The organism is Amycolatopsis sp. (genome assembly GCF_035546795.1).
In the GTDB taxonomy this organism is placed as follows: Bacteria; Actinomycetota; Actinomycetes; order Mycobacteriales; family Pseudonocardiaceae; genus Amycolatopsis_E.
Genome location: NZ_DASZWC010000038.1, coordinates 1 through 57,371, shown reverse-complemented (window position 1 = coordinate 57,371; position 57,371 = coordinate 1). Strand labels below are relative to the sequence as shown.

Genomic DNA, 57,371 nt, shown 5'->3' with positions numbered 1-57,371 from the left:
AATACCTGTCGCGCTATCGGGTGGGACGCGAGGCGCTGGGATGGATCGCCATATCGTCCCGGGCCCACGCCGCGCGCAACCCCGATGCGCTGCACCGCGATCCGATCGACATGGGCGACTACTTGGCTGCGCGCAGCATCACCACGCCCTTCGGCCTGCTGGACTGTGACGTGCCCTGTGACGGCGCGGTCGCGCTCGTCGTGTCGGCACTCGACCAGGCGAGGGACCTGCGACACCCGCCGGTGCGCGTCGAGGCCGTCGGCACCCAGCTGACCGAGCCCCAGTCCTGGGACCAGGGGACGCTCACCCACCAGCCCAACCTGTTCGGACCGGCTGCGCACCTCTGGAGCCGGACGGACCTGCGTCCGACCGACGTCGACGTCGCCCTGCTCTACGACGGGTTCACCTTCAACGCCCTGTGCTGGCTGGAGGCACTCGGGTTCTGCGGCATCGGTGAGGCAGGCGATTTCGTTGCCGGCGCCGAGCGGATCGGGCCCGGGGGAGCCCTCCCCCTCAACCCGCATGGCGGGCAGCTGGCCGCGGGCCGCAGCAACGGATTCGACAACCTCGGCGAGGCCGTGCTGCAGCTTCGGGGAGACGCCGGGGCCCGTCAGGTGCCCGGCGTGGAGGTGGCCGTAGCCACCTCCGGAGGTGGCATCCCCGCAGGCGCCCTGCTCCTCACCACCGACCGCTGAGATCGGAGCTCATCATGATCGGCCCCGCCGACGACCTCATGATCCACCAGACGCACGAGCCCGTGCGCTACGCCAGCACGAGCGACCGTCGCTTCTACGACCGGCACTTCCTGACCGGCCACTCGCAGGACGGCGATGTGTTCTTCCTCCTCGGCATGGGGGTGTACCCCAACCTCGGCGTGATCGATGCCTTCGCCTCGGTCGCGGTCGGCGACACGCAGACGACCACCCGGGCCTCCCGCGAGCTGGGCGTCGACCGGCTCGACAGCACCGGCGTCGGCCCGGTCGACCTCCAGGTCCTCGAGGGGCTGCGACGGCTGCGGTTCTTCGTGGCACCCGGCGACCACGCGGTCTCCCTCGACCTCCTGTGGGAGGGCTCGGTACCCGCGTTCGAGGAGCCGCCCCTGCACTCCAGGGTGGCGGGACGCCTCATCGAGCAGGGCACGCGGCTGATCCAGACCGGGCGGTGGAGCGGGCACGTGACCGTGGCCGGGCGGCGGTTCGAGGTCGGCCCGGACACCTGGTGGGGGGCCCGGGACCGGTCGTGGGGCGTGCGGTCGATCGGGCTCGAGCGCGAGCCCAAGGGCATCGCCCAAGCTCACGGGCTGGGCAAGAAGCGGCCGCCGCTGTGGATCTGGTCGCCGATGCAGTTCGAGAAGCGCACGGTCCACCTCGTGATCTCTGAGCATGCCTCGGGGGAACGCGAGATCGAGACGGTGCGCCACGTGCCTGTCCTGCCCGCGGGGGGCGAGTTCCGTGAGCTGTCCGAACCTGCGCACGAGCTCAAGTTCGACTCCGACCGAGAGCTGCTCGAGGGGTCCTCGGTCTCGTTCCGCGACATCGACGGGTCTCGCCGCACGGTGACGCTCGAGCCGCTCCGCCGCGCCTACTTGCGAGCGGGCACCGGCTACGGCGGGCCCGACCCGTGGCGGCACGGCGCCTACATGGGCGAGAGCTGGGTCGACTCGGTGTCGTTCGACCTCAGCGACGAGGCGTTGACCAAGCGGATCGGGCCGACACACGTGCTGTGCCGCATGACGACCGACACTGGCGAGGTTGGCTACGGCACGTTCGAAACGCAGGTGTTCGGTGCGTTCCCGCCGTACGGGTTCGATTCATGACCACCGCGCCTGCGCCGCGCGCACTCGTGACGGACGGCCTCCGGGCTCAGGTCGAGTCGTACCTCGGCACTTGCCTGGGCCGCCCGGTACGGGTGGGAGGGCTCAGCAAGCTGGCCGGGGGTGCCTCCCACGAGACGTGGGGGGTGGACGTCCACGACCACGAAGGGGACGGGACACGTCGGTTCGTGCTCCGTCGCGAGCTCGAGCACGGTCCCCTTGACGGTGACCTCCAGCAGGAATTCGATCTGCTGGTCGCCCTCCACGAGCGTGGTCTTCCCGTGCCGCGCCCCCACTGGTGCGAGGTGCGGGACTCACCCCTCGGACTGCCCTTCATGGTGATCGACAGGGTGCCGGGGGTCGACGTCCGCAAGGCACTGGCCGACCCGGAGCGCACACCCGACCGGGAGGAGCTCGGGCTCCGGCTGGTCCGGCTGCAGGCTCGGATCCACGCGACACCGGTCCCGGAGGGCTGGGGAGCGGTCTCGGCTCCCTCGCAGGAGGTCGAGCGGTGGGCCGACGCAATCGACGCCGCGACGAAGGAACCAGGTCCGCTGGTTGCCGGGGCGCTCGAGTGGTTGCGCACCCACGCGCCCGCGCCAGGCCCGGTGGGGTTGGTGCACGGAGATTTCAAGGCCAACAACCTGCTGTTCGGCTCCGACGGCGTCGTCACCGTTCTCGACTGGGAGCTCGCTCACCTCGGCGATCCCGTCGAGGACCTGGCCTGGACGATGCTGTGGACCACCGGCTTCGACCTGGTCGGCGGTCTGCTGTCGGAGCCGGCGTACCTGCGTGCCTACGAGGCTGTGAGCGGGCGGGCGGTCGAGCCGTCGAGGCTCGCCTTCTGGCGGCTGCTCGCGCTCGTGAAGCTCGCAGCGATCTTCCTCACCGGCGCCGTCGCCCCGGACGACGGTCGTGCGGTGCGGCCCACCCTGCAGCTGCTCGGACGGGCCATGGTCCATGTCGACCACCGCCTCGCCGGGGCGCTGCGAGCGGTCGCCGGAGAGGACGTGCCATGACGACCGCGGACCCGATGTCGGGCCTGGACACTCTCGACCAGATCGGGAGGTTCCTCACTACCGAGGTGGTCGGGGCGGTTCCTGCCGAGCTGGCGGGCGAGGTTCGGGCAGCGGTGAAGCTGCTTCGTACCGCGGCCACCGAGCTCAACAACAGGCACGTGCTCGTGCGCGCCGAGACCGACGAGCTGCTCGCCTTGATCGATGAGGCGCTCGTGTACCTCCCGTCGTCGCTTTTCGTCGACGAGTGCGCCACCCTGCGCGCTCGAGCGGCGACCAGTGACGCCTCGCTCCGGGAGATGGACCAGCTCCTCGGCGCGGTCTACGCCGTGACGACGCGAGTCATCACAGCCTTGCAGCGCGCCCCTCGGTCGCCCGGGGCGGCCCGCGCCCTCGACGGCCTGTACGCGGCATTGGGCAGGCATGCCGAGTCGCGGCTGCCCTGGCAGGCCGTGTTCCCGGTGACCCCTGACTGTTCTGCCACGGAGGGACCGATCCGATGACCACTATCACCGACCCCCAGGAGCGCCGGCTGCTTGTCGGCGGCCGCCTCGTCGAGGCGGACACGACGATCGCCGTCGAGAACCCGGCGACCGGGGAGAACGCGGGTGACTGTCCCGTCGCCTCGCCCGCCCTGCTCGACGAGGCGGTCGACGGTGCGGTGCACGCCGGTCGGGCCTGGGCCGCCGACCCCGACGGCCGGCGTCGGGCGCTCGAGGCGGTCGCGGGCGTGCTCGTCGACAACGCGGATCTGCTCGCCCGCACCCTGTCCCTGGAGACCGGGCTGCCGATCAACGACGCCGGCTTCGAGGTCGCGGCGGCAGCCGGGTTCGCCCGCTACCGGGCCTCGGTACCCCTGCCGGTCGACGTGATCCACGACGACGGCCGGCAGCGGGTGCACGTGCACCGCGCCCCCATCGGCGTCGTCGCGGCCATCATCCCCTGGAACGCGCCGATCATGATCGCCGCGGAGAAGATCTCGACATCGCTGGCCGCCGGCAACACCGTCGTCCTCAAGCCATCGCCGCTCGCGCCGCTCGCGACCGTCCTTCTCGGCAAACTGCTGGCGGACGTCCTGCCGCCTGGTGTGCTGAACGTCGTGGTCGGCGGTGACGACCTCGGTGCCGCGCTCGTCGCCCACCCCGGGGTCGGCATGGTGTCGTTCACCGGCAGCACCGGGGCCGGTCGAGCCATCATGGCGGCTGCCGCCCCGCGACTGAAGCGCCTCTCGCTCGAGCTCGGCGGCAACGACGCTGCCATCGTGCTCCCCGACGTCGCGGTCGAGACGGTGGCCGCCAAGATCTTCATGGGCGCGTTCTACCGAGGCGGGCAGGTCTGCGCGGCCATCAAGCGCCTCTACGTCCACGACGACGTCGTCGAGCAGCTGGTGGGCGCGCTGACCAGGCTGGCCGAGGCCACCATCGTCGGTGACCCCCTCGACCCCGCCACCACGATGGGCCCGATCGCGAACCGGCCGCAGTTCGAGCGGGTACGCGCCTTGGTCGACTCGGCTGCGGCGTCCGGCGGCACCCTCGTCACCGGAGGCGAGCCGTCCCCCGGCCCCGGCCTGTTCTACCCCCCGACCCTGGTGCTGGGGCTCGATCCCGGGGCCGACCTGGTGGCTCAGGAGCAGTTCGGGCCGGCCCTGCCGGTGCTGTCGTTCAGCGACGTCGACGAGGCGGTCGAGGCGGCCAACGCGACTGACTTCGGCCTTGGCGCCTCGGTCTGGACGTCCGACGTGGGCGCCGGGACCGCGATCGCCGCCCGCCTCGACGCCGGGTCCGCATGGGTCAACCGCCATGCCCTGGTCGTGCCGGACGTGCCGTTCGGCGGCACCAAACAGAGCGGAGTGGGCCGCGCCAACGGCGCGGTCGGCCTCGACACGTACTGCGAGTTGCGCACCGTCAGCGTCGCGTTGCCGCGGCGAAAATGAAAAGAGAGGAACGGTCATGGAGAAACTGCTCGACGGAGGCATGTTCTTCGAGGGCCCCCGGTGGCACGATGACGCCTGGTACATCTCGGACCTCTACACCCATCGTGTGTTGCGAGTGGAACCGAACGGCACCACGAGCGAGGTGGCGTTCGTGCCGAACCAGCCTTCCGGCACCGGATGGCAGCCCGACGGCACTCTCCTCGTCGTGTCCATGAAGGACTCGACGGTGCTGCGCCGCAACCCGGACGGCACCATGCGCCTGCACGGCGACTTGGCCCCGCACACCGTGGGCTACGCCAACGACATGGTCGTCGACCAGCGCGGGCGGGCGTTCGTCGGGACCTTCGGGTTCGATCTGTTCGGCGGCGGACAGCCGGCACCCGGTGCGGTGTCCCGGGTCGACCCGGACGGCACCGTGACGGTCGTCGCGGAGGACCTGCGCTTCCCGAACGGCATGGTGGTCAGCGAGGACGGCTCGACACTCGTCGTCGCCGAGACCTTCGGCGGGCGGTTCACCGCGTTCACCATCACCGACGACGGCGCGCTGACCGACCGGCGCCTGTGGGGCCAGGTCGGTGTCGAGCCGTCCTACGAGTCCGTCGAGACGATCGTGCGGACGGACTTGGCGCCGGACGGCTGCGTCTTCGACGCCGAGGGGCACATCTGGGTCGCCGACGCCCTGCACGGCCGTGCGGTCCGGGTCGCGCCGGGCGGGAGGATCGTCGAGGAGGTCCGTGCGCCGAACGGGCTCGGTCTGTACTCGTGCACGTTGGGTGGACCCGACGGCCGGACACTGCTCGTCTGCACAGCGCCCAGCTTCGCCGAGGAGGAGCGGAAGGCGGCGAAGGAGTCCGAGCTCTACACCCACCCGGTGTCGGTGCCGCGGGCGGACACCCGGCCCTGAGCCGCAGGCAATCGGATCGGGCGCGCCTAGGACCCCCGGGTCCCGGGGGTGCCCGATTCGCAGCGAGGACTTCTGCTCGCGGGTCCGTACAAACTACGACGGGATCCGGTGGCGTGTGCCGGGATATCCACGGTTCACGGCTACCGGCACGGCAGCGAATATTGGTTGTCCAAGCGGCAGAAATCGCGGGACTCCAGAGAGGTAGTGCCGATGATAAGGATTCAGGCCGACATGGCGTTGTGCCAGGGCTACGGCAATTGCGTCATCGACGCCGAGGATGTGTTCGACGTCGACGACGACGGAATGGTGATCGTTCTCCGGTCAACGGTGCCGGGCGGTGAGCGCAAACGGGTCGAGGCTGCCGTGCGCAGCTGTCCGGTTGCGGCGCTCTCCCTCGCCGAGGAGCCGGCCGAGACCCGCGACGCATCCACCACGACCGACGATGCACCCGCGAGGTGATGCCGATGTCCACCGACGGTCCGGCGAACTCCGTCGAGCGGAGTCGTTCGTTCAGCGACCACGATTCTCAGCATTCACGTGTTACCGCGGCGCTTCGGGCGTTGCGACGCGGTGAGATGGTTTTGGTCGTCGACGACGAGGATCGCGAGAACGAGGGCGATCTGATCATGGCGGCGGAGTTCGCCACGGCCGAGGCGATGGGTTTCATGATTCGGCACACCAGTGGTCTGCTCTGTGTCGCCCTCACCGAGGAGCGTGCCGAGGAGCTTCGCCTGCCGCCCATGGTCGCGGAAGCCGAGGACCCCCGGGGCACCGCCTTCACGGTGTCGGTCGACCTCAAGGCGGGTGTCACCACCGGGGTCTCCGGACATGACCGGATGCTGACCGCACGTGCTCTGGCCGATCCCGCGACCCGGCCCGAGCACCTGTCCCGCCCGGGCCACGTCTTCCCGCTCGTGGCCCGCCCCGGCGGGGTCCTCCGCCGAGCGGGACACACCGAGAGCACCGTCGACCTATGCCGTCTCGCCGGCCTCGAACCGGTCGGAGTGCTCGGCGAGGTCACCAACGACGACGGCACTATGGCCCGGCGGCCCACTCTGCGCCGCTTCGCCGCAGAGCACGGCCTGGTGGCGCTCTCGGTGGGGGATATCGTCCGCTACCGCCGCGACCGCGAGTCATTGGTACAGCGGCTCTCCACCGGGCGCGTTCCCTCCGAGTACGGCGAGTTCACCGCGGTTTGCTACCGATCCGTCACCGAGGGCACCGAGCACGTCGCCCTCGTCCTCGGCGAGGTCCACCAGGACGCCGCCGGTGTTGACGCGCCGGTGCTGGTGCGAGTGCACTCGGAGTGCCTCACAGGGGACGTTTTCGGCTCCCGGCGCTGCGACTGCGGCGAACAGCTCGAGGACGCCATGGCGGCAATCGGCCGTGCGCGCCGCGGCGTGGTGGTGTACCTGCGCGGTCATGAGGGTCGCGGGATCGGTCTCGCCCACAAGCTGCGCGCCTACACACTGCAGGATGCGGGACTGGACACGGTCGACGCGAACACGGCACAGGGCTTGCCGGTCGACGCGCGCGACTACGGCATCGGCGCTCAAATCCTGAACGACCTCGGCGTCCAGCAGATCCGCCTGATGACCAACAACCCGGCCAAATACCGCGGCCTGAACGGCTACGACATCGAGATCGTCGACCGGGTCCCGTTGGTGGTGGAGCCCAACCCCGACAACCTGCACTACCTGGCGACGAAGCGCGCGCGCATGCAACACGCACTGGGCGAGGGCGTGGTCTCATGACCAGAACCGAAGCCCTTCACACCGATCAGAAAGCGCTGTTCAAACAGGCGATGGCGTCGTTCCCGAGTGGCGTCACCATCGTGACGACAACCGCGCAGGACGGGCGCTGGTGGGGCTTCACCGCCACGTCCTTCTGCTCCGTGTCGATGGATCCACCGCTGGTCCTCGTCTGCCTGGCCGTCGGCGCGGAGTGCCATCCGGTCTTCGCCGAAACGGACCGCTGGATCGTGCACATCCTCCACCCGGATCATGCCGACCTGGCGATACGCTTCGCGACGCGGGGTGCCGACAAGTTCGCCGACGCCGATTTCCGGCCAGACGAGCACGGTCTACCCGTGCTGGAGCGAGCGTGTGTCGTCCTCGACTGCACCCCGTACGCCCGCCACGAGGGCGGCGACCACACGATCCTCGTCGGACGCGTGGAGTCCACCACGGTGTCGGAGGAAATCCCCGCGCTGTACTTCCGTCGGGCATTCCACGCGCTTCCCGGTTCACGGCCGTAGCAGGCAGGCGGAGCGCTACGTCCACCGCGTCCAGGTGCCGCGCGCGGGCGGGCGACCCTGAGCCGCCGGGCTTAGTCGAGATCGCGGAGGGCGGGCAAGTCGAGAGGAGAGAAGGCATGGAGTCGGTCCCACGAAAGCCGGATGCGCAGACCGCCGCGTCGTGTCGTCGGGCGTTGTTCGCCACAAGCTTCGGGACCTACGTCGAGTGCTACGACTTCGTCGTGTATGGGCACATGCCGTGGTGGCCCTGTTGATCGCTGCCAACTTCACCGCCATCACTCCGATGCTGACCGAGTTTGTTCGCCACCGACACCTGCTCCAGCGGACTCTCACTCGGGTTCCAGATTCAGACCAGGGTCTTCGCAGGCCCGGCACCTGCGGATTGACCGGGCTGGCTGCCGGGTCGTTCGTGTTGCTGACTTCGCTCTATGCGATGGTCGTTGTGGTGTTCACGCTCGTTGCGGGCTTCCTGGTCCGGGAGACGGTCAACACGACGCTCCGGGTCACCCGGACGACGACGCCGGAGGCCGAGTCGACTACCCCGCGTCGGCGACGAGCGAATGATCGGCGGGCCGATGACGACGGACCCTGGTACACCCGGGCCCTGGTCCTCCACACACGACCACCTGCAGGGCGTCTCCCCAAGGACCGAGGAGCCATGAAGCGGTCCCTTTTCGACGCCGACCACGAGGCGTTCCGTGAATCCGTGCGCGCGTTCGTCGCCACGGAGATTGTCCCGAACTTCGACACCTGGGTGGCGGCAGGCATCGTCCCACGTAAGCTCTTCCTGGCCGCGGGCAAGTCCGGGTTCCTGGGCATGGATGCGCCGGAGGAGTACGGCGGTGGCGGGGTGCCGGACTTCCGCTTCAACAGGGTCATCATCGAGGAGTTGATGGTGGCGGGCGTGGCCTCCGCGGGTCTCGGCATCATCCTGCACAACGACGTCTGCATGCCCTGTTTCCGCGACTACACGACCGCAGAGCAGCAGTCGCGCTGGTTTCCGGGCCTCGTTTCCGGCGAGCTGATCACCGCGGTGGCGATGACCGAGCCCGGCACGGGCTCGGACCTGGCCTCGGTCACCACGACCGCCCGCCGCGACGGCGACTACTACAACGGGATCAACTCCGACCTGGTGATTACTGCGGTGAAGACCGACCCCAGGCGGAAGCACAAGGGCATCTCCCTGCTCGTGCTCGAGCGCGGGATGGAGGGTTTGGAGCGCGGCCGCAAGCTGGACAAGCTGGGCGAGCCGGCGCAGGACACCGCTGAGCTGAGCTTCTCCGACGTCCGGGCGCCGGAGGCCAACCTGCTCGGCGAGAAGGGGCAGGGCTTCGCCCAGCTGGTGTCCAGCCTCCCGCAGGAACGACTGTCCATCGCCGTGGCCGCAACCGCCGCGGCGCGAGCCGCGCTGGACTGGACGCTGGAGTACGTCAAGGAGCGCAAGGCATTCAGGCAGCCGACCGGCTCGTTCCAGAACTCCAGGTTCGTGCTCGCGGAGATCGCCACCGAGGTCGACCTGGCTCAGCACTACACAGACGCCTGCATCCGGGCGCTCAACGCGGGTGACCTCACCGCGGTGGACGCGAGCAAGGCGAAGTACTGGTGCAGCAAACAGCAGGGCCGGGTAGTGGACCGGTGCCTGCAGCTGCACGGCGGATACGGGTACATCAACGAGTACCCGATCGCCCGCGCCTTCGTCGACGCGCGGATCACCCGGATCTACGGCGGCACAACGGAGATCATGAAAGAGGTCATCGGCCGATCCCTTGGGCTCGGATCGGGGGGTCTGAACCCGATACTCGGCGTCAAGTGCGGTCAGGCTTTTCAGGCAGCCCGGCGTGCGGGCCGGGCACGGCAGAACGCAGGAAGGAAGTCGGCCAAATGGGTAGATTCTCCGGCAAGGTAGCCATGATCACGGGTGCGGCGCGAGGGCAAGGACGCGCGCACGCCGTGGGCTTGGCGGCTGAGGGGGCGGACGTCATCGCACTCGACGTTCCCGCCCCGGTCGACACCGTCCCCTACCGCCTCGGGTCCCGTGAGGATCTCGATCAGACTGTTCGTCTCGTGGAGAAGTACGGTCGGCGCGTGATCGCTTTCGAGGCAGACGTGCGCGACCTCGCCGCGGTTGGTGAGGCCGTGACGCGGGGTGTATCCGAACTCGGGCGACTCGACATCGTGCTCGCGAACGCGGGCATCATGAACTCGATCGGGCCCGCGGGGGATCGGGACGGGGCTTTCTACGACGCGATCGACGTCATGCTGACGGGCGCTTGGCACACTCTCCGCGCGACAGCGCCCATCCTCGTCGACCAGGGCGACGGCGGCTCCATCGTCATCACCAGTTCGACCGCCGGCCTGCGCGGCCTACGGACTCATCTGGAGGCCGGTTCGGCCGGCTACGTCGCGGCCAAGCATGGAGTCGTCGGCCTGATGCGCATGTATGCGAACCTCCTCGCGGAACACAGCATCCGGGTGAATACGGTGCACCCGACAGGAGTCGACACGGCAATGGTCCGCAACGACGCGTTCGACGAATTCGTTTCGGAGCATCCCGGGCTTGCCAGGAGCCTTAAGAACGCGCTTCCCAAGCCACTGCTCGATCCCGAAGACGTCACCAAGACGATTCTCTGGCTGGTCTCCGACGACGCGCGGTACGTCACCGGTACGACTGTTCCGGTCGACGCCGGGTTCTGTGTGCGGACATAGTCGACCGGCCCGCAGTTTTGCGGTCATCGCCGGGCCGTCCTGAGCGAACGAAGAGCGGAAAGCCGGAAGCACCTTCTGCCACGAGTGACGCTGTCTGTCGCGTCGGCGAGAACGTCGGGTCCGCACAAGATGCGCGCGAAAGGCGCGACGCCGGAGCGGTCGACGGCGCGAGCGCCACACTGCGTAACGTCACCCGGTTCTGCTCCGGCTTCTTCATGCGGCCGACGGTCTTCGCCGACGTCGACAACGAACCACACGATCGCCCCAGGAGGAAATCTTCGGGCCCGTCCTCGCGGTGATCCCCTACGCCGACGAGGAGGAAGCCATCCGCCTGGCCAACGACAGCGACTACGGGCTCGGCCGCGAAAGGGGCCCCGAGGGACTCGCCGGCTACCAGACTCCGAAGGCGATCTACCAGGTGCCGTGCCCCGGCGCCGACGGTTGCCACCACCGTCGCAACCGTCGGCGCGACTCAACCGAGAAAGGTCAACATGACCACGACACAGCGTCCGGCGTTTTCGTGCGGTGGCTGGCACGCCGCAAAAGGGAATCCTGACGCCGCTGCGGGCAAAACATTGCCTTGAACGCACTCGATGAATCACTGCACGGGCCACGGCAACCGGGCGGGGATCATCCACACCCTCGCCGACTCGCCTTGACGTCGGGCGATGAACCTGCAGAACGGGCGGACTTGCGGTTCGCGGACGATTTCGTCGTGCTCGTGCACGGTTCCCAAGACGACGTCAAGACCTGCGCGACTACATGGTCGATGCGCTCCAGATGCAGGGGATTGGATCTCCAAGAGCAAGCACCGCTCCGGCGACGCCGGATCAAGCACTCATGGTCAGTTGTCTGTTATGCGGCCACGGTGGCCGCTTCCTGCATGTCGTTCACTGCTTCATCCGCGGCTCGCTGGGCGGCGATCTGCTCCTCGAACTCGGACCGGACGAGCTGACGAGCTGACGGGCCCGAGTGGCCCCTACCCCGAGCCGGACGCGCAACGTGTCAGCGGATATCGGGTGCGGCTGGCACACGACTCGTGGCGCCAATCGCTTGCAAGACGCCAGGGCCGACCTCCGACGAACCGATCAACAAGAGGGGGGTCGACCGCGTCGAACGCCGCTTTACCAAACTTGCCCGCGACGAGAGGCTCTGCCACGTTCAGCGCGAGCGTGACCACGCTCGCGAAGATCAGCAGTCGGCGAGCAGGCCGCAGGACCTCCGGCGAGGCACCGGTGAGAGCCAGTGACGGGTGCCGAGCAGCAGTCCGAGGATCGAAAGGTCAACCGCAGGAGCCACCAGCGGCGCGACCCAGGCTGGCACGCCGAGCCGGAGCGCGAGGTTGAGGACGTTGCCGAAGCCGAACATGAAAGTGAGGCCGACGACGACGCCCATGATCACGGTGACGGCCTGAAGGTCAGTGGCCCCCTCCGAACCTGATCGAGTCAACATAGCTGCAGGCTGGCTCATCGATCGGTCTGCCGGTCATGAGCACCAGGCCGTTGTCCGCTCGACCTTCGGTTGTTGCCTTGTTCCTTTCGTGCCGATCGACCTGGGGTCTTCATCGCTGCTGTGCCGACACCGATCGGGCACCGCGCCACCGGAGTTTGACGTCTTTGTCTGCCGTGTACAAGCTCCTGCAGGGCACGCGACAACCGTCACGCGTCAAGAACTTCACCTTTTCGCAGACCGATGACCACGATGAGTGTCTCCGCCGCAGAGAGCGGATCATTGTCGGGTTTCGCATTCCATGAAGGTTGCTTCCAGCGCCGCTCGATGGCAGAGCAGCGACGTCTTCGCATTACTCCGAGGGCACGTAGTCTTACGGGTGTCGCGGGCGAAGCACTGTGACGTGCCGCCGGCCCGGCGTGGCGATCTCCTCGACGACCAGCGACTCAGCCAGGGCGATCACCGACGCGTCGGTCGTTCCAGGGGAAGGTCGTGGTCCTGCGCCACCAACTCTGCCATCCGGGCTACCCAGACTCCCGGCCGTGGGCGGGGCCGTACGGCCGGGAGCGGGTGCCAGTTGTGTGAACGGCCCTGGATTGGGCAACTGGCGAGAACCAGTGTGTGGGGTGCCCGATAGGGCCCAGCAGGCGGGACGCAGTGTGCCGCGGCATACCTGTGCAAACACTGACCGACCGCGGCGTCAGGCGAGTACGGCCACAATTGTTGTTCCGGCGAACTCGCCAGCGTCGATTCGGCGGAACAAGGCGCACATCATCTTGGCTTCGTAGACCGGGTCCAGTGCGATGTCGTGCCGCTCCTGAAAATCGTCCACGAACTCGGTCAGCTCGTGAGGGCGTTTGGCGTAGCCGCCGAAGTGAGCCTCGTGGTCGATCATCCAGTTGGTCGTCGCCGCGCCGAACGCTTCCCGCTGTAAGCGGCGCACTTCATCGTTCAGGTAGTGGGCTCCTTTCAATACCGCGAATCCGAGTGCACGCTGATCACCGTGGAGTGTGGCGGCAACCCCGGCCAGCGTGCCGCCAGTGCCACAAGCGCAGCAGAGCACATCAAAGCCCACGTCGATTTCGGCTGGGAGATCGGCGCAGCCACGGACGGCGTGATCGTTGCTGCCGCCCTCGGGCAGGACGTAGCAGGGCCGGAACCGCTCCGGTACGGGTTTGTTGCGATAGGTTGTCCGGTCGACGTAGGCCAGTGTCATCCCATGGTCCACTGCGAACGCCAGGGATTCGTTGAGTGGTCGGTGTTCCTCACCCCTGATGATGCCGACCGTTTCAAACCCGAAGTGGTGACCAGCTGCCGCGGTGGCGCGGATGTGGTCCGAGTAGGCACCCCCGAAGGTCAGCAGTCGTCGATGTCCTCCTTCCTTGGCTGCGGCGAGGTTGTACTTCAACTTGCGCCATTTGTTGCCCGGTATCGCTGGATTGATCAGGTCATCGCGCTTGAGCAGGAGTCGGATGCCTTGCGCCCGTAGGCGGTCGTCATGCAGTTCGGCCAGCGGTGACGGGAGGTTGAGGGCGAGTTGACTCGTCCGCATGCTCATGAGTCTAGCGGCAAAATAGTCTGTTGACAAATCAGGTTTGCAGTGCAAACCTAGTTGCAGTGTGACGGAACTGAGGGGATTACGCGATGGGAGAGCCAGGGGCAGTCGAAGTACTGGACGAGATGGCGGCCTTGCGGCGTCGGACGAGGAATGACAGGCGGGGACACTGGCTTCCGTTACTGTTGTTCGGCTTTGGAGTGCTTGCGGCGCCATCGGTGTACGGGAACACGAGCGTGGCGTCCGGGCCGTTGTCGCCGTTCGGTACCACGGAAAAGGTGGGCGCCTATTGGATCGCGGTGGTCGCGGTAGGGGCCGCTGCGAGCCTTGCCTGGTACCGATGGCGAGGTTTGCGGGTGGGGGTGCAGGCGCGCACCGGCGTCTATCTCGGCTACTTGCTGGGCGCCCTGGTGCTGTTCGTAGTGCTGGTCCCCTTGGTCGGTTATTGGATTCTGGGGTTCTTCAACGGAATGAGTCCGCAGGCGGTCTGGAGTGCTGTCGCCTTGTTCGTGGCTGGTGGTGCGATCGCCGGAGTGAGCGCTTGGCGGTCCTGGCGTCCTGGAATCGTCGTCGGTCTCGTTGTCGTGGTGCTGGCTGCGGATCAGCTCGCGATCGCGGCTACCACACATGGTTTCGGTGCCCTGCTGGTCATCGCGGTCGGTGTGTGGGCGTTGGCCTGGGCTGAACGGAGCGCGTTGTGTGGTGTGGTCGCGGCGCTCTTTTCCGCAGCGGGCTTGGTGGCCAATCTGTACAACATGGAGAACGTGTTCGGCGGGTCGGCCGTGGTGTTTGACAACTTGATAGTGCCTGCAGTGGTTCTGATTGCCGGCGGGACGGTCGCCGGCTTGCGCGCCGCAGTGAGCGCGGCATGAGTGAGCACCCCACGACTGGTCTCGACGATCTGGTGCACCAGCGGCACAGGCTCGGCATCCTGACCATCACGGCCGAGGCAAAGCGGGTCGAGTTCGGGTATCTGCGCGAAAACCTCGAGCTGACCGGGGGCAACCTGTCCCGGCACATTGCGGTGCTGGAAGAGGCCGGCCTGCTCGAGGTGGAGAAGGGATATGACGGCAAGCGTCCCAAGACCTGGGTACACATCACAGCCATGGGTCGCAAGGCGCTTGCGGAGGAGATCGCGGCGTTGCGTGCGCTCGTCGCCCGACACGACGGGTGACGTAAGCACTCGGTAAGCGTCGTACGGGTTCTGCACTGTCCACCTCGGACATACCGTCTCAGATGTGAACAGGGTTGTGCCTCCGTCCTCCGCCCACGACGAGCGGGTGACGGCGCGGATCGGGCTGTGGCTGGGAGTCAGCTTCGGCCTGTGCTTTGTGACGGGGCTGATCAGTCACCTCATTCAGCATCCGCCGTCGTGGTTCTTGTGGCCGAGCCGGCCGGTCTGGTTGTACCGCGTCACACAGGGCGCGCATGTGATCAGCGGTGTCGCATCGATTCCGCTGTTGCTGGGGAAATTGTGGAGTGTTTATCCGAAGTTATTCCAACGACCGCTGATCCGGTCGATGGTGCATGCGCTGGAGCGGTTGTCCATCCTGGTGCTTTCGGCTTCGGCGTTTTTCGAACTGGTCACTGGGCTTTTCAACGTCGCGCAGAACTACCCGTGGAACTTCTACTTCCCGGAAGTCCACTACGCGGTCGCGTGGGTTGCCATCGGTTCGGTGATCGTGCATGTCGCGGTCAAGCTGCCTGTGGTCCGACGGGCGTTGGGACGCGAACGGAAGCCGGACATGGCAGGAGTGTCGCGGCGTCGATTCCTACGAACCACCTTCCTCGCTTCCGGGGTTGCGGTCGTCGCTACGGCTGGAGCGACGGTTCCGTTGCTGCGAGATGTTTCCGTGTTGTCGTGGCGGACAGGCCGGGCACTGCCCGTCAACCGGACCGCCGTGGCGGCCGGGGTGAGCGAAGCTGCACGCGATCCTGGGTGGCGGCTGGAAATCCTGGCTCCCCGGGGAATCCGCTCGTTCTCCCTGGATGAACTGGCAGCGTTGCCGCAGACCACCGCCGATCTCCCGATAGCGTGCGTCGAGGGATGGAGTCAGTCCGCGATATGGACCGGTGTCTCGTTGCCCGATCTGCTACGTGCCGTTGGCAGTGGGCCAGGGGCGGTCGTCACCGTGACGTCGTTGGAGAAGAACGGGATCTACGCGCGGAGTTCGTTACCGGGCGAGCACACAGCCGACCCGGTCACGCTGTTGGCCCTCCGGCTCGACGGTGAGGTACTCAGTCTCGACCACGGGTACCCGTGCCGGATCATCGCGCCGAACCGTCCCGGCGTGCTGCAGACAAAATGGGTTACCCGATTGGAGGTCGGACGAAGGCCGGCCGTGTTCTGTTGGCCTTGCCTGGGCTTGTCGCGCTCGGGTGGGGGATCTTCCTCCTGACGCAGATCGCGTTCACGCAGCAACTGGTCGCGGGTGGCTGGCTGCTCGGGGGGTCGATCTTGCACGATCTGCTCATCGCGCCTTTTGTCGGGTTGTTGACGGCACACATCGCTTCGGCGCATTGGCGAGTTCCTGCGCTCACCGGCCTGGCGGTGAGCGGAGTGCTTGTCCTCCTTGCGGTTCCGTTGCTGTGGCGACCGTTTGGGACGCTACCAAGCCCGGGGCTGCACGACGGACACCCGCTCGGCGGGTTGCTCGTCGCGCTCGCGGTGGTGTGGGTGCTCGTGTTCTGTGTCGGGTTGATCAAGCGAGTGCGGAGATGACGGGTCTCCTCACCCGACTCTACAATGCGTTCCAACAAATGAGCCTGTCCCGGGACGTGAACAGGATGACTGTGTCGTCCGGTGTTCCGCGCGCAGGCAAGGTTTCCACGATGCGCGCAACACCTCGTCCAACCGTCACCGTGAGAACCGAGACGACCGAGATTCGGCTGGGACGTGGTGGTGGAGGAACGACTGCAACCCGGCCGCCGTCGATGAGCGTTGGCGGCAGGCAAGGACAATTTCGTCTGCGGTGGTGTTCGCCCATGACGGGGACCCGGCGACCGTGGAGGTGATCGGCCGGGCGATCGAGCCCGTGGCGTCGGTGATCGCCACGGCGGGGGCCTTGCTGGATCCCGAGCTAGTGGTGCTCAGCGGGGCGGCCGTAGCCGCCGGGGAGACGCTGATGCACCCGATCCGTCGCCGGCCGGCCGGACTGTCGATCTCTGCTCCAGAGGTGGCCGCATCCGCGCTGCTGCACAACGCTGTACTGACGAGCACGGTCCGCTCGCCCTCGAACGGGCGGAGAGCCGGTACCTCGCGGAGTTCGTCACCGCGCCCGTTTCGTCACCCGGGTGTGCTGGAGCCACCACTCGGCGACCAACAGGTTCACGATCCAACTCAACCAGGAGCCGACGCCGATCGCTTGCGCCATCTCGGCGTAGTCGTTCTGGTCGGAGACCAGGAAAACCGTGCAGGCGATGGTCCATGCCCGGTTCAGGATGATCGAGAAACAGAGCGCGAAACTCCGCACCATCCATTCGCGATGCTCGGCATACCGGCGTTTCTTCGCCTTCACGTAGCCGGCGGCCGTCGTTAGTACCCACAGCACACCCAGAGTGGTGTTCGCCGCCTGCTGGTTCGGACCCCAGTAGGTGCACGCGGAGACTGTCAGGATCGCGAGCCCGCCGAAGATGGTCGAGAAGACGTACGCCCGGCCGCTCCACCGGTGCACCTGCGGGTATCGCTGCCGTAACCAAGGCCACAACTGCAGACAACCGGCCAGCAACGCTACGGACCCGAGAAAGATGTGGGTCACCAACGCCGCGTAGTAATACGGCACTCCGTCAGGCGGCAAGGTACGGGATTGTGCGGGGTCCAGGCCCAAATAGGGCGGTAGCGCGTACCCGAGGAAGGCCACTACGAGCACCATAAGCAGGACCATCGGTGGTTTGATCTTCACGTGGGACTTTCCGGCGGGTTTCGTCTCGACCGTCACCATGGAGAGGAGTCTTCGCCGGCCGAGCGGCCAGGCCAGTGGGGTTGGCCCTGCTTTTGGGTGGGGTAAACCCTGCACCTGCCCCGCGACACGGTGATAGTGGAGTCATGGCGGGCAGTGATGCGATCGTGGTCGGCACCGGGCCCAACGGGCTCGCGGCCGGGGTCATCCTGGCGCGCGCCGGGCTCCGGGTCGAAATCCATGAAAGCGCGCCGGATTTCGGCGGTGGACTGCGCTCAAAGACATTGTTCGACCGAGATGTCGTGCACGACATGTGTTCCGCCGTGCATCCGCTCGCTGCCGCGGGCCGGTTCTTCCGTGAGTTCGATCTTCCCAGCCGGGGAGTGGAACTGTGCCAGCCTGAGATCGCTTACGGGCACCCACTGGACGGTGGTCGGGCCGGGCTTGCCTACCGAAGTCTGGATCGGACATGTCAGGGGCTCGGCGTGGACGGTCCGCGGTACCGGCGGTTCATGCTCCCGCTCATCGAGCGCAGCCAGGGTGTTGTGGATGCGTTGTTCTCCGATCAGCGCAGGTTACCGACCGATCCGGCCGCCTTGCGGGCGCTGCCATCGCGGATTCTGTCGGAGGGCACGGCTTTGGCCCGCCATGCCTTCCGCAGTGAGGAAGCCCGCGCGATGCTCGCCGGCATCGCAGGGCATTCCATCGGCAGGCTGCCGAGTCTGTCGGCAGGCGCCATCATCCTGTTGCTGGGACACCTCGCGCACACGACCGGCTGGCCGCTACCGCAGGGCGGCAGTGTCCGGATCGCGGGCGCGCTGGTCGAGGATTTCCTTTCCCACGGCGGCATTCTGCACACCGGTAGCCCCATCGACGACATCCGGGAACTCGCTGACGCCAGGGCGGTACTCCTGGACATGGGGCCGCGTGGTTTTCTCGACCTCGCGGCGGAGTGGATGCCGCCGGGTTACGTGCGGGCACTGCGCTCCTATCGTTATGGTCCGGCGGTGGCGAAGGTGGATTTCCTGGTTTCCGAACCGATCCCGTGGGCCAACTCGGAACTGCGCCGGGCTGGGACGGTGCATGTGTGTGGCGATCAAGCCACCGTCTACGCGAGTGAAACCGCCGTCACCCGAGGGATAATTCCGGACCAGCCTTACGTCCTGCTCTCCGAGCCGATGGTCGCGGACCCGGGACGGGGACTGCCCGGCAAGCGACCGGTATGGGCGTATTGCCATGTGCCGAATGGGAATCCGGTCGATCCGACCGAACTGATCCGGCGCCAGATCGAGCGGTTCGCACCAGGGTTCACCGACACCGTGCTGGCGTCCCACAGCACGACCGCACCGGAGTTCGCGAAGTACAACGCCAATTACGTCGGTGGCGATATCGCCGCGGGTGCGGTGGATCTGCGGCAATTGCTCGCCCGGCCGGTGCCGCGGTGGAATCCGTACCGCACCCCGCTCAGCGGCGTCTACCTGTGCTCGGCGGCCACGCCACCCGGCCCGGGTGTGCACGGCATGTGTGGGTACTTCGCGGCGAAATCGGTGCTGCGCAACGAGTTCGGTATCCGCGAAATGCCCTCACTCGCGCCGGATGAGGAACGGCGTCAGTAAGCCAGGGACGGCGGCGTCTGCCAGTGCGACCGCTTCGGCCTGCGGCAGGTCGGCGTTGGTGTAGTGCTGTCTTCCCGCAGCGGTTGTCGCGGTCAACGACACCAAGCCTGCTCGACGCTGGAAGAACGACCGGTGTACGACCCAGCCGATCACGCCGTCGCAGGAGAGCACATAGCGGCGACGCAACAAGCTGCCGTGACGGAACACCAGTCGTCTTTCGGTGAGCGCGTGCCCCAGGTTGCGGAACCGGTCCTCGGCCAGGAGAGCGCCGACGGGAAAGAGCACCAAGGAGGTCTGCCAGGTCCAGGCCGGCCAGTTCGCCAGCCACCACAACAAAAGCAGCGCGCCCGTGACGATCGCGGCGAAGGCGCAAGCGCGTGTGTAACGACGACGGTGGGCCGTGCGTCCGTGCCGGATCAGTTCCTGTCCCGCCGGTGTAGCCGAACCGGTCACCTGGCCGGCAACCCTTTTGGCCTCGGACAGTGGCGCTGGCGGGAGCAACACGGAACCGCCGTGCTCGGCGCCACGCCCGGCACGCAGGCCGGTGGTGATCGCCATGCAGCGGGCCCCGCCGACGGCTCGCAGCAACAGCGGTTCGCTGATCTCGACCCCGCGCAACCGGCGCAGCTCGATCGTTGTCGACCGGGTGGTGAGCAGGCCGCGGGTGACGTGCAAGGTGCCTTCGGTACGGACCAGCCGGAAGTTCCAGAACGCCAGGATGTAAGCGATCACGGACAGCACGGCGACCAGCACGGCGGCGACGAGCGTGACCTCCAGGACGGCCAACGCGAGCGGCGCCGCCGACAGTTGGCCGATAACCGAGTTCAGCAGGCCGAACTCGTCCGGATCGAGGTGCGTCTCATTGAAGAGATTGGCCAGCGAGCCCACCACGACACCGATGGTCGCGATGCCGGAAAGTGTGAAGGGCCCGTATCGAACCCAAGCCGGGGCGAGGCGCAGAAGCTCCGTCTGCGCAGGCTTCTCTTCGGTGACAACGTGTTCTGTGCGCCGGAGCAGTTCTTCCCGCAGTCGCGCCGCCTCGACTGAGGCGAGCGCATCCAGGGTCACGCCCTCGTCGCTGCGGTCCGAACGGCCGGTGCCGATCACCACCCGGCTGAGCCCGAGCACCCGCTGCATCGGATGTGCGGTCAGGTCCACCGAGCGCACCCGGTCCCGGGGAACGGATAATTCGCGCCGCCGCAGGAGCCCACGCTTCACGCGCACGTGTGTCGGGGTGATCTGGTAGGTGGTGGTGAACCAGCGCAGCAACCCGCCGGCGATCGCCAGGCCGAGCCCGATCAAACTCCAGATGTGGCCCTGCCCGTGGCGGCCGATGAACAGCACACCGATCAGCACCGGCAGGAACCGGATGGCCTCCTGCACCGGATGCACGGCGAGCATCTTCGGGCTCAGCCGGTGCCACGGGAGGTCGGTCATGTGGCGTCACCGGCGCTGGTCTGGGTGAGGGTGGCCAGTTCGGCCGCCAGCCGTTGGGCCATTTCCAGGTTCAGCCCATGGATGTGTACGGGCCCGCGCGCGGAAGCCGTGGTGACCGTCAGGTTCGCAAGCCCGAACAGCCGCTCGAGCGGGCCGCGCTCGGTGTCCACCGTTTGGATCCGCGAAACCGGGGCGATTCGCCGTTCCTGGTTGAACCAGCCGGACTGGGTGTAGACGACCTGCTGCGTGGTCTCCCAGCGGTGCACCCGGTAACGCCATTGCGGCATCACGATCAGGTGGGCGGCGGCGACCAGGACCGTCACGATCAGCACCACGATCAGGCTGGTGCCGCCCTTGGCCAGCAGCAGCCACACCACTTCGACGACCAGCACGACCAGCCAGCCGAGGGCCGCTCGCGTGGTCCAGAACAGCACTGCTCGTTTGTCGACCAGATTCGCCGGCGGGCGAAGGTCCAGCACTGGTTCGGTCACATCACCACTTTGCCAGCAGGCCGGTCCGGTTTCCCGAGCCGAAGGTGCTCGATGTGGTAGATCGCCTCATCCAGCAGGAGCGCCACGTGGTTGTCGTAAAGGCTGTAGACAATGCTGCGGCCGGTGCGCTGCCCGGCGACCAGGCCGAGGTTACGCAGCAGCCGGAGCTGATGCGACACCGCGGACTGCTCCATGTCGACGGCTTCGGCCAGCTCGCCGACCGAGCACGGGCCTTGCCGTAGCCGGGTCAGTATCAGCAGTCGGCTCGGCGTGGCGAGTGCCTGCAGGGTCGCGGCGACCGTGGCCGCGCTTTCCGCGTCCAGCGATGCGACAGGCGTGCCCCTGTCTTCGACTCCGTGACCCACGCAACCCATCCTAATTCAGGAACATATGTAGACCTCTTCATTTGTTCTTGTAGGCTCGATGGCATGGTTTCCATCCTGGAACGCCCAGCCGTGAGTCGGCGGATGCTGCCCGAAGTGTGGTGGGCGGCGCTGTCGGTTGTCTTCTTCCTGGCTGCCGTCGCGGTGCAGCTCGCGGCCGGCGCGGCATGGCCGCTGTATTTGGCCTGTTACGTGACCGGCGGTTGGGAACCGCTGATCGCAGGGCTGCGTGCGTTGCGGGCGAAGACGCTCGACGTGGACCTCCTGATGGTCGTCGCGGCTCTCGGCGCGGCGGCCATCGGACAGGTGCTCGATGGCGGCTTGCTGATCGTCATTTTCGCGACGTCGGGGGCCCTCGAAGCCGTGGCGATGCAACGGACGGCCGACTCAGTGCGAGGGTTGCTCGACCTGACTGCGGATCGGGCTACGTTGCTGGTGGACGGCTCCGAACGGATTGTCGATGCGGCATCGTTGACAGTCGGTGACGTCGTGCTGATCAGGCCGGGGGAGCGGATCGCCGCGGATGGCGAAGTCGTCAACGGGGCCAGTGCGGCCGATCAGTCGTCCATCACCGGGGAACCGGTGCCGGCGCCGAAAGCCGTGGGCGACGAAGTCTTCGCGGGCACGCTCAACGGCACCGGGATGCTACGGGTGCGAGTCACTCGCGCGGCTTCGGACACGGTGGTGGCACGCATCGTCGCGATGGTCGAGGAGGCATCCGCGACAAAGGCGAAGACGCAGTTGTTCGTCGAAAAGATCGAGCAGCGTTACTCCGTCTGCGTTGTGCTCGCGACGCTGGCGTTGTTCTTCGTACCGTTGGTCTTCGGGGCGGCTCTGCAGGAGACATTGCTGCGCGCGATGACCTTCATGATCGTCGCCTCACCCTGTGCGGTCGTGCTGGCGACGATGCCGCCGCTGCTGTCCGCGATCGCCAACGCGGGGCGGCACGGCGTGCTGGTGAAATCGGCCGTGGTGATGGAGCAGCTCGGCGGCACCACGCGGGTGGCGTTCGACAAAACCGGAACGCTGACCGAGGGCACTCCGAAGGTTGTGGAAGCGACCGACGAGGTGTTGCAGGTGGCCGCGGCCGTGGAGTACCCGAGTGAGCATCCGCTGGGACGCGCGATCGTCGCGGAGGCCGCGGAACGTGGGCTCGCGCCCTTGGCTGCCACCGATTTCTCGTCGATACCCGGGCTGGGCGTCAGCGCGTTGGTCGATGGCAGGCGGGTCTCCGTAGGGCGCCCCGTCGATTCCGTTGACGATGGCTGCACCGTCGTGGCCCTGTACGTCGACGACGAACTGGCGGGCACCATCAGCCTCGCCGATCGAGTGCGCGCGGACGCGCGAGAGACGATGGCTTCGCTGCGGGAGTTTGCGCCTGTGCTGTTGACCGGTGACGGGCCGGCGGCCGCCCAGCGGGTCGCCGACGAGGTGGGCATCGAGGATGTCCGTGCAGGTCTGTTCCCGCAGGACAAGGTCGCCGCTGTCCGGGCGCTTGATGGCCGGGTGGTGGTCGTCGGCGACGGCGTGAACGACGCGCCTGCCCTTGCAGCCGCCCACGTCGGCATAGCGATGGGGCACGCAGGCTCGGACTTGACGCTGGAAACAGCAGATGCCGTGCTGGTGCATGACGAGCTGACCACCGTGCCCGCGGTGATCCGCTTGTCCCGGCGTGCCCGTCGGATGGTGCTGGCGAACCTGGGGATCGCGGCGACCTTCATCGTGGGGTTGGTGGCGTGGGACCTGCTCGGCACTCTGCCGCTGCCGCTGGGAGTCGCCGGACACGAAGGTTCGACGATCGTGGTCGCGCTCAATGGGTTGCGGTTGTTGCGCGGCTCGGCGTGGGCTGAGCCGCGCTTGCGAAAAACCGGTGTGGCCTGATCAGCTGGGCGGATGGCTGGGCACATGTCGCCGGAGGAGTTCCGCCGGTACGGGAAGCAGGTCGTGGACTGGATCGCCGACTACCTGGAGGATATCGAGTCGCAGCCGGTGCGGTCGCAGGCGAAGCCGGGGGACGTGCGTTCGATGCTGCCGCCGCATCCGCCGGAACAGGGCGAGCCGTACGAGAATGTGCTGCGCGATATGGAGCAGGTGATCCTTCCGGGCGTCACGCACTGGCAGCATCCGAGCTTCTTCGCATATTTTCCGGCGAATGCCAGTGGCCCGGCGATTCTCGGTGATCTGTTGTCCGCCGGCCTGGGAGTGCAGGGCATGGTGTGGGCGACGAGCCCGGCATGCACCGAACTCGAGACCGTTGTCGCCGACTGGTTGGCCGAACTGCTGGGCTTGCCTTTCCGCACCGATGGCGTGGCAGGCGGCGTGATTCAGGATTCCGCTTCCAGTGCGGCGTTGGTCGCCGTGTTGGCGGCATTGCGGAAAAGCGGCAGGCCCGGGCGAATCTACGTGTCCTCGCAAACACATTCAGCCCTGGAAAAGGCCGCCCGGATCGTAGGGAGCGAGGTGTGTGTTGTCGACGTCGCCCCGGACACGCTCGCGATGGATCCGGTGCTGTTGCATGCACTGATCGCCGAGGACGTCGCGGCGGGCAGAAAACCCGCCCTGGTGTGCGCGACGGTCGGTACGACATCCACGACTGCGATCGACCCCGTCCGCGAGATCGGAGCCGTGTGCCGCGAGTTCGGTGTCTGGCTGCATATCGACGCGGCCTACGCCGGGGTGGCCGCGATCTGCCCGGAACTTCGGTGGATCAACGACGGTGTCGCCGAGTATGCCGACTCTTATGCGACCAACCCGCACAAATGGCTGCTCACGAACTTCGACTGCGGCGTGTTGTGGGTGCGCGATCGCCGTCCGATGATCGACGCGCTCTCGATCCTGCCTGAGTTCTTGCGCAATCAGGCGAGTGAGTCCGGGCAAGTGATCGACTACCGGGACTGGCAGGTGCCGCTCGGGCGCCGGTTCCGGGCGCTCAAACTGTGGTCGGTGATCCGCTGGTACGGCGCGGAAGGCCTGCGAGCGCACATCCGGGCCGGCGTGTCGCTCGCGCAACGGTTCGCCGAACTGGTGGCTGCCGACCCGGACTTCCTGCTGTGGGAGCACCATCCGTTCGGACTGGTCTGCTTTCGTCCACTTCGGACTTCGCCGGAGCAGACGCTCGCGATGATGGAGAAGGTGAACGACTCCGGTGCGCTGTATCTGAGTCACACCAAGGTTGCCGACCAGGTGCTACTTCGGATGGCGATCGGCGCACCTGCCACCACGGTCGAACACGTCGATCAGGCCTGGCGGGCGATCCGGGCGGCGCTGCCTGGTGCCTGACGGCGGGAAGTGGTTGCTCCTTCCGCAGCTCGAATTCCTTGTCCGCACTCGCTGCCTTAGCCGAGATAGGCGGAGAGAGTGACGTCGAGCGTGGTGTCCACCTCGCCTTTGGCCAGGCCACCCCAGAGCCACAGCTCGGCCAAGCCATGCAGAGCGGCCCACAACGAGGTCGCGAGCGAGCGCGTGTCCACGCCCGCACGCCAACCGGTGGCCTGAGCGGCCCGCACCAGTTCGCTGAACCGAGTGAGTACCGCGTCGTTGACCTCGGCAAGCTCATTGGTGTCGACCAGGTCGTGCCGGAACATCAGCTCGAACATCGCCGGGTTGCGCTGCGCGAAATGCAGGTACTGCCGGCATGCTGCGAGCAACCGTTCGTGCGGTGTGGCCGCCGGCAATTCGGCCTCGCCCAGTTCCGCGAACCCCTCGCTGGCCACGGCCGAAAGAAGCTCCGCCCGCCCGGTGAAATGGCGCAACGGGGCGCCGTGGGAAACGCCCGCGACACGCGCGATCCGTCTGAGGGTGACCGCCTCGACGCCCTCCTCGGCCAGCAGCGTGACCGCGCTGGAGATCAGGCGTTGCCGGGGATTGCTGAGATCCACGGGTTCATTTCATCGGCGAGAACAGGTAGTAGTTCCGGTTGTTTCGCGGTGAACCCGTCGCCTGGCGAACGGCCGACGAACCAGTTCCGAGTGCGGGTCATCGCAACCGGGAGCACCTCCCGCCACATCCACCGGGCGTGCGCCAGCAGCCCAGGCCGCAGCGGCTCGCCCGGTAACGGTTGCAGCCAAGCCGGGTCGAACGGAATCTCGAGCCTGCCCAGCAGATGTGCTGCCAGTCTGCGGTGTCCTGCTTCGGACAGGTGCAGCCTGTCCGGCCCGAAGTAGCGCAGATCGGTCACGTCCTCGTCCGCCAGATCCACGAGCAGAGCACCGTATTTGTGCGCCGCCGCGCGGATCGCCTCGTTGAGCGCTTCCAGCCGGGGCCGGATGCGCAGCAATCCGGGCACCCGGTTGGACACGTCGCTCAAGGTGAACACGGCGACAGCGGGAGTTGCCCTCGTCAGGATCCGGACTGCGGCGTCCACCCGTTTGGCCACAACCTCGGCCCGGAAGTTCCTTGTCATCACATCGTTGGCTCCGCCGAACAGCGCGATCAGATCGGGCTGCAGATCCAGCGCCGTCGGGACCTGCTCGACGATGATCTGGTCGAGCCGCCGCCCCCGAACGCCGAGGTTGGCGTACCGGAGGCCGGGCTCGGCCGCGGCGAGGGTGGTCGCGGCCAGGTCAGCCCAGCCGCGATACCGCTTGCTGCCGGGGTACAGGTCATGTAGCCCCTCGGTGCAGCTGTCGCCAAGTGCGACGAATCGTTTGAACGCCATTCGGGTCTCCGTCATGCGTTGTTCACCTTGGAGACCTGTTTATCAAAGAGCGGTAGACAGTGTCTACGGGGACTACTTCCAGTCCACCTGTTGTGACCGGTAGAAGTCGATCCCTTCCGCGGTCCAGCGCGGACCTTGATCGGCGAGCCGCGCCCGGTAGGAATTCCAGTCATGGCTGGGCTGGGGAGACCAACCGATTTCGGCGATCCCCGCGAGCCGGGGGAACGCCATGTACTCGATGTTGTCGCTGGTGATCAAGGTTTCCGACCACAGCGGTGCTTCGACGCCGGCGACCGACTGTTCTCCGACGCCCTGAACCGTGGTGGCCGGATCCCAGTTGTAGGAATCCTGCACCTCGACGTAGCCGGCCCAATGCAGGCCCAGCGGACTGTTCGCGTTGTACTGCATGTCGATGTAGGCCTTGTTCGCCGGGGACATCAGGATCTTGTTGCCCCGTGCCGCTGCCGCGGCGGTCGCGTCATCCTGCCCGTCGGTGTCCCAGAACTGCGGGACAGCGGTGACCGCGGGGTCCGCCTCGGCGATTTCGTGCCAGCCCTGCGCGAGTTTTCCGTGTTTGGCCACCAGCGGCAGTACCTGGCTCATGAACATCCGGTAATCCCCCGGCGTGGTCGCCTGTGCCTCGTCCCCGCCGATGTGCAAGTACTTCCCCGGGGTCATGGCCGCCAGTTCGCCGATCACGTCGTCGAGGAACTTGTACGTGATCTCCTTGTTGACGCACAACGAACTGAAACCCACGTCGATCCCCGTGTAGAGGGGTGGCGCCACCCCGTCGCAGTTCAACTCGGGATACGAGGCGAGCGCGGCGTTGGTGTGCCCCGGCATGTCGATCTCGGGGATGATCGTGATGTGCCGTGACGCCGCGTATGCCACCAGGTCCTTGTACTGCTCTTGCGTGTAATAGCCGCCTGTGCCGCCGCCGACCTCGGTGCTGCCGCCGTAGGTCGCCAGCCTGGGCCAGCTCTTGATCTCGATCCGCCAGCCCTGATCGTCGGCCAGGTGGAGATGTAGTCGGTTGATCTTGTACTGGGCGATCTGGTCGATGTAGAGCTTCACCTGGTCGACGGTGAAGAAATGCCTGGCGACATCGAGCATCGCGCCGCGGTAGCCGAACCGGGGGTAGTCCACGATTTGCCCACCGGGCACCACCCAGCGGGTGCGCTGCACCGTCTTCGACTCGATCGAAGCCGGTAGCAATTGGCGCAGGGTTTGTACTCCGGCGAACAACCCCTCGTTCGTGTTCGCGCGGATGGTCACGCTCTTTTTCGCGACGTCGAGCTGGTAGCCCTGATCGCCGACCTGCGCGGTCGGACCGAGTTCCAGCTGGATCGCCGACGAGCGCGCCTGCGAGACCACCGGCAGTCGATATCCGGTGGAGGGACGTAGTAACCCACCGAGGTAATCGGCGACCTGGGCGGCACCGCGATCGGCTGTGATGACTGTGGTCGAAGTGAGCGTGAAATCGCTCCGGGGGTTGGGTTTTGCCTGTACGGGAATCGGGACGACATCGGTGAGCTGTTTGACGACCTGCGTCGCGGACGCGGGTTGGGCCAGTGTGGTGACAGCAAGTAGGGCCGCGCCGAGCAGGGCGGCCAGGGATACGCGTCTACGCATCGGGCACTCCGATTGGCAGGGGAGCGGATCCCTGAAGGTATAGACCAATCATCTCTGATGCGCAATCATGCGAGCTGAGCGCGGACCTCTGTCGCACGCTCCGTGACTTGCCGCAGAACTCGTTGTGCGACCAGGATTTCCGACTCGTCGATACCATCGAACAGCTGGTCACCGGCGCGGGCGCTTTCGACCGTGATTCGCTCGAACAGCTCAATCCCTTTGGTGGTCGGCGCGACTTCTTCGCCGGTGGACTGGACCAGGCCGGTGTTTTTCAAGGTGTCCAGCGCATACTCGGCGTCGAGCTCGATGATCACCCCTTGCGCAGCGGTTCTGTGGACCACGTCGACCCGGGTCGCAGGTGTCGAGACGACCGCGCGCAGTGCAGCCCAGTCTGCGAAACTCAGCCCGGCCTTGGCGAGCAGGTCGTCGAGGATTCCTCTCGTGGCAACGGCGGCAGCGTTGATCTCGCGGCCGTTGAATGTTCTGGTCATGGTTTCTCCGCTTTCGTGCTGGATGGCTGTGTGCTCGCCGAGTAGGTCGAGCAGGGTTTCGCGCAGGTCGCGGGTGCGTGGCGCCTCCGGACCGCCGATCGGCTCGGTCAGTTCGGCGTGCACCTTGTGCACCAGGTCGATCGCTGTGGTGGCGACCTCGTGTCCGCGTTCGGTGAGGGTGACCCGGACGGCGCGTGGATCGTCCGGGTCGGCTGGTCGCTCGACCAACCCCGATTTCTCCAGTGCTCGGGCCAGTTTCGACACGAAGATCGGCTCCAGGCCCGTGTAGTCGGCAAGTTCACGCTGCCTTGGCCGCTGTCCGCTGCGGGCGAGGCCGCTCAAAGCGCCGAGTACGGAGAACTGGGCATGTGTCAACCCCAATGGTGCGACGGCCCTGTCCACGGCGGCGCGCCATTTCGTCGAGACTCGCCACATCAGGTAACCCGTCATTGCCTCCATGGACAAATACTGTACATGGAGATAATATCCATGGCAACAGTCTGCCACGCGGCTACGAACATGCACGTCGCGGCCGGAAAATCAGGGGGTTTGCAGGATGTCCCGAAGTGTGTCGAGAACAGCCGGATCTTCGATGGTGGACGGCACGGGCTCGTCCCTGCCTTCGGCGATCCCGCGCATCGTCTTACGCAGGATCTTGCCGGAGCGGGTTTTCGGCAACGCGTCCACAATGGACACCTGGCGGAACGCGGCAACCGGGCCGATGTCCCGCCGGACAGCGGCGACGAGTTCTTCCCGTAGTGTGTCTTCCTCGATCTCCACCCCGGCCTTGAGTACCACGAATCCTCGTGGCAGCTGGCCCTTGAGCTGGTCGCGCACGCCGATTACCGCGCATTCCGCGACAGCGGGGTGCGCGGCCAGTACAGCCTCCATCGAGCCGGTGGACAACCGGTGACCGGCTACGTTGATCACGTCATCGGTCCGGCCCATCACGAACAGGTAGCCGTCTTCGTCGAGGTAACCGGAGTCGCCCGTGAGGTAGAACCCTTGGTAGCGCGAGAGATACGCCTCGATGTAGCGGTCGTCGTCACCCCACAGCGTGGGCAGTGTCCCCGGCGGCAACGGCAGTTTGATCGCGATGGCGCCCTCCTGGCCTGCTGGCAGTTCGGTGCCCGACTGATCCAGGATCCGCACGTCGTAACCCGGCACGGGCACGGTGGCCGAGCCGGGTTTGACGGGCAAGGGTTCGAGGCCGCGGAGATTCGCGGCGATCGGCCATCCGGTCTCGGTCTGCCACCAGTGATCGATCACGGGAGTACCGAGTTTTTCGTGCGCCCAGTGATAAGTCTCCGGGTCGAGCCGTTCGCCGGCGAGGAACAAGGTCTCGAAGTTCGAGAGGTCATGTCCGGCGAGTTCGCCAGCATCCGGATCAACTCGTTTGATCGCTCGCAACGCGGTCGGCGCGGTGAACAGTGCCTTGGCCCGGTGCTGCGCGATCACCCGCCAGAACGCGCCCGCGTCCGGAGTGCCGACCGGTTTTCCCTCGTAGAGCAGGGTTGTCGCACCGATCAGCAGCGGGGCGTAGACGATGTAGGAATGGCCGACGACCCAGCCGACGTCGGAGGCCGTCCACCAGATGTCGCCGGGCTGGATGTCGTAGATCGCGCCCATCGACCAGGCCAGCGCCACCGCGTGCCCACCGGTGTCGCGGACAACGCCCTTGGGTTTTCCGGTGGTGCCCGACGTGTAGAGGATGTAGAGCGGGTCGGTGGCGGCAACCGGTACCGGGTCGGCCGGGGCCGCCCCGGCCATCAGTTCCTGCCAGTCCACGTCCCTCGGCCCGAGTTCGGCTCGGGATGCATCTCGTTGCAGCACAACGACTTTGCCAGGTTGATGGGTGGTCGCGTCGAGCGCGGCGTCGATAATCGGTTTGTACTCGACGACGCGCGCAGGTTCGATCCCGCAGGATGCTGCGATGATCGCCTTCGGTTTGGCGTCCTCGATCCGGGCGGCCAGCTCTTTCGGGGCGAACCCGCCGAATACCACCGAATGCACCGCGCCGATCCTCGCGCAGCCGAGCATGGCGATCACGGCCTCGGGCACCATCGGCATGTAGATGATCACCCGGTCGCCTTTGTCCACCCCCAGCGAGCGCAGCGCGCCCGCGAACCGCGCGACCTCGTCGCGCAGCTCCGCATAGGTATAGGTCCGCGTGGTGGAGGTGACGGGCGAGTCCCAGATAAGGGCTGCCTGCTCGCCGCGGCCTCCTTCGACGTGCCTGTCCAGCGCGTTGTAGGTGGTGTTCAGCTCTCCGTCCGGGAACCACCGGAAGAGCGGCGCGCCGCTCGAGTCGAGCGCTCTGGACGGCTCACGGACCCAGTCGATCGCCTTGGCCGCGTCCAGCCAGAACCCTTCCGGATCGGTCAGGCTGCGCTGGTACTCCTCGGCGTAGGTACCCATGAGAACTCAGTCCCTCCTCGTCGTCGAGCCGGTGCTCTCTTATTCTGGCTCAACTGCTGCCGATCAGGTGGTGGATGGCGGCGCCGATTTCGGCGACGGCGGTGCTGACCTCGCAAACGTGGCCCAACAGGCTCTGATCTTGTCCCAGCGAGTGCGCACGACGTCGGGCTCGGCCTCCTGGGTCGTCGCCGGTCATGCGGCGTGGTGTCCGGATTGGACAGAAACGCCGGCCGGGTGAGGCGGGTTCGGTGCCGTGATCGATCAGCTCGCGAGTTCGCCGGCCCCGTGGCCGACGAGGCTCCCGCCTTTGCAATCCGTGTATGAGCGAGCACTGACGGTAGCTTGAAAAAACAATAGTGTTGGTCATCGTGCTGGGAGTGGCCGCGGCAGTCCCGGGCGGGTTCACTGGTGACAGCCCCGTCGTCGCGGTCGCGGCGGTGGTAGGCAGTGCGCTGCTCGTCGCGGTGGTGCTACCGGACCGGCGCGTGCGAGCGGACGAGACGCGACCAGTGGTTTGACGACCTGGAATCCGACCGCAACCCGCCGGTCGGGCCCAGCGTCCAAGAGACGAATAGGGTGGGGGACCACAAACCCGAGCAGGAGGGGCACCGGTGACATTCGCAAGCTGGTTGCTGTCTCTCGCGCACACCCTGTTCCAGCCGGGGTTCTGCCCCGGTGACTGGGTGTGGGCGACCAGCGCCGCCGGCGCACTCGTCGCACTCTTCCCGGTCGCGGGCGCGGTGATCGTGGCGATCATGCGCAAGTTCACGGGTAACCGCTACGACGCGGTCACGCTCGGTGTGATCGCGGCGGTCGGGCTGGTTGTCGTGTTCTTGTTGCCGTGGCTGCTGTTCAACGGCATCTCCGACATCTACCGGTCCGCGTTCGCCGGACAGGGGACGGGACTCTCGGCCAACGAGCTGTCCACGATGAATCGCAGCTACTGCGACTTCATCGGCAAGCAGAGTGACTACCTGGGCAGCGGGCAGAACGTGTTCGAGACGCTGTTCTACCCCTCGGGCAACAAACTCGCCTACGGGTACTACCTTGGCGCGCTGATCGGCTTGCCTGCGGCTTCGCTGTTCTTCGTGATTCTGCAGGCGCGCACGGCGATGCGGCGTGGGCAGAAGTGGCCGGGCCGAATCCTGTGGGTGCCGTTCGTCGCGTTCGCGGTGTTCAGCGTGTCCGTCGAGGCGAACACCGCGGTGCACCTGTGGCTCGGTTTCCTGCCGATGAGCGTGCTCGGCCTGATCGCGGTGGCGATCGTGGGCCCACCGCCGTGGGCAGTGATCAACAAGCCGAAGCCGGAACGCAGGCCGGAGCCCGCGCCGCAACCACAACAGGCCCCGCCACCTCCGCCAGCACCGCAGAAGAACTATGCGCCGACCGCAGTGGCGCCTTCGCAACAGCAGCTCGCCGCGGCGCCCGGGCCGGTCCCGGTGCCACCTGGGTCGACGTCCAACGGCAGCGAACGCTACCGGCGGATCCGCAGGCTCGGGCACGGTGGGTTCGGCACGGTCTGGCAGGCCGTGGACAACCAGCTCGGCCGGACGGTCGCGTTGAAGATCGCGCACGCCCCGGACCAGGACACCGAAGAGCGGATGCGCCGCGAGGCGCGGGCGCTGGCGATGGTGAACCACCCGAACTGCGTCCGGGTGTACGACCTGGTCGAAGAGCCGGACGGGTTGGCACTGGTCATGGAGTATCTGGAGGGCCGGGCACTCGCGACGGCGGTGGACAGCATGGGCCCGCTCGACGATGTCGCAGCCGGACGGTTGTGGGCGACGATGGCGGGCGCGCTGGCCGCGGCACACGAGAAGGGCGTGCTGCACCGCGACATCAAGCCGTCGAACGTGATTGTGGACCCGAGCGGGATGCCGCACCTGATCGACTTCGGGATCGCGCGCAGCCGCGGGGATTCCACGATGACCGCGACCGGGATGATGATCGGTACCCCGGACTTCGTTGCCCCCGAACAGGCTGCGGGCGCCGCCGCGAGCCCTGCTTCCGATGCGTGGCAGCTGGCCGCGACGGTGAGTTACGCGCTTTCCGGCTACCCGCCGCGGGGCACGCGGGAGACGCCGATGGCCGCGTTGATGGCGGCTGCGCGGGCGGAGCCGGCGAGCAACCTGCCGCAGCGCTCGGCGCACGCTCGGCTGCTGGTCGCATCGCTGGACAACGAGCCTCGCCGCCGTCCGACGCTGAGTGCGGTGCGGCGTGAGGTGGAGGGCTGGCTGGCCAGGTCGGGCAAGTCGGCCGACGGTCCGGTGACGCGGATCGTGCCGAGGCAGCAGCCGCAGCGCTCCAACACCCGGGTGATGCCGCCGCGGGGCTGAAAAGGCACGGAGTCGCGGCCGGGTTCACTGTGAGCGAGCGAGGGGGCGGCGGCTGGCGGCGCGGGGTGCCGGAGCGGGCTGGTGGGCGGGCTGCTGGGGGCGACGGTGACGGAGCGGGCTCTTGGCGCAGGGACGCGGAGCCGATCGACGGCGCTGGCGACGCAGCTGGCCGGCGGCGGGCGCATGACCGGGGCTGATCGGGCAGGCTGGATGACACAGATGACAGAGCGGGCTCATCGGGCGTGGGTGACGGCGCGTAGGTGACCGGGCGGGCTGATGGGGCGTGGGTGACGGTGCGCGGGTGACTGGGCGGGCTGATGGGGCGTAGGTGACGGCGCGTGGGTGACCGGGCCCTGCCGGGTCGAGAACCTCAGCGCCAGGAGGGCAACCACAGTTCGGCCTGCCAGTGGGCGCCGCTGATGGACGAGCCGTTCAGGATCGGCCAGAGCCAGGCGAAGTTGGCGACCACCAGCCCCACATACAGAGCCACGACGAGCAGACCGGTGCCCCGTCGCTCGAAGCCCCGGCGGGCGCTGCCCAGTATCTGGCCCAGCCCGAGCGTCAACCCCAGCGCCAGGAACGGGGCCATCGGTGTCGCGTAGAAGAAGTACATCTGCCGGTCGATGTTGGTGAACCAGGGCAGGTACCCGGCCAAGTACGCGGTCACCACAGCCGCATACCGCCAGTCGAAGCGGAAGAACCAGCGCCACAGGCCCCAGCCGAGCATCGGGAACGCCAGCCACCACATGGCCGGGGTGCCGATCAGCATCGTCGCCTGCACGCAATCGTTGCTGCCGCAGGTGGAGCTGCCTGACTCGTAGTAGTAGAGCATCGGGCGCAGGCCCATCGGCCACGTCCACGGCTTCGACTCCCACGGGTGCGGGTCGTTCTTCGGCGTGAGCAGGGTTTCGTGGAAGTGCAGCACGTTCATCGAGTAGTCGCCGAGCGAGCGCAGGCCCGCCGGGACCCAGCCCCAGAACCCGGGCGCGATGTCCTTGATCTCGGTGTAGTGCCGGTCGGTTGCGGACTCGCTGGCAAACCACGCCCACCAGCTGGCCAGGTACAACAACACCGGAATCGCGACCAGGGCCCACAGCGCGGGCAGCACGTCCCGCCGCAGGGCGCCCAGCCACGGGCGTTGCACGCCGGCCGCTCGCCGTGCGGCGATGTCGAAGCCGACGATCAGCAGCCCGAAGAAGGCCATGTAGTACAGCCCGGACCACTTGACGGCGAACGTCAGTCCGACGCATACGCCGGACGCGAAGCGCCACCAGCGGAAGCCGAGCCGGGGACCCCACGGGGACTCGTCGGCCCAGCCCTCCCGGACCGCGACGGCGAGGCGTTGCCGCACTTGGTCGCGATCGACGAGCAGGCACGCGAAGGCGGCGAAGGAGAACAGCGCGATGAAAATGTCCAGCATCCCCATGCGGGACTGCAGGAACAGCACGCCGTCGCAGATGACCAGGATGCCGGCGACCCCGCCGAGCAGCGTGGACCGCGTCAACCTCCGTGCGGCGCGTACCACCAGGATCACGATGATGGTGCCGGCGACGGCCGAGCTGAAGCGCCAGCCCCAGCCGTTGTAGCCGAACATCCACTCGCCCAGCGCGATCAGTTGCTTCGCGAGCGGCGGATGCACCACGAGCTCGTAACCGGCGTTGTCCTCGAACCCACCGTTGCGCAGCATCTGCCACGCCTGCGGGGTGTAGTGCTTCTCGTCGAAGACGGGGGTGCCGTCGTCGGTGGGGAAGCCGAGGTTCTGGAACCGGGTGATCGCGGCGAGCACCCCGAGCACGATCGTGACCACCCAGCCGCGCAGCCGGTCGGTGGGCATGGGCCGGCCGAGCAGCGTCGCCTCGCGGTCGGTGGGCGGGCGCAGCGACTCCACCGGATCCGGCTGCGGACGGGTCAGCAGTGCGGTCACGGGGGTTGATCCTAGGGGGGCGCGGGTGAGTTCCGTGCCAGCCTGCGTCGAATCCGGCGCTCCCTGCTTCCGACACTAGGCTGGCGACATGCCGCTCGTCCTCGCCGCGACCCCGCTCGGTGACACCCGTGACGCCTCCGCACGCCTGGTCACGGCGCTGGCGGAGGCCGACGTGATCGCCGCGGAGGACACCCGGCGGTTGCGGTCGCTGGCAGCCGCGCTGGAGGTGACGCCCGCCGGGCGGGTGGTCAGCTTCTACGAGGACGTCGAGACCGCCCGGCTGCCGAAGCTGCTGGAGTCGTTGCACGCCGGGGAGACAGTGCTGCTGGTCACCGATGCCGGAATGCCCAGTGTGTCCGATCCCGGCTACCGGCTCGTCGCCGCGTGTGTCGCCGAGGAACTGCCTGTCACCTGCCTGCCAGGGCCGTCCGCGGTCACGACGGCGCTCGCGTTGTCCGGGCTGCCCAGTGACCGATTCTGCTTCGAGGGCTTCGCGCCGCGCAAGGCCGGCGAGAAGGCGAAATGGTTCGCCGAGCTGGCGACGGAGCGGCGGACCGTGGTGTTCTTCGAGTCCCCGCATCGGCTGGCGGCCACGCTCGGCGAAGCCGCGCAGGTGTTCGGCGACCGTCGCGCGGCCGTGTGCCGTGAGCTGACCAAGACCTACGAGGAGGTCCGGCGCGGCACGATGGCCGAGCTCGCCGAGTGGGCGGGCGAGGGCGTGCGTGGCGAGATCACCGTGGTGCTCGAAGGTGCGCGGGCGCCCGAGGTCAGCGTGCACGACCTCGTGGCCGAGGTCACCTCGCGGGTTGCCGCCGGTGAGCGGCTCAAATCGGTGTCGGCGGAGGTCGCCGAGTTCGCCGGGGTTTCGAAGAAGGAGCTCTACGACGCCGTCCTCGCCGCCCGTCGGAGCTAGCGTCGGAGGGCTGTGGCGAGTACACAGGTTTTCGTTGCACTGGCGGGTATTACCGACCGGTAGGGTGCTGATATGCGAGCAGTTCAAGTGACCGAGTTCGGCGGTCCGGAGGTTCTCGAGAATGTGGAACTGCCGGAGCCGCAGGCCGCGGCGGGCCAGGTGCTGATCGAGGTCGACCACGCCGGGATCAACTACGCCGACACACATCAGGCGGAGAACACCTACCTCGCGCCGAGCCGGCTGCCGCTGGTGCCCGGCGGTGAGGTGGTCGGGCGCGCCGCCGATGGCCGACGTGTCGTCGCACTGCTGGGCAGCGGCGGGTACGCCGAGCGTGCTATGGCCGAGCAGGCGATGGCGTTCGAGGTGCCCGATGGTGTCGACGATCTGACCGCGTTGTCGTTCATCGTGCAGGGCACCACGGCCTGGTTGTTGTTGCGGCGCAACGCACACATGGCGCCCGGCGAGTCCGTGGTGGTGCACGCCGCCGCCGGCGGGGTGGGCAGTATCGCGGTGCAGCTGGCGAAGGCGTGGGGCGCGGGCCGAGTCATCGCGACGGCCAGTAGTGCCGAGAAGCGCAAGCTGGCGCTGGAACTCGGCGCGGACGTCGCGGTGGATTCGCGCGCCGACGACATGACGAAGGCGTTGCGCGAAGCCAACAACGGCGACCAGGTGGACATCGTGCTCGACATGACCGGTGGCCCGGTGACCGATCAGAGCATCAACGCGCTCGCGCCGTTCGGCAGGCTCGCGTTCTACGGGATGGCCAGCAGGCAGCAGCCGAAACCCGTGCAGCTGGGCAATCTGTTGCGGCATTCGGCGACCATCTCCGGCATGTGGCTGCCGCACGTGTTCACCCTCCCCGGCAACGTCTACGGGACCGCGCTGGCTGAGCTGTTCGACCTCGCGCTGTCCGGGAAGATCGGCGCCGTCCCGGGCGGCGAGTACGGCCTCTCCGAAGCGCGCAAGGCGCACGAAGCGCTACGGTCGCGTGCCACCGTCGGGAAGTTGATCCTGGATCCCCGCCGCTAGCAGCGCCTCCAGCGGAGCGGCCTTGTGCAGGCACTCCTCCCATTCGGTCTGCGGATCGGAGTCGGCGGTGATCCCGCCGCCGACTCCGAGCGCGATCCGGCCGTCGTGGATTTCGAAGGTGCGGATGGCGACGTTGAGCTCCAGGCCGGCGACCGGCGACGCCAGCCCGATCGCCCCGGTGTAGACGCCACGGGCGGCGGATTCCAGGTCGGCGATCAGGTCCAGCGCGCGGATTTTCGGCGCGCCGGTCACGGAACCGGGCGGGAAGGCGGCGCGCAGCAGATCCTCGTCCGTACGACCGGCGGCGAGCGTTCCCTCCACTGTGGACTCAAGGTGCCACACGCCGGGGGCGGGCCGCACCGTGAGCAGCTCCGGCACGGTGACGCTGCCGACGGCGCACACCCGGCCGAGATCGTTGCGGACCAGGTCGGTGATCATAACGTTCTCCGCGACGTCCTTTGTGGACTCACGAAGCTGTTGGCGAAGGTGCTCGTCCTCGGGGCCACGGCGTGGCCGGGTGCCCTTGACGGGTGTGGATCGGACATGATTCCCTTGTCGGGAAAGGAAAAGCTCCGGCGAGAACGAAACCACCGAGCCCCAGGCGCCGGACAGGTAGGCGGCTCGCCTCGGCTGGAGTGTGCGCACGCCCTCCGCGAACAAGGCGGCGGGCTCGCCGTCGAAGCGGCCCGTGAACCGGGTACAGATGTTGGCTTGGAACAGTTCCCCGGCTTCGATCGCGTGCACGCAGGCCTTGATGGTGTCGTGGTGCGGCAGCGGGCGATCGAGGATGGTGGCCCGCCAGCCGGGTTCGGGTGCCGGTTGGGAGAGCAGTTCCTCGAACTCCGCGGGGTCGGGATGCTCGCCCGGCACCACGGCCTCGAACCACCAGCGGCCGTCCCTGTCCAGGCGGAGCACGTGATCGGCCCAGCCCCACACGGTTTTCGGCAGCAACCCGGCTCTGCCTGCCGGGTCAGCCAGGTCGTAGGAGAGGTAGCCGAACCAGCCGCCGCCGACAGTGCCCGGCGGCCCGTCGAACCGCTCGAACTGAGGCAGCTCGGAGGGCTCGGTCCGGATCGCGGGCGCCAGCACTGCCTGCGATCCGAACCAGTCTCCGCACAGCGCGGCCACTTCCACCCCGAGCGTGCGTGCGCGCACACTCAGTAGCCGCAGGACTTCCCCGGGCGTTCGCGTTCCGGTGAGTTCGGTGCGCGTCAGCCGCATGCAGGCATTATGTCAGTGCCTGGCCATCGAGAAGTCCGTCCCGTCGGACGCGATCGAGCTGGGGCTCCAGGTGTAGGAACCGCGGTCGTCGGCGTCGAGCCCGGACGGGCTGGTGTCCGCAAGGTTGTTGCCGTCGAACTTGACCCCGGTGAACTTGATCCCGCCGCTGATGTTCGGGTACGAGTCGGTCGGCGACTCGATGATCGCCTCGGCCGAGGAATGCTTGGCGGACAACGACTTCGTGGTCGTCTTCGTCCAGCCCTTGGTGGTGTCGCTCAGCGTGAGCTGGTAGCTGCTGCTGCCGGTGCGGGTGACCGTCGCGGTGATCTGGTCACCGGCGCTGACCGGGTTGCTGTAGTACACCGGCGCGGCCGGGTACATCTCGTACCAGCCCTGGTACACGGGGGATCCGCTGGAGCAGTCGGTCGCCACGCCGGTCTGCTCCACCGTCGACGAGCCGTCCCCGTCGATACCGACCCACGGGGCGAACAGGTCGTTAGAGGAGTTGCAGGTGACCGAGGGCTCTGCCCAGCTCGCGGTCGCGGTGGTGAAGCTACCGAAACTCACGTAGCCGCCCCAGTTTCCGCCGGAGAAGTTGGTGGCACCGAACGTCGGCGCCGCCGTCGCGGTCCCGGCAAGGGCACCGGTGACGGCGACGGCGACGCTCAGTAGACTGGCACTCCTGACGAGAATATTTTTCATGCTTACCAGTATTGATTTGAATATTTCCGACCAGTAGCTACTTTTGTCTCAAGATGACGGGACAAGCAACGGTCAAGAAAAGGTAAAGAGATCAGCTCTTGGCGAAGTCCACGAACGCGGTCGTGTAGGTCTGCGCCAGATCGATCTTGTCCTTGTGGTTCTTGACGTTCTTCGAGTAGCTGGTCAGCACCTGCAGGGCGTTGGCGGCCGCGGCGGGATCCATCCGGCCGTCGGCGTTGAACATCCCGATGCTGTCCTTGATCGACTTGATGTACAGCGCCTCGTCGCCACCGGCGAACGAAGCCGGCATCTTCGCCGCGATCTCTTCCGCGCTGTGCTGGGAAATCCAGCGCAGCGTGGACACGAAGGCGTTGGCCAGCTTCTGCACCACGTCCGGGTAGCGGTGGACGATCTCGCAGTTCATGTACAGCGACGTGGCCGGGTACAGCCCGCCGAGCGCGGCACGCGTGCCCGCCTCGGTGCGCAGGTCGTAGAGCACCTTGCCCTGGCCGGTGTTCGTCAGCTGCGCGATCGTCGGGTCGGTGGTCATGCCCGCGTCGATCCCGCCGTTGTTGAGCGCGGCGATGAACGTCTGCCCGGCGCCGACTTTCACCGGCGTGTAGTTCTCGGACGTCAGGCCTGCCTTGCCCGCCAGCGCTTTCGTCAGGAAGTCGGTGGACGAGCCGAGCGAGGTGATGCCGAGCTTCTTGCCGCCGAAATCGCTCGAGCCGTGGATCTGGTTCGCCTTGCTCGTCGCGACCACCTCGGCCTCGCCGGGGATGTTGGCCATCTGCACCACACTCGTGATGCACTGCTCCTTGGCCTGCAGGTCGATGGTGTGGTCGTAGAACCCGACGACCCCTTGCACGTCCCCGGCCAGCAGCGCGGTCTCCGCGTTCGCGCCGGAGGGCTGGTTCAGCAGCTCGACGTCTACGCCCTGCGCCGTGAACCCGCCCAGCTGCTGGGTCAGCATCGCGGGCAGGTAGATCACCTTTTCGATCCCGCCGACCATGATCTTGATCTTCGGTGTGCCGTCGTCGCCGAGGTTCAGTGTCCGCGAGTCACGGCAGGCCGTCGTCCCGGCGACCACCATGACCAGCCCGAGCGCGACGCCCGCGATCTTCTTCCAGCGCATGTCAGATCACGCTCGCCGCCGAGCCGCCGGGTGCCGGCCGCCAGCGCAGAAGCCGGTTTTCCGCCTGCCCGATGAGGAACTCCGCCGCCAGCGCGACGACGGTGATGATGATCATCCCGGCGTAGATGCCCGCCGCGTCGAACGTGCCCTGCGCGTTGGCGATCAGGAACCCGAGCCCGGCCTGCGCGCCGGTGTACTCGCCGACCACGGCGCCGATCAGCGCGAAGCCGAGGGCGGTGTGCAGGGAGGACAGGATCCAGGAAGTGGCGCTGGGCAACACGATCGAGGTCAGCACCTGCATCCGGCTGGCGCCGAGGATGCGCGCGTTGTCGATCACATTGCGGTCCACCTCGCGTGCACCGGTGAAGGCGTTGAAGAACACCGCGAAGAACACCAGCACGAACGCGGTCGCGACCTTCGACGACAGCCCGATGCCGAACCAGATGAAGAACAGCGCGGCGAGCACGATCCGCGGCAATGCGTTGGCGCCCTTGACGAACGGGGCGAGCACGTCAGCCAGATACCGGCTGCGGCCGAGCAGCACACCGACCAGCACGCCGGCGACAACACCGAGCACCAAGCCCAGCAACGCTTCTTCGACCGTGACCCAGATCTGGTACCAGATCGGGCCGAAGTCGGTGCCCTGGGTGAACCACTCGACGAGCCGCTCGACGATCTTCGAGGGCTTCGAGTAGAAGAACGGGTCGATCCAGTAGGTGGCGGTCAGCTCCCAGCTGCCCAGCCAGACCACCAGGATGCCCAGCCGCAGCAGCCAGGTGTTCAGCTTGCGACGGCGGTCGGTCCTGCGCTGCCGATCGAGAATGTCCTTTTCGGACTCGAAGACGCGCGCCTCGGTGGCGAGATCAAGCGACACGGGAAGCACCCCTTTCGCGGGCCTTGTCCACCTCGGTGCGCAGGGATTCCCACACTTCGCGGTAGATCGTCAGGAACTCCTCGGTCAGCCGCAGTTCCTCCACTTTGCGCGGCCGGGACAGCGGAACGTCGAACACGTCCTTGACCGTCGCCGGGCTGGCGGTCATCACGATCACCTTGTCCGCCAAGGCAATCGCTTCGTCCAGGTCGTGCGTCACGAAGATGACCGCCGCGTCGCTGCCCGACCACAGGCGCAGGAGCTCGTCCTGCATCAGCGCACGCGTCTGCACGTCCAGCGCCGAGAACGGCTCGTCCATCAGCAGGATCCGGGGGCTCGTCACCAGCGTCTGTGCGAGTGCGACGCGTTTGCGCATCCCGCCGGAAAGCTGGTGTGGGTAGTACTTTTCGAACCCGGCGAGTCCGACGCGCTCGATCCAGTCGGCGGCCTGGCGGCGTGCCGCGGACTTGCTCGCGCCACGGAATCGCGGCCCGGAGGCCACGTTGTCCAGTACCGAACGCCACGGCATCACGGCGTCGTTCTGGAACATGTAACCGACACCGTCCGGAATGGACTTCACGAGCTCGCCGTGCACCCGGACCTCACCCGCGGAAGCCGGCTGCAGACCGGAAACCAGGGAAAGCGCGGTGGACTTGCCGCAGCCGGTCGGGCCGACGACGGCGACGAACTCGCCGGGGGACACGCTGAGGGTGAGATCGCGGACCGCGGTGTGCACCGAACCGTTCCCGCTCGGGAACCTTTTGGTGGCACCGATCAGTTCGATCAGTGGTGGGGCCATCGGGTGACTCCTTCGTCACAGGGGCTCGCGTTGCTGGCTGAACCGTAGGATCGGGTGAAGCTCAGGTGAAGCTTGTCCGCGTTTCGCGTGGGCACTGCTCGTTGTCCGCGTTTTGCGCATTCTGTGCAAGGTCTTGACCAGCGCGTATGGTCTTGCACCATGCTCGACTTCCGCCGGATGCGGTTCTCCCGCCAGATCCTGATCCTGCAGATCGGCGTGGTTCTGCTGCTGCTCGTGGTGGGATTCGCGCTCGTGGGCTGGCTGCTGTGGGCCACGCTGCGTGACCAGTACGGCGAACGTGCGCTGGCCATCGCGCGCTCGGTGGCGGTCGACCCGGTGGTGGTCCAGGACGTCGCGGACCGGCGGCCGGCGGGCGAACTCGAGCAGCGGGTCCAGGCCGTGACCGTGCGGGCCCACGCGCTGTTCGTGGTGATCACCGACGACAACGGGATCCGGCTCGCGCATCCTGACCCGACGCAGATCGGCAAACCCGTGAGCACCGACCCGACGGAAGCGTTGGCGGGCAACGAGGTCGTGAGTTCCGTGCAGGCGGGCACGCTCGGGCTGTCCGTGCGCAGCAAGACGCCGGTGTGGTCCGGTGATCGGGTGGCCGGGGAGGTCAGCGTCGGCTTCGAGATCGGCGCCCCGGTGGACGAACTCGTGCGATTGTTGCTGCTCAGCATGGCTTTCGCGGCCGGGGCGCTCGCGCTCGGTGTCGGCGCTTCGGCGCTGTTGACCCGCCGTTTGAACCGGCTGACGCACGGGCTCGAACCTCGCGAGCTGACGGAGCTGCTCTACGAACGCGAGGCGGTGCTGCACGGGATCGGCGAGGGCATGCTCGCGGTGGACGCGCGCGGCCGGGTCTCGGCACGCAACGACGAGGCGGAACGGTTGCTGGGCAAGCAGTTGCCCGTCGGCGCTCAAGTGTCCGAACTGGACCTCTCGCCGAGGCTCGGGAAGGCCGTCGAAGACCGGCAGCCGGTGGACAACCTGCTCGCGGTGGCCGGAAACCGGGTGCTGGTGGTCAACTCGCGCGCGGTGACCAGGGATGACCGGGACCTCGGCACGGTCCTCACGTTCCGGGATCGCACCGATCTCGACACGCTGACCAGGGAACTCGACGCGGTGCGGTCGCTTTCGGACGGTCTGCGCGCGCAGCGGCACGAGTTCAGCAACCGGCTGCACACGCTGTCCGGGCTGTTGCAGCTGGGGCACAACGGCGAGGCGATCGAGTACCTGCAGACGCTCACCGACACGTCCATCGGCAGCTCGGGCGTGGTCGGCGATTCGGTGCGCGATCCGTACCTGCAGGCTTTGCTGGCGGCGAAAATCGAGCAGGCGCAGGAGAAGGGCGTGCGCCTGGAGCTGTCGGACGATTCCTGGGTACCGTCCGCCGTGACGGATCCGATCGCCGCGAACACGGTGCTCGGCAACCTGCTGGACAACGCCGTCCACGCGGCGCGGATGGGTACCCGACGGCCGGCCTGGGTCGAGGTCGCGCTGCTCGCGGAGGGTGCCACGCTGCATATGTCCGTTGTGGACAGTGGGGCCGGGGTTTCCGCGGAGTTGCGGGTGTTCGACGAGGGCGTGTCCACGAAACTGTCCCCAGGGCACGGGCTCGGCCTGGCGCTGGCGCGACAAGCGGCGACGGCCAGGGGCGGGGATGTTTGGCTGGCGGACGCCGGCGGTGCTGACCGGGGTGCGCTGTTCGTGGCCGCGCTGCCGGGTTTACTGGAGGGGGATTCGTGATTCGCACGCTCATCGTGGACGACGATTTCCGCGTGGCCGGGGTGCACGCCGGTTTCGTCGAGGAGGTGCCGGGGTTCGCCGTGGTCGGCACCGCGCACACGGCCGCCGAAGCGCGGGCGCGGGTCCGGGAGCTGACGCCGGACCTGGTGCTGCTGGACGTGTACCTGCCCGACGAATCCGGGCTCGCCTTGCTGGGCGAACTGCAGACCGACGCGATCGTCCTCTCCGCAGCCACCGACACCCGCTCGGTCCGCGTGGCGCTGCGGGCGGGGGCGGTGAACTACCTGATCAAACCGTTCACCACGCGCCAGTTCGCCGAGCGCCTGACCGCGTATGCCAGGTACCGGCAGTTCCTCGGGGAGGACCGGAACCTGGCGCAGGAGGAGGTCGATCGCGCGTTCCGGCTGCCGCACGAGCACGACCGGGCGGCCGCGCCGAAAGGCCAGTCGAGCGCCACCGCACGCCTGGTGGCTGATCAGCTGCGCCAGGCCGCGCGGCCGTTGTCCGCCGCGGAGGTGGCCGGCGAGCTGGGCGTCGCCCGTGCGACGGCGCAGCGGTATCTCACCGCGCTGGCTGAGGCGGGCACGATCGAGATGCGGCTGCGCTACGGGGCGACGGGACGGCCGGAGCACGAATACTCTTGGCGGGACTGACAAAGGCTGCCGACGCGAGGCTCCGACTCGCAACCCCGCGCTGCCGAACCCATCATGGAGATCATGCTCGAAACGGAACTGATCGCGAAAGTGACCGGCGCGGATTCCGAAAACCGCACCGACCAGCGGTTCGCCGTGTACGGGACCGATCTCGGCATCCTGTGGGACGGCGGGGACGGGCGCGTGTTCGTGTTGTTCGGCGACACCTTCGGCGAGGGCTGGGGTGGCGACGGCGGCGGGCCCAACAGCGCCGACTGGCGGTGCAACGTCCTCGGCTATTCGACCACGCGCGAGCTGAGCAAGGGCTTGACGCTGGACGGCTTCGTACCGCGGGAAGACGGCATGGCGGGCCAGGTGATCCCGCGCGACGGGCGGCGGGACGAGGTCACGGTGATCCCCAACTCCGGGCTCGCGATCGACGGGCGCCAGTACGTGCACTACATGTCGGTCCGTGAATGGGGCCCGCCCGGCCATTGGCACACCAACTACTCTGGCATCGCGGTCTCCGACGATGGTGGCGAGAGCTGGGCGAAACCGCAGGGCTCCCGCTGGATCAACCGGGCCGAGCGGGACGATCCGTTCCAGATGGCGGCGCTCGCCCACGAGGGTGAGTACGTCTATCTCTTCGGCACCACGAACGGGCGGCACGGCGACGCCTATCTCGCGCGGGCGCCCGTCGCGCGGCTGCTGGACGCCTCGGCCTACGAATATCGCACCGAATCGGGCTGGACGTGGGACGAGTTCGCCGCCACGCCGGTGCTCCGCGGACCGGTCGGCGAGCTGTCCGTCGCCTACAACGTCCACTTGGGACAGTGGCTGGCCCTGCACCTCGACGACCCCGGCGGAGCGATCCTGCTGCACACCGCGGACAGGCTTGAGGGCCCGTGGTCGCCGGGCCATATCGCCGTCCCCGGCCGCCAGTTCCCCGGGCTGTACGGCGGTTACCTGCACCCGTGGGCGCTCGACGGGCCGGACATCTACTACCTGATGTCCCAATGGGGCCCGTACAACGTGTTCCTCATGCGCACCCGGCTGAACTTCTAGAGCAGCACGTCCGCCAAGGTGAACGGGTAGACCAGGGAATCCACCCCGATCGGACCGTGCAGGCCCGGTTTGTCGTCCGCCGCGTCGTGCTGGTGCAGGCCGAGGCGCGGGTGGAACCAGCCGGGCCTGCCCGGGATCCCGTTGTGCCGGCTCACCCACAGCAGCACATCGGAGTCGGCCCACTTGTCCGGGTGCAGCTCGTGCAGCCAGTGTTCGTAACCCGCGTAGACCAGTACCCGGCGGATCCCCGCGGCCTGGCGCACCGTTTTTATCCACGCCTTGATGAACCGGTCCGTCACCCCAACGGCCTCGACCTCGAGCGCGGGCGCCAGCGCCCCGGGGCCGAACACGCCGAGCTGCTTGCCGAGGCGCACGCAGTGTTCGGCCTGGTCGTGCGGGGCGCCGGGGCGGGCATAGTGCCGGATTCCCGCGCGCACGCCGGCCTGTTGCGCGGCGAGGATCTGCTGCTCGGCGCCGGCGTCGCTCCAGTTGACGTTCTCGGTGACGGTGATGGACGCGAACAGGACAGCGTCGGCCCGGACCGCGGCCCAATCGGCCACGGTCGCGTGCAGCGACAGGTTGATCCCTCGCTCGTTACCGTCCTCGGTCAAACCTCCGCCTTCGCACTCCCCGTGAACACGTTCCCGACACTCTAGGTGCGAAAAGCCCTGGATGCGGGATTGACGCACACCGGAAACCGGACTTACCCACAGGAAGCGCACGACACGGCGTCGAACGTGGATCATCAATGGTGGCCTCGCACTGTTACTGGTCGGTGCGGGTTACGGGATCTACGCGGGGTTCGCCCCGGCAGAGGAAGTGAGCGGCCAGACCCAGGCTCGCAGCACACCGGTCAGCCGCGGCAATGTCACGGAGACGGTTTCCGCCTCCGGCACCATCGCCAGCAGCTACACCGCGAACGTCGACTTCCGAAGGGTCAGAAACTCGCGACGCTGGACGTCACCGAGGCCAACGCGCAGCTGAAGGTCGCGAAGAGCAATCTCGAGGTCGCGCAGGAAAACGTCGACAACGCGGCGTCGTCCACGAGCACGCAGGGCGGGCAGAGCGAGAGCACGACCTCCCTGGAGTCGAAGGTCGATCAGGCGGAACTGGCGCTGGAACAAGCGCAGGAAGCTGTGGCCGCGACGGTGCTGACCGCGCCGGGCGACGGCACGGTGACCGCGATCAACGGCGCGGCCGGTCAGACCGGCAGCAACTCCGGCAGTTCCGGTTCCAGTGCCACCTCCTCCAGCTCCAGCGGGTTCATCGTGCTGACGAACATGCCGAGCATGGTGGTCACGACCTCGGTCGCCGAGGTTGACGTGAGCAGGGTGAAGGCGGGCCAGGACGCGACGGTGAACGCGCTGCCGGACAGCAGCATCAAGGCGACCGTCGCCAACGTCGTTCTGACGCCGACCACCAAGCAGCAACACCTCGGCAACCGCACCGGCGGGCAGGGCGGAATGCCGGGCCCGGTTCCGGCAAGTCGACGATGCTCAACGTCCTCGGCTGCCTGGACACGCCGACCGCCGGGCAGTACAGGCTCGACGGGTTCGCCGTCGGCTCGCTGAACGAGCGGCAGCTGTGCCTGCTGCGCAACCAGAAGATCGGCTTCGTCTTCCAGTCGTTCAGCCTGGTGGCGCGCACCAGTGCACTGTCCAATGTGGAGCTTCCGCTGGTCTACTCCGGGCGGCGCCGCCGCGCACGCCGAACGCGTGGTCCGGTTCAGTGACGGGCGCATCGGCGGCGACGATCGGCTGGTGCCGGTGGGCGATCCTCGGCCAGTTCCTCGCCGAGGCGACCATGCTGAGCCTGCTCGGTGGCGTGCTCGGCAGCCGGCTCACCATCGTCTAGAGCAAACCCGTGCTGGTGCCCTCGTCGATCGTGCCGGCGTTCGCCGTGTCCGTGCTGATCGGCCTGTTCTTCGGCAGCTACCCAGCCAACCGCGCCGCCGCGCTGCGCCATGAACAAGGAGCCTGTCTTGACCGGCACCCAGGAGCTGCTCGCCGAACCGGTTTCCGGGCCGGACCTCGCGGCCGAGATCGAGCAGGCGGGCAGGCCGATCGGGAAGCTCACCCTGCTGCTGATCGCCGTCCTGCTGGTGGCCGGCGGGGTGTTGGCCGGCCGGTCGACCTCGACCGGCAGTGGTCCGGCTTCCGTTCAGCCTTCCCAGAACGGAAGCCGGACTCAGCAGCAAGGCGGCTGTCCCGGCGGCGGCCAAGGAGGTGGTTTCCCGGCGGGCTAAGCGTTCTCGCGCTGGAAGGTGCGCGCTCCCCAGAACACCGCGAGTACGGCCATCACCAGCAGGATGATCCCACCGAAGATCAGCCCGTCGAACGTGTAGTCCCCGCGGAAGCTGGCCCGTTCGGCGTCCACCACGTGCGTGAACGGGTTGATCCGTGAGATCGTGTACAGCCAGTTCGGCGCCAGGATGCTGGTGATCGGCAGCAGGATCCCGGACAACAGCAGCAACGGCATCAGCACGGCGTTGAGCAACGCGGGGAAAGCCTGCTCGCTCTTGATCGTCAGCGCCACCGCGTAGGAAGCCGAGGACAGCGTGATCGCGGTGAGCGCCACGATGACCAGGCTCAGCAGCACCCCGCCGATCGGCGCGTCCAGGCCGAATACCAGGTACGCCAGCACGGTGATCAGGATCGCCTGCACCACCGCCTGGATCGAGTTGTTCAGCACCTTGCCCAGCAGCAGCGCAACCCGGCTGGCCGGGGTGACCCGTAGCCGTTCCAGCACCCCGCTGCGATAGTCCACCAGCAGCGAGAAACCGGCGAACGACGAGCTGAACAACGCGAGCTGGATGATCAGCGCCGGGGTGAGGATGGTCCAGCTGCTGCCCGGCGGGAAGCCCGGCGTCGAGTTGACGACCTTCTCCATCAGCGGCCCGAACAGCACCAGGTACAGCACCGGCTGCATGATGCCGATCATGATCCAGGCCGGGTTGCGCAGCGAGAGCGCGAGGTCGCGGCGGAAGATCAGCCAGGTGTCACGCAACATTCGCGGCCTCCTTCCGTTCCGGCGCGCCCACTTCGGCGTCGCGCAGGCTGCGTCCGGTCAGGGTCAGGAACACGTCGTCCAGCGTCGGGCGGCGCACTTCCATCGAGGCCATCGCGATGCCCGCCGCGTCCAGCGCGCGCAGCAGCTCCGGCATCGCGGTGTCCCCGCGCGGTACCCGGAACGTCACCGCACTGTCCAAAGTGGTCACTTCATGCGCGCCCGGCAGCTGCCCGGCGATCTCCGCGGCCTTCGCCACGGACCCCTCGTCCACGCCGACGGTCACCCCGTCGCCGGACACCCGTGACTTGAGCGAGTCCGGGCTGCCCTCCGCGACGATCTCGCCGTTGTCGATCACCAGGATGCGGTCGCACAGCGAGTCTGCTTCTTCGAGGTAGTGCGTGGTCAGGAACAGTGTCACGCCGTGCTCGGTGCGGAGCCGCCGGATGTGTTCCCACAGGTTCGCGCGGCTCTGCGGGTCCAGCCCCGTGGTCGGCTCGTCGAAGAACAACAGTTTCGGGTCGTGGATCAGGCTCAGCGCGATGTCCAGCCGCCGTTTCTGACCGCCGGAAAGCGTTTTCGTGAGCCGCTGGTCCAGCCCGGACAGGTCGAGCTGCTCGGTCAGCTCCGCGCCCCGTTTCCGTGCGTCCGCCTTGGAAAGCCGGTAGAGCCTGCCCTGCAGTTCGATTTCCTCGACCACCTTGCATTCGTCCGCGACGCCGCCGCCCTGTGCGACATACCCGATCCGCTTGCGGACGCCGAGCGGGTCCTCGAGCAGATCGCAACCCCCGACGGTCGCTGCTCCAGCCGTGGGCCGGAGCAGTGTGGTGAGCATTCGCAGCGTCGTCGTCTTGCCTGCCCCGTTCGGGCCGAGGAAGCCGACGAGCTCCCCTTCCGCGACATCGATGTCGACACCCTTGACCGCGTCGACCGTGCGGCCGCGCGCGGTGAACTTCCGCGCGAGACCGCGTGCCCTGATCATGGGATCCCCTTTCCCCTGTAGTCAAACTTGACTAGCGAGCCCCGAACTCTATCTCGAAGTATCGGTGCGTAGTCAAACTTGATTACTCCGGAGGTTCGCCGAATGACCGTCCGGGGTCGTCCGCCATCCGGTACTCCCCGGCTTCGAGGCGTTCGATCAGCTCCCGCAGCCAGCGCACGCTTGCCCCGGCCTGCACCTGCCACAGCCGGAACAGCTCGGACACGTGCTCTGGCTGCCCGGAGTCCTCACCTTCCGCTCCCAGCAGCTCGGCCGTGCGCTCGTCCGCTTCGAGCTTCACCAGCTGTTGCCGCAGGAGACCGGCAACCCGGTCACGCGGCAGGGCGGTCATCAGCACGATCGCCGCGGATCGTTCGTGCCCGCCGGGATCCGGCTCGGACAGCGCCTGGCAGAGCAGGGCGCGGAACTCGGTCTCGCCGTCCTTCGTGAGCCGGTAGGCGACGCGGTCCGGGCCGGAACCCGGCTCGGTGTCCACCTGTTCCAGCAGCTTCTCGGCCGTCATCTTCTTCAGTGCGTGGTAGATCGAACCGGGCTGCACGTTGGCCCATTTGTCGGCCGACCACGTGAGCAGATCGCGGCGAACCTGATAGCCGTGCGCCTTGCCGTGCATCCGCACGACGCCGAGCACGAGCAACCGGGTCGCCGACACCAGCACCTCCCAAAAACGGACCTGACAGTCCCCGTACGCTAATAAAGCATGAGCACCAATGTGTTGACGGCGGTGGCCTGGCCGTATGCCAACGGGCCCCGCCACATCGGCCACGTGTCCGGTTTCGGCGTCCCGTCGGACGTCTTCTCGCGCTACCAGCGAATGGCCGGCAACCGGGTGCTCATGGTCTCCGGTACCGACGAACACGGCACGCCCATCACCGTCCAGGCGGACAACGAGGGGCTGACCCCGCAGCAGACGGTGGACAAGTACGCCCACCAGATCGGCTCGGACCTGCAAGGGCTCGGGCTGAGCTACGACCTGTTCACCCGGACCACCACGGGCAACCACACCGAGGTCACCCAGCAGATCTTCCTGTCGCTGTACCGCAACGGCTACGTCGTGCCCAAGACCACCACCGGCGCGATCAGCCCGTCCACCGGGCGCACCCTGCCCGACCGTTATATCGAGGGCACCTGCCCGATCTGCGGGTACGACGGCGCGCGCGGCGACCAGTGCGACAACTGCGGCAACCAGCTCGACCCGACCGACCTGATCAACCCGAAGTCGAAGGTCAACGGCGAGACGCCCAAGTTCGTCGAGACCGAGCACCTGTTCCTCGACCTGCCCGCGTTCACCGAGACACTGGGCAACTGGCTGTCCACCCGCACCGACTGGCGGCCCAACGTCCTCAAGTTCACCAAGAACCTTGTCGACGACATGCGGCCCCGGCCGATCACCCGCGACCTGGACTGGGGCGTGAAGGTCCCGCTGGACGGCTGGCGCGATCAGCCGCTGAAGCGGTTCTACGTCTGGTTCGACGCGGTGATCGGCTACTTCTCCGCGAGCGTGGAGTGGGCGCGCCGCACCGGGCAGCCGGACGCGTGGCAGGAGTGGTGGAACAACCCCGACGCGCGCGCCTACTACTTCATGGGCAAGGACAACATCACCTTCCACGCCCAGATCTGGCCCGCGCTGCTGCTCGGGCACAACGGCGCGGGCGACCGCGGCGGTGAGCTCGGCACGTACGGCAAGCTGAACCTGCCGGACGAGATCGTCTCGAGCGAGTTCCTCACCATGAGCGGCTCGAAGTTCTCCACCTCGCGCGGCACGGTCATCTACGTGCACGATTTCCTGCGCGAGTTCGGGCCGGACACGTTGCGCTACTTCATCTCCGTGGCGGGCCCGGAAACCCAGGACACGGACTTCACCTGGGACGAGTTCATCCGCCGGACCAACTTCGAGCTGGCCAACGAGTGGGGCAACCTGGTCAACCGCTCCATCTCGATGGCGCACAAGAACAACGGGGCGATCCCGGCGCCGGCGAAGCCCGCGCCCGCCGACGAGGAGCTCAAGGCGCTCTCCCGCAAGGCTTTCGACACCGCGGGCGGTCACCTGCGCCGTTCGCGGTTCAAGCTCGCGGCCGGTGAGGCGATGCGGGTCGTCACGGCGGCGAACCGGTACCTGTCGGACCAGGAGCCGTGGAAGCTCAAGGACGACCCGGAGCGGCGTGACGCGGTGCTGCACACCGCCCTGCAGGTCGTGTCGGACGCGAACACGCTGCTGACCCCGTTCCTGCCGCATTCGGCGCAGAAGGTGCACGAGGCGCTGGGCGGCACGGGCGTGTGGGCGGCGCAGCCGGAGCTGCAGGAGGTCGAGGACCTCGACATTCCCGGCCGGACGAACCCGATCATCACCGGGGACTACGCGGCCGAGCAGGCGCGCTGGGAGTCCACGCCGATCGAGGTGGGCAAGCCGCTGGCGAAGCCCACCCCGCTGTTCGCGAAGCTGGACCCGAAGCTCGGCGAGACCGGCCCGGAGTGGGCGCCGATCGAGCGTGGCGAATAACAAGGAGCGACCGCCGGTGCCGGCGCGGCTGCCGGCCCCGGTGGTCGATTCGCACACCCACCTCGACGCGTGCGGAGCGGTCACCGCGGCCGACGTGGCCGAGATGGTCGACCGCGCGGAGGCCGCCGGGGTCACCCGAGTGGTGACGGTCGCCGACGATCTCGCCGCCGCCCGCTGGGTCGCTGAAGCGTCCACATGGGACAACAGAGTGTTCGCGGCGGTGGCGATACATCCCACTCGTACCAAGGATTTCGGCCCTGCGGAACAGTCCGGAATAGAGCGCCTGGCGCGCGCTGAGCGGGTCGTGGCGGTCGGTGAGACCGGTCTGGACTACTACTGGGACTACTCGCCCCGCGACGCCCAGCAGGAGGCGTTCCGCTGGCATGTCGACCTCGCCAAGCGGGTCGGCAAACCGCTGATGATCCACGACCGGGACGCACACGAGGACGTGCTGCGCATCCTGGCCGAGGAAGGTGCACCGGATCAGGTGGTCTTCCACTGTTTCTCCGGTGATGCCGGGATTGCCCGCCGGTGTATCGACGCGGGGTACGTCTTGTCCTTTGCGGGCACAGTGACCTTCCGCAACGCGCGCGAGCTGCAGGCGGCGGCGAAATTGGTCCCTTTGGACCAGTTCCTGGTCGAGACGGACGCTCCGTTCCTTACGCCGCATCCGTTCCGCGGCAGGCCCAATGAGCCCTACTGCACGGCTTACACCGTGGCCTACCTCGCTGAGCTGCGCGAACAGGAGACCGAAGAAATCGCATCGGCGGCTTGCCGAAACGCCGAACGCGTGTTCCGACTCCCTTCCGTCACAACGAGTTGAACGGATTGCGACATTCGTGAAAGCGCTTGCACCACTCGGCGGAGTGATGGACGTCACGAGATTCCAGGGGGTGTTTGCGCAACCCCCTAGGACCCGTTACTGTCCCGTGATCGTGCCGCTCGATTAATCGATCAGCACATCCCGCAGTCGAAGTCAGTGCAGGTCGGGATCGGGGATGACGTCGACTGTGGATGCCGCTAGTGCGAAAGGGAACGACCTGCTGTGACTGCTAGTAGACAGGCCACCATGCGCCTTGACGACGACACGATGAGCTGGTTCAACGGCTCCTCCGCTGGGGTCGGCACGCTCGACTGGCCGTCGGTGGAGGAGGACTGGGACTTCTCCGACGAGCTGGCCATCACCGAGCACGACGTGCGCACTGTTCTCGGTCCCGATGCCGACGAGATGATGGCCGAGGCCGAGCTCGACGTCGACGAGCTCATCCGGCTGATCAACGCCGAGACCACGATGCTGCCCCCGATCGCCATCCCGGACGCCGCTTCCGCGGACCGGACGGCGACGGCCGAGGCGCAGGACGAGCCCGAGAAGGCTCTGATCACCGCGGTCAAGACCTGGAAGAAGCGGTTCCTCCGCGGCTCGGTCCTGGCGCTGCTGATCAGCATCACCGGCGGCGGCGCGGCCGCGCTGGCGATGAACAAGAGCGTCACCGTCGACGTCGACGGCCACACGCAGACCGTGCACAGCTACGGCAAGACGGTCGGTGAGGTCCTGGAGGACGCCGGCGTCACCGTCGGCGAGCACGACGCGCTCTCCCCCTCCCCGCAGGCGCCGGTGGGCGACGGCGGCACCATCAAGCTCGACCGCGGCCGTCACCTCAACCTGATCGTGGACGGCGTCGCCCGCGACTCGTGGGTACGCGCGGAGACGGTGCAGGAGGCGCTCGACCAGCTCGGCGTTTCCGGCCAGCTCGGTCAGGGCGCCTGGTTCTCGATGGCGCCGAACGCCGAGCTCCCGCTCGAGGGCTCCACCGTCGAGGTCAAGACCCTCAAGCAGGTCACCGTTTACGACGGCGACAGCGCGCCGCACCAGGTGAGCACCAACGCGGTCACCGCGGCGGAGTTCCTCAAGGACCAGAACCTTTCCCTCGGGCCGGACGACCAGGTCGACGGCGGGCTGGACTTCAAGATCACCAACGGCGCCGAGGTGCACATCTCGCGCACCGGTGTCTCCGTGATCAACCAGCAGGAGACCATCGACCCGCCGGTCCAGAAGATCAACGACGACACCCTGGACTCGGGCAAGACGGTCGTGCAGGACCCGGGCACCCCGGGCACGCAGCTGGTCACCTACCGGATCACCAAGAAGAACGGCCAGGAGACCAACCGCGAGCAGCTTTCGGTCAAGGTGCTCACCGACGCCAAGCCGAAGATCATCCGGGTCGGCACCAAGGAGCCGGAGATCAGCGGCTCCGCGATCTGGGACAAGATCGCGCAGTGCGAGTCCACCGGTAACTGGGCCGCCAACACCGGCAACGGTTTCGAGGGTGGCCTGCAGTTCACCAACAGCACCTGGCTCGCCTACGGCGGCGGCGCGTACGCGCAGCACGCCTACCAGGCCAGCCGTACGGAGCAGATCGCGATCGCGGAGAAGGTCCAGGCTGGTCAGGGCTGGGGCGCGTGGCCGGTGTGTTCCAAGAAGGCCGGAGCGGCCTGACCCGGCAAGCGGACGGCGCGGTGCCCACCGGGGGCCGCGCCTGAGGTTGGGTAGAGTTTCCGCCGTGGCACAACTGCTCGGGCCGGCCGAGATCCGTGGGCTGGCGAGCGAGCTGGACGTGCGGCCGACCAAGAAACTCGGCCAGAACTTCGTGCACGACCCCAACACGGTCCGGCGGATCGTGGAGCTTTCCGGTGTCACCGCTCAGGATTCGGTCCTGGAGGTCGGGCCAGGGCTCGGGTCGCTCACGCTCGGGCTGCTGGCCTCCGGCGCGCACGTGACGGCGGTGGAGATCGATCCGACGCTGGCCGGCCGCCTGCCCGTCACGGTCGCGGAGCGGGCGCCTGAGGCGGCGTCCCGGCTCACCGTGCTGACGCGGGACGCGTTGAAGATCCGCGCGGACGAACTTCCCGCGCCGCCGAGCACCTTGGTCGCGAATCTGCCGTACAACGTCGCGGTGCCGGTGGTGCTGCATCTGCTCGCCGAACTGCCCTCGCTCGCGCGGGCACTGGTGATGGTGCAGACCGAGGTGGCCGACCGGATGGCCGCCGGGCCGGGCAGCCGGACCTACGGCGTGCCGAGCGTGAAGCTCGCGTGGTACGGGCGGACCCGCAAGGTGGCGCCGGTGCCGCGGGCGGTGTTCTGGCCGGTGCCCAATGTCGATTCGGCGCTGGTTTCCTTCGAGCGGGCCGGACAACCGCCCGCCACCGTCGATCGTGACAGTGTGTTCCGGGTCGTTGACGCTGCGTTTGCCCAGCGGCGCAAGACTTTGCGGGCCGCGCTCGCCGGCTGGGCCGGCTCCGCCGAACGCGCCGGGGAGATCCTGCGCGCGGCCGGTGTCGAACCGACTACGCGCGGCGAGCAACTTACCGTGGATGAGTTCGCCCGGGTAGCGGAACGTGAATACTTGCCGCCTTCCGTGTGATTCTGGGGTGTGATCTGCACCCCGGGCCTTGCGCGAAACGCAGTACATCCGTTCTACTTCTAGAGGTATCCATCCCGAGCGACTGAGAGACCTGGCTCGCCGAAGTCGCAGCAACCACCCCCGTGGCAGGTGCTACCGCCAGGATCGATGGAGGATTCTGTGTATCGCACGCGAATGCTCACCAGGCGCCGAGTCGTCGATGAGTGCCGCCGCACAGTCTGTGCGTGTCGTCGCTGAAGCGTTCTCTTCTCAAGTCGAGTTCGTACCGCACTCTTCGCTGACCGTCTATTTCGGACGGTCCACTCGCTGACGCCGTCGGCGCGCCCGGAAGTGGCTGCGCCCGTCCTGTGGAGCCTTCGTGATCACTGTCGAAAACCTCAGCAAATCCTTCCCTGGCAAGAAAAAGCCTGTACTCGCGCTCCGCGACGTGAGCCTGGAGGTCGGTGCCGGCTCGTTGTACGGCGTCGTCGGCCCCGGCAACAGCGGCAAGTCCACCCTCGCCCGTTGCGTTGCGCTGCAGGAGAAACCCGATCGCGGAACCGTGCGGTTGGACGGACTCAATACGGCGGGCCTGGACGGCCGCCGATTGCGTGAGGTGCGCCGGCAGCTCGCGGTGCTGGACGCGAACCAGCCGCTGCACGCCGAGCGCACCGCCGCCGGCAACGTCGCTGCCCCGCTCGAACAGCTCGGTGTCGACGGCCCGCAGCGGCGGAGCCGGGTCGGCAGGCTGCTCGACCTCGCCGGTCTCACCCAGCGCGCGGCGCAGCGGCCCAGCGAGTTGTCCGAAGGTCAGCGTCGCCGAGTCGCCATCGGGCGCGCTCTGGCCGCCGGCCCCGCCGTGCTGCTCGCGGACGACCCGACGGCGGGCATCGACGCGGAAGAAGCGGGTGCCGTGCTGACGGTGCTGGACCGGGCGCGCGCCGAGCTGGGCGTGACGATCCTGCTGACCACCCAGGACGCCGCCGTGGTGCGGCGCGTCTGCGACGACGTCGCGGTGCTGGACTCGGGCCGGGTCGTCGAGCACGGCAGTGTGCTGGACCTGCTGTCCAATCCGGGCAGCCGCACCGCCGACACGCTGCTCCCGGCGATCGACACCCCGCGCGCCCAGTCGGCAGGCTACGACCGCTTCGCCGATGTCGTGCTGATCGGCTTCGCCGCTGTGGGCGCGCTGCTGCCGGAGGCGGGCAGCCGGTTCGACGTGGAGCTCTCGACCATCGGTGGCGGGCTGACCCGCGTCGGCGACACCCCGGTCGCGCGGTTCCGCGTCGGTGTCAACGGCAGGCAGGCCGATTCGGCGTTGGCATGGATTGCCGACCGTGGAGCGCACGTCACGCACCCCGTCGAGGGTCCGAAGAGCGTCGCGGCCTAGATTCAAGCTCCGATAAAGCCGGTTCCGTTTCGGCGGGACCGGCCTTCGGCGTTTGATCGGAGGCTCGGTGGTCGGGTACAGGGTGGCGGCGTTGGCGGCTGTCACGGCGGTGTCCCTCGCTGCGTGCAGTTCCGGCGCGGGTCCGCAGCCGGCGCCGGAAAGCACTGTCGCCGCGACGGTTTCACCCGAGGCCGTGCCCGCGGCGTTCGACAACACCAAGGGCTGGATGGTCGAAGGCAGCGAATCGACCGAATTCGACTACCCGGCGTTCGCACCGCAGGCCGGGCTGATTCTGTTGCTGGCCAACAAAAGCGACTCCGCGCAGGTGGAGGCGCGGGACGCGAAGACCGGCGCCACGCGCTGGACCGGTTCGCCCGTGCCGGAAACCGATGCGCGGCTGTTCGTCACGAACGAGAACGGCAAGGAGTACGCGGTCGTCGTCGGCAAGACGCACGCCTACGTCTACGACGTGGCTTCGGCCGGTGGTTCCGTTGCGGCACAACGGGATTTCGCCTCTCCCGAGGCCAACGACGTCGCCGCGCAGCGGGACGGGCGCGTTCTCGTCGACTATGCCGGCGGAACCGCGGTGCTCGACGCCGCGAGCGGTCAGGTGGCCCGGTACGAGCAGAAGGTGGTGGCCGCGAGCGCGAACGGCCCGGTGGTGCAAGGGCACGGCGCGTTCTCCGTGCCGGGCGGCTGGTCTTCCGCCGACGCCGTGCCCGCCGGTGCCACCACGGGTGACGTCAAGGCAATCGGTTCCCCGGACGGCTCGTCCCTGGTCGCGGAGTGGCCGTCCCCGGCCGGCGAGATCTGGGCGGTGCACGACATGCGCAGCGGCCAGGTGCTCGCGTCCGTCCCCTGCCGTGGCGAGGACAGTGCGACACCGGCGGTCTCCGTCGACGGGCGTTACCTCATCGCGGGCCCGGTGGCCTTCGATCTCCAGGCGAAGAAGGGTTTCTGCTTCGGGGACAAGGGAACCGACCTCACGGCCGTGGATCCGGACGGGACCGTATACGGCGCCAACGACACCGAGCCGGGGGCCCC

Annotated in this window: 53 protein-coding genes, 2 pseudogenes and 1 riboswitch (1 of these 56 running past the window's edge); of the genes and pseudogenes, 33 read left to right on the top strand and 22 right to left on the bottom strand. The window is 67.6% G+C overall.

The annotated features are described in order from the left end of the window. The 12 genes from VHD82_RS21780 to VHD82_RS21725 all read left to right on the top strand — a co-directional run. A protein-coding gene (locus tag VHD82_RS21780) for a thiolase C-terminal domain-containing protein (RefSeq protein WP_325706825.1) crosses the window boundary here: on the top strand, positions 1-695 show its final stretch. Its footprint begins 928 nt before the window's first position; 695 of the gene's 1,623 nt are visible here — the last part of the coding sequence; the start codon falls outside the window, past its left edge; its stop codon occupies positions 693-695. A gap of 14 nt (positions 696-709) precedes the next feature. Further along, positions 710-1,816 carry a hypothetical protein gene (locus VHD82_RS21775; RefSeq protein WP_325706787.1) on the top strand — a complete coding sequence of 369 codons (1,107 nt, stop codon included), beginning with the start codon at positions 710-712 and terminating at the stop codon, positions 1,814-1,816. Further along, positions 1,813-2,832 (top strand): phosphotransferase family protein, encoded by a 1,020-nt coding sequence (locus VHD82_RS21770; protein WP_325706783.1) that lies wholly within the window; start codon positions 1,813-1,815, stop codon positions 2,830-2,832. Before VHD82_RS21775 ends, VHD82_RS21770 begins: the two co-directional genes overlap by 4 nt. Next, positions 2,829-3,332, top strand: coding sequence for a hypothetical protein (locus VHD82_RS21765; RefSeq protein WP_325706780.1), 504 nt, complete (start codon positions 2,829-2,831; stop codon positions 3,330-3,332). Before VHD82_RS21770 ends, VHD82_RS21765 begins: the two co-directional genes overlap by 4 nt. Continuing rightward, complete coding sequence (locus VHD82_RS21760) at positions 3,329-4,762, top strand: aldehyde dehydrogenase family protein (RefSeq protein WP_325706777.1); 1,434 nt, start codon at positions 3,329-3,331, stop codon at positions 4,760-4,762. Before VHD82_RS21765 ends, VHD82_RS21760 begins: the two co-directional genes overlap by 4 nt. 16 nt (positions 4,763-4,778) lie before the next feature. After that, entirely contained in the window at positions 4,779-5,666 is an 888-nt protein-coding gene (locus VHD82_RS21755; RefSeq protein ID WP_325706774.1) for an SMP-30/gluconolactonase/LRE family protein, read from the top strand. A gap of 48 nt (positions 5,667-5,714) precedes the next feature. Continuing rightward, positions 5,715-6,125 carry a ferredoxin gene (locus VHD82_RS21750; RefSeq protein WP_325706772.1) on the top strand — a complete coding sequence of 137 codons (411 nt, stop codon included), beginning with the start codon at positions 5,715-5,717 and terminating at the stop codon, positions 6,123-6,125. Between the two features lie 5 nt (positions 6,126-6,130). Beyond that, a complete protein-coding gene (locus VHD82_RS21745) occupies positions 6,131-7,420 on the top strand; it encodes a bifunctional 3,4-dihydroxy-2-butanone-4-phosphate synthase/GTP cyclohydrolase II (RefSeq protein ID WP_325706770.1) in 1,290 nt (429 codons plus the stop codon). Beyond that, on the top strand, positions 7,417-7,923 hold the full coding sequence (locus tag VHD82_RS21740; protein WP_325706768.1) for a flavin reductase family protein: 507 nt from the start codon (positions 7,417-7,419) through the stop codon (positions 7,921-7,923). The genes VHD82_RS21745 and VHD82_RS21740 overlap by 4 nt, the downstream gene beginning before the upstream one ends. A gap of 241 nt (positions 7,924-8,164) precedes the next feature. Then, positions 8,165-9,829 carry an acyl-CoA dehydrogenase family protein gene (locus VHD82_RS21735; protein WP_325706765.1) on the top strand — a complete coding sequence of 555 codons (1,665 nt, stop codon included), beginning with the start codon at positions 8,165-8,167 and terminating at the stop codon, positions 9,827-9,829. Between the two features lie 2 nt (positions 9,830-9,831). Continuing rightward, positions 9,832-10,629 carry a mycofactocin-coupled SDR family oxidoreductase gene (locus VHD82_RS21730; protein WP_325706762.1) on the top strand — a complete coding sequence of 266 codons (798 nt, stop codon included), beginning with the start codon at positions 9,832-9,834 and terminating at the stop codon, positions 10,627-10,629. A gap of 295 nt (positions 10,630-10,924) precedes the next feature. Beyond that, positions 10,925-11,185, top strand: a complete 261-nt coding sequence (locus VHD82_RS21725; protein WP_414637557.1) for a hypothetical protein — start codon at positions 10,925-10,927, stop codon at positions 11,183-11,185. A gap of 635 nt (positions 11,186-11,820) precedes the next feature. Here VHD82_RS21725 and VHD82_RS21720 read toward each other — a convergent pair. Together VHD82_RS21720 and VHD82_RS21715 are read right to left on the bottom strand one after the other, a co-directional pair. Further along, on the bottom strand, positions 11,821-12,081 hold the full coding sequence (locus VHD82_RS21720; protein ID WP_325706759.1) for a hypothetical protein: 261 nt from the start codon (positions 12,079-12,081) through the stop codon (positions 11,821-11,823). A gap of 697 nt (positions 12,082-12,778) precedes the next feature. Continuing rightward, positions 12,779-13,630, bottom strand: coding sequence for a 1-aminocyclopropane-1-carboxylate deaminase/D-cysteine desulfhydrase (locus VHD82_RS21715; protein ID WP_325706755.1), 852 nt, complete (start codon positions 13,628-13,630; stop codon positions 12,779-12,781). 359 nt (positions 13,631-13,989) lie between these two features. On the opposite strand from VHD82_RS21715, the gene VHD82_RS21710 reads away from it, so the two are divergent. From VHD82_RS21710 to VHD82_RS21700, 3 genes are all read left to right on the top strand, one after another. After that, positions 13,990-14,505, top strand: a complete 516-nt coding sequence (locus VHD82_RS21710; RefSeq protein ID WP_325706751.1) for a hypothetical protein — start codon at positions 13,990-13,992, stop codon at positions 14,503-14,505. Continuing rightward, a complete protein-coding gene (locus VHD82_RS21705; RefSeq protein WP_325706748.1) occupies positions 14,502-14,807 on the top strand; it encodes a transcriptional regulator in 306 nt (101 codons plus the stop codon). Before VHD82_RS21710 ends, VHD82_RS21705 begins: the two co-directional genes overlap by 4 nt. Positions 14,808-14,871: 64 nt before the next feature. Next, a complete protein-coding gene (locus VHD82_RS21700; protein WP_325706745.1) occupies positions 14,872-16,032 on the top strand; it encodes a molybdopterin-dependent oxidoreductase in 1,161 nt (386 codons plus the stop codon). Between the two features lie 870 nt (positions 16,033-16,902). On the opposite strand, the gene VHD82_RS21695 is transcribed toward VHD82_RS21700, so the two are convergent. Continuing rightward, positions 16,903-17,574: a DUF2306 domain-containing protein gene (locus VHD82_RS21695; protein WP_325706742.1), complete on the bottom strand. Its 672-nt coding sequence runs from the start codon at positions 17,572-17,574 to the stop codon at positions 16,903-16,905. A 104-nt stretch (positions 17,575-17,678) separates the two neighbouring features. Here VHD82_RS21695 and VHD82_RS21690 point away from each other — a divergent pair, with 104 nt between their 5' ends. Continuing rightward, positions 17,679-19,148 (top strand): NAD(P)/FAD-dependent oxidoreductase, encoded by a 1,470-nt coding sequence (locus tag VHD82_RS21690; protein WP_325706739.1) that lies wholly within the window; start codon positions 17,679-17,681, stop codon positions 19,146-19,148. Here the strand turns inward: VHD82_RS21690 and VHD82_RS21685 are convergent. The 3 genes from VHD82_RS21685 to VHD82_RS21675 are packed head-to-tail and all read right to left on the bottom strand — an operon-like array spanning position 19,116 to position 21,441. Next, positions 19,116-20,585 (bottom strand): PH domain-containing protein, encoded by a 1,470-nt coding sequence (locus tag VHD82_RS21685; RefSeq protein WP_325706736.1) that lies wholly within the window; start codon positions 20,583-20,585, stop codon positions 19,116-19,118. The genes VHD82_RS21690 and VHD82_RS21685 overlap by 33 nt on opposite strands. Further along, the gene (locus tag VHD82_RS21680; protein ID WP_325706733.1) at positions 20,582-21,076 is read right to left on the bottom strand and encodes a PH domain-containing protein; all 495 of its coding nucleotides are present in this window, start codon (positions 21,074-21,076) and stop codon (positions 20,582-20,584) included. Before VHD82_RS21680 ends, VHD82_RS21685 begins: the two co-directional genes overlap by 4 nt. Continuing rightward, a complete protein-coding gene (locus VHD82_RS21675; RefSeq protein ID WP_325706730.1) occupies positions 21,073-21,441 on the bottom strand; it encodes a metalloregulator ArsR/SmtB family transcription factor in 369 nt (122 codons plus the stop codon). The genes VHD82_RS21680 and VHD82_RS21675 overlap by 4 nt, the downstream gene beginning before the upstream one ends. A gap of 63 nt (positions 21,442-21,504) precedes the next feature. On the opposite strand from VHD82_RS21675, the gene VHD82_RS21670 reads away from it, so the two are divergent. Next, the gene (locus VHD82_RS21670) at positions 21,505-23,340 is read left to right on the top strand and encodes a heavy metal translocating P-type ATPase (RefSeq protein WP_325706821.1); all 1,836 of its coding nucleotides are present in this window, start codon (positions 21,505-21,507) and stop codon (positions 23,338-23,340) included. A gap of 24 nt (positions 23,341-23,364) precedes the next feature. After that, positions 23,365-24,738, top strand: coding sequence for an aminotransferase class I/II-fold pyridoxal phosphate-dependent enzyme (locus tag VHD82_RS21665; RefSeq protein WP_325706818.1), 1,374 nt, complete (start codon positions 23,365-23,367; stop codon positions 24,736-24,738). A 56-nt stretch (positions 24,739-24,794) separates the two neighbouring features. Here VHD82_RS21665 and VHD82_RS21660 read toward each other — a convergent pair whose 3' ends face one another. The 5 genes from VHD82_RS21660 to VHD82_RS21640 form a co-directional block, all read right to left on the bottom strand. Then, a complete protein-coding gene (locus VHD82_RS21660) occupies positions 24,795-25,337 on the bottom strand; it encodes a TetR/AcrR family transcriptional regulator (protein ID WP_325706727.1) in 543 nt (180 codons plus the stop codon). Continuing rightward, on the bottom strand, positions 25,307-26,116 hold the full coding sequence (locus tag VHD82_RS21655; protein WP_325706815.1) for an SGNH/GDSL hydrolase family protein: 810 nt from the start codon (positions 26,114-26,116) through the stop codon (positions 25,307-25,309). The genes VHD82_RS21660 and VHD82_RS21655 overlap by 31 nt, the downstream gene beginning before the upstream one ends. A gap of 72 nt (positions 26,117-26,188) precedes the next feature. Further along, a complete protein-coding gene (locus VHD82_RS21650) occupies positions 26,189-27,748 on the bottom strand; it encodes a beta-N-acetylhexosaminidase (RefSeq protein ID WP_325706724.1) in 1,560 nt (519 codons plus the stop codon). A gap of 65 nt (positions 27,749-27,813) precedes the next feature. Next, complete coding sequence (locus VHD82_RS21645) at positions 27,814-28,764, bottom strand: MarR family winged helix-turn-helix transcriptional regulator (RefSeq protein WP_325706721.1); 951 nt, start codon at positions 28,762-28,764, stop codon at positions 27,814-27,816. Between the two features lie 15 nt (positions 28,765-28,779). Next, positions 28,780-30,657, bottom strand: coding sequence for a propionyl-CoA synthetase (locus VHD82_RS21640; protein WP_325706718.1), 1,878 nt, complete (start codon positions 30,655-30,657; stop codon positions 28,780-28,782). A 611-nt stretch (positions 30,658-31,268) separates the two neighbouring features. Here VHD82_RS21640 and VHD82_RS21635 point away from each other — a divergent pair. Next, the gene (locus tag VHD82_RS21635) at positions 31,269-32,993 is read left to right on the top strand and encodes a serine/threonine-protein kinase (RefSeq protein WP_325706715.1); all 1,725 of its coding nucleotides are present in this window, start codon (positions 31,269-31,271) and stop codon (positions 32,991-32,993) included. 370 nt (positions 32,994-33,363) lie between these two features. Here the strand turns inward: VHD82_RS21635 and VHD82_RS21630 are convergent, their stop codons facing one another. Continuing rightward, positions 33,364-34,917, bottom strand: a complete 1,554-nt coding sequence (locus tag VHD82_RS21630; protein ID WP_325706713.1) for a dolichyl-phosphate-mannose--protein mannosyltransferase — start codon at positions 34,915-34,917, stop codon at positions 33,364-33,366. Positions 34,918-35,005: 88 nt separating this feature from the next. On the opposite strand from VHD82_RS21630, the gene rsmI reads away from it, so the two are divergent. Beyond that, entirely contained in the window at positions 35,006-35,830 is an 825-nt protein-coding gene (gene rsmI, locus VHD82_RS21625) for a 16S rRNA (cytidine(1402)-2'-O)-methyltransferase (protein WP_325706710.1), read from the top strand. A 72-nt stretch (positions 35,831-35,902) separates the two neighbouring features. Further along, on the top strand, positions 35,903-36,859 hold the full coding sequence (locus VHD82_RS21620; RefSeq protein ID WP_325706708.1) for an NADPH:quinone oxidoreductase family protein: 957 nt from the start codon (positions 35,903-35,905) through the stop codon (positions 36,857-36,859). Here the strand turns inward: VHD82_RS21620 and VHD82_RS21615 are convergent. From VHD82_RS21615 to VHD82_RS21595, 5 genes are all read right to left on the bottom strand, one after another. After that, positions 36,809-38,080, bottom strand: a complete 1,272-nt coding sequence (locus VHD82_RS21615) for an aminodeoxychorismate synthase component I (RefSeq protein ID WP_325706705.1) — start codon at positions 38,078-38,080, stop codon at positions 36,809-36,811. The two genes, VHD82_RS21620 and VHD82_RS21615, sit on opposite strands and share 51 nt — an antisense overlap. Positions 38,081-38,092: 12 nt before the next feature. Further along, positions 38,093-38,782 (bottom strand): G1 family glutamic endopeptidase, encoded by a 690-nt coding sequence (locus VHD82_RS21610; RefSeq protein ID WP_325706702.1) that lies wholly within the window; start codon positions 38,780-38,782, stop codon positions 38,093-38,095. 91 nt (positions 38,783-38,873) lie between these two features. After that, positions 38,874-39,917 carry an ABC transporter substrate-binding protein gene (locus tag VHD82_RS21605; RefSeq protein ID WP_325706699.1) on the bottom strand — a complete coding sequence of 348 codons (1,044 nt, stop codon included), beginning with the start codon at positions 39,915-39,917 and terminating at the stop codon, positions 38,874-38,876. A gap of 1 nt (position 39,918) precedes the next feature. Next, complete coding sequence (locus VHD82_RS21600) at positions 39,919-40,791, bottom strand: ABC transporter permease (protein WP_325706696.1); 873 nt, start codon at positions 40,789-40,791, stop codon at positions 39,919-39,921. Continuing rightward, positions 40,781-41,587 (bottom strand): ABC transporter ATP-binding protein, encoded by an 807-nt coding sequence (locus VHD82_RS21595; RefSeq protein WP_325706693.1) that lies wholly within the window; start codon positions 41,585-41,587, stop codon positions 40,781-40,783. The genes VHD82_RS21600 and VHD82_RS21595 overlap by 11 nt, the downstream gene beginning before the upstream one ends. A 159-nt stretch (positions 41,588-41,746) precedes the next feature. Between VHD82_RS21595 and VHD82_RS21590 the strand changes: the two genes are divergently transcribed. The 3 genes from VHD82_RS21590 (at position 41,747) to VHD82_RS21580 (ending at position 45,033) form a co-directional block, all read left to right on the top strand. Further along, positions 41,747-43,336, top strand: a complete 1,590-nt coding sequence (locus VHD82_RS21590; protein ID WP_414637556.1) for a sensor histidine kinase — start codon at positions 41,747-41,749, stop codon at positions 43,334-43,336. Beyond that, positions 43,333-43,989: a response regulator gene (locus VHD82_RS21585; protein ID WP_325706690.1), complete on the top strand. Its 657-nt coding sequence runs from the start codon at positions 43,333-43,335 to the stop codon at positions 43,987-43,989. Before VHD82_RS21590 ends, VHD82_RS21585 begins: the two co-directional genes overlap by 4 nt. 63 nt (positions 43,990-44,052) lie before the next feature. Next, positions 44,053-45,033, top strand: a complete 981-nt coding sequence (locus VHD82_RS21580) for a DUF4185 domain-containing protein (protein ID WP_414637555.1) — start codon at positions 44,053-44,055, stop codon at positions 45,031-45,033. Here VHD82_RS21580 and VHD82_RS21575 read toward each other — a convergent pair. Together VHD82_RS21575 and VHD82_RS21570 are read right to left on the bottom strand one after the other, a co-directional pair. Next, a complete protein-coding gene (locus VHD82_RS21575; protein WP_325706684.1) occupies positions 45,030-45,644 on the bottom strand; it encodes a GH25 family lysozyme in 615 nt (204 codons plus the stop codon). The two genes, VHD82_RS21580 and VHD82_RS21575, sit on opposite strands and share 4 nt — an antisense overlap. A 590-nt stretch (positions 45,645-46,234) precedes the next feature. After that, positions 46,235-46,453 (bottom strand): hypothetical protein, encoded by a 219-nt coding sequence (locus tag VHD82_RS21570; RefSeq protein ID WP_325706681.1) that lies wholly within the window; start codon positions 46,451-46,453, stop codon positions 46,235-46,237. Between the two features lie 54 nt (positions 46,454-46,507). On the opposite strand from VHD82_RS21570, the pseudogene VHD82_RS21565 reads away from it, so the two are divergent. The 3 genes and pseudogenes from VHD82_RS21565 to VHD82_RS21555 form a co-directional block, all read left to right on the top strand. Further along, positions 46,508-46,750 (top strand): annotated as a pseudogene (locus VHD82_RS21565) (ATP-binding cassette domain-containing protein); the annotation flags it as partial. A gap of 35 nt (positions 46,751-46,785) precedes the next feature. Then, positions 46,786-47,001 (top strand): annotated as a pseudogene (locus VHD82_RS21560) (ABC transporter permease); the annotation flags it as partial. A gap of 13 nt (positions 47,002-47,014) precedes the next feature. After that, positions 47,015-47,278 (top strand): hypothetical protein, encoded by a 264-nt coding sequence (locus VHD82_RS21555; RefSeq protein ID WP_325706831.1) that lies wholly within the window; start codon positions 47,015-47,017, stop codon positions 47,276-47,278. Here VHD82_RS21555 and VHD82_RS21550 read toward each other — a convergent pair. From VHD82_RS21550 to VHD82_RS21540, 3 genes are all read right to left on the bottom strand, one after another. Next, a complete protein-coding gene (locus VHD82_RS21550; protein ID WP_325706678.1) occupies positions 47,275-48,042 on the bottom strand; it encodes an ABC transporter permease in 768 nt (255 codons plus the stop codon). The two genes, VHD82_RS21555 and VHD82_RS21550, sit on opposite strands and share 4 nt — an antisense overlap. After that, on the bottom strand, positions 48,032-49,021 hold the full coding sequence (locus VHD82_RS21545; RefSeq protein ID WP_325706673.1) for an ATP-binding cassette domain-containing protein: 990 nt from the start codon (positions 49,019-49,021) through the stop codon (positions 48,032-48,034). Before VHD82_RS21545 ends, VHD82_RS21550 begins: the two co-directional genes overlap by 11 nt. An 82-nt stretch (positions 49,022-49,103) precedes the next feature. After that, on the bottom strand, positions 49,104-49,688 hold the full coding sequence (locus tag VHD82_RS21540; protein ID WP_325706670.1) for a PadR family transcriptional regulator: 585 nt from the start codon (positions 49,686-49,688) through the stop codon (positions 49,104-49,106). A gap of 48 nt (positions 49,689-49,736) precedes the next feature. On the opposite strand from VHD82_RS21540, the gene metG reads away from it, so the two are divergent. The 6 genes from metG to VHD82_RS21510 all read left to right on the top strand — a co-directional run. Next, positions 49,737-51,536: a methionine--tRNA ligase gene (gene metG, locus VHD82_RS21535; protein WP_325706667.1), complete on the top strand. Its 1,800-nt coding sequence runs from the start codon at positions 49,737-49,739 to the stop codon at positions 51,534-51,536. A gap of 16 nt (positions 51,537-51,552) precedes the next feature. After that, complete coding sequence (locus VHD82_RS21530; RefSeq protein WP_325706664.1) at positions 51,553-52,359, top strand: TatD family hydrolase; 807 nt, start codon at positions 51,553-51,555, stop codon at positions 52,357-52,359. A 267-nt stretch (positions 52,360-52,626) separates the two neighbouring features. Next, on the top strand, positions 52,627-54,033 hold the full coding sequence (locus tag VHD82_RS21525; RefSeq protein WP_414637558.1) for a resuscitation-promoting factor: 1,407 nt from the start codon (positions 52,627-52,629) through the stop codon (positions 54,031-54,033). A gap of 64 nt (positions 54,034-54,097) precedes the next feature. After that, a complete protein-coding gene (gene rsmA / locus VHD82_RS21520; protein ID WP_325706658.1) occupies positions 54,098-54,958 on the top strand; it encodes a 16S rRNA (adenine(1518)-N(6)/adenine(1519)-N(6))-dimethyltransferase RsmA in 861 nt (286 codons plus the stop codon). A gap of 66 nt (positions 54,959-55,024) precedes the next feature. Continuing rightward, positions 55,025-55,112: riboswitch (SAM riboswitch) on the top strand. Positions 55,113-55,316: 204 nt separating this feature from the next. Further along, on the top strand, positions 55,317-56,327 hold the full coding sequence (locus VHD82_RS21515; protein WP_325706655.1) for a methionine ABC transporter ATP-binding protein: 1,011 nt from the start codon (positions 55,317-55,319) through the stop codon (positions 56,325-56,327). Positions 56,328-56,418: 91 nt separating this feature from the next. Beyond that, positions 56,419-57,371, top strand: a 953-nt coding sequence (locus VHD82_RS21510) for a hypothetical protein (RefSeq protein WP_325706652.1), incomplete at its 3' end; no start/stop codon positions are given.

Coding starts and splice junctions, on each gene's coding strand:
- VHD82_RS21690 (WP_325706739.1), top strand. CDS start 17,679: ATGGCGGGCAGTGATGCGATCGTGGTCGGCACCGGGCCCAACGGGCTC.
- VHD82_RS21730 (WP_325706762.1), top strand. CDS start 9,832: ATGATCACGGGTGCGGCGCGAGGGCAAGGACGCGCGCACGCCGTGGGC.
- VHD82_RS21695 (WP_325706742.1), bottom strand. CDS start 17,574: ATGGTGACGGTCGAGACGAAACCCGCCGGAAAGTCCCACGTGAAGATC.
- VHD82_RS21605 (WP_325706699.1), bottom strand. CDS start 39,917: ATGCGCTGGAAGAAGATCGCGGGCGTCGCGCTCGGGCTGGTCATGGTG.
- VHD82_RS21720 (WP_325706759.1), bottom strand. CDS start 12,081: ATGTTGACTCGATCAGGTTCGGAGGGGGCCACTGACCTTCAGGCCGTC.
- VHD82_RS21670 (WP_325706821.1), top strand. CDS start 21,505: ATGGTTTCCATCCTGGAACGCCCAGCCGTGAGTCGGCGGATGCTGCCC.
- VHD82_RS21745 (WP_325706770.1), top strand. CDS start 6,131: ATGTCCACCGACGGTCCGGCGAACTCCGTCGAGCGGAGTCGTTCGTTC.
- VHD82_RS21760 (WP_325706777.1), top strand. CDS start 3,329: ATGACCACTATCACCGACCCCCAGGAGCGCCGGCTGCTTGTCGGCGGC.
- VHD82_RS21685 (WP_325706736.1), bottom strand. CDS start 20,585: ATGACCGACCTCCCGTGGCACCGGCTGAGCCCGAAGATGCTCGCCGTG.
- VHD82_RS21640 (WP_325706718.1), bottom strand. CDS start 30,657: ATGGGTACCTACGCCGAGGAGTACCAGCGCAGCCTGACCGATCCGGAA.
- VHD82_RS21770 (WP_325706783.1), top strand. CDS start 1,813: ATGACCACCGCGCCTGCGCCGCGCGCACTCGTGACGGACGGCCTCCGG.
- VHD82_RS21545 (WP_325706673.1), bottom strand. CDS start 49,021: ATGATCAGGGCACGCGGTCTCGCGCGGAAGTTCACCGCGCGCGGCCGC.
- VHD82_RS21595 (WP_325706693.1), bottom strand. CDS start 41,587: ATGGCCCCACCACTGATCGAACTGATCGGTGCCACCAAAAGGTTCCCG.
- VHD82_RS21665 (WP_325706818.1), top strand. CDS start 23,365: ATGTCGCCGGAGGAGTTCCGCCGGTACGGGAAGCAGGTCGTGGACTGG.
- VHD82_RS21740 (WP_325706768.1), top strand. CDS start 7,417: ATGACCAGAACCGAAGCCCTTCACACCGATCAGAAAGCGCTGTTCAAA.
- VHD82_RS21650 (WP_325706724.1), bottom strand. CDS start 27,748: ATGCGTAGACGCGTATCCCTGGCCGCCCTGCTCGGCGCGGCCCTACTT.
- VHD82_RS21590 (WP_414637556.1), top strand. CDS start 41,747: ATGCTCGACTTCCGCCGGATGCGGTTCTCCCGCCAGATCCTGATCCTG.
- VHD82_RS21755 (WP_325706774.1), top strand. CDS start 4,779: ATGGAGAAACTGCTCGACGGAGGCATGTTCTTCGAGGGCCCCCGGTGG.
- VHD82_RS21765 (WP_325706780.1), top strand. CDS start 2,829: ATGACGACCGCGGACCCGATGTCGGGCCTGGACACTCTCGACCAGATC.
- VHD82_RS21655 (WP_325706815.1), bottom strand. CDS start 26,116: ATGGCGTTCAAACGATTCGTCGCACTTGGCGACAGCTGCACCGAGGGG.
- VHD82_RS21580 (WP_414637555.1), top strand. CDS start 44,053: ATGCTCGAAACGGAACTGATCGCGAAAGTGACCGGCGCGGATTCCGAA.
- metG (WP_325706667.1), top strand. CDS start 49,737: ATGAGCACCAATGTGTTGACGGCGGTGGCCTGGCCGTATGCCAACGGG.
- VHD82_RS21610 (WP_325706702.1), bottom strand. CDS start 38,782: ATGAAAAATATTCTCGTCAGGAGTGCCAGTCTACTGAGCGTCGCCGTC.
- VHD82_RS21775 (WP_325706787.1), top strand. CDS start 710: ATGATCGGCCCCGCCGACGACCTCATGATCCACCAGACGCACGAGCCC.
- VHD82_RS21620 (WP_325706708.1), top strand. CDS start 35,903: ATGCGAGCAGTTCAAGTGACCGAGTTCGGCGGTCCGGAGGTTCTCGAG.
- VHD82_RS21550 (WP_325706678.1), bottom strand. CDS start 48,042: ATGTTGCGTGACACCTGGCTGATCTTCCGCCGCGACCTCGCGCTCTCG.
- VHD82_RS21705 (WP_325706748.1), top strand. CDS start 14,502: ATGAGTGAGCACCCCACGACTGGTCTCGACGATCTGGTGCACCAGCGG.
- rsmI (WP_325706710.1), top strand. CDS start 35,006: ATGCCGCTCGTCCTCGCCGCGACCCCGCTCGGTGACACCCGTGACGCC.
- VHD82_RS21615 (WP_325706705.1), bottom strand. CDS start 38,080: ATGCGGCTGACGCGCACCGAACTCACCGGAACGCGAACGCCCGGGGAA.
- VHD82_RS21525 (WP_414637558.1), top strand. CDS start 52,627: ATGAGCTGGTTCAACGGCTCCTCCGCTGGGGTCGGCACGCTCGACTGG.
- VHD82_RS21715 (WP_325706755.1), bottom strand. CDS start 13,630: ATGCGGACGAGTCAACTCGCCCTCAACCTCCCGTCACCGCTGGCCGAA.